This window comes from Campylobacter concisus (assembly GCF_902460675.1).
Classification (GTDB): Bacteria; Campylobacterota; Campylobacteria; order Campylobacterales; family Campylobacteraceae; genus Campylobacter_A; species Campylobacter_A concisus_AJ.
In genome coordinates, this window is the sequence record NZ_CABPUQ010000001.1 from 1,265,575 (window position 1) to 1,319,703 (window position 54,129).

Below are 54,129 nucleotides of genomic sequence, written 5' to 3' on the forward strand. Positions count from 1 at the left end.
TACGATTTTATAAGGAACGCCATCGATCTCGATCTTTAGTCCCTTTTTTAGATCGCCCATTGAATATGAAGCCATTTTTTATCCTTTCAAATTTGTTTATATAACTGCGTATTGAGCCCAAACACAAGCTTCAAGTGCGTTTAATCTCTCTAGCGTTTCTATTTTTATATGTTCATCGACCAAGATGACCGCAAGCGCCATGCCGTGCTCATCTCTGCCAAGACGGAAGTCTGCAATGTTTATCTTCTCGTCAGCCAAAATTTTACTGATCTGAGCGATAACGCCCGGTACGTCGTGATTTTTGAAGATAATCATCTTACCTTTTGGTTTAAAGTCAGTCTTAAAGCCATTTACGGTTACGATGCGCTGTTGATTTTCACCAAAGACCGTGCCACCAACGCTTACGATGCCATTTTCAGTAGTAAGACGAACCGTGATCTTATTTTTAAAGATACTATCTCCACCTGTGCTAGTTTCAGTAGTTATGCCTTTTTCGTCGCATAAAAATTTAGCATTTACATAGTTTATCGCGTCGCCAAGACTCTCTTTTAAAGCACCAACTATGGCAAATGTTAGCATTGAATTTGCATATTCGCCAATCTGCCCGTGAGTCTCTATACGGATAGCTTTGATGGCACTTTTGTTTATCTGAGCTGCAAGAAATGCCATCTTGCTTGTAAGATCAATATAAGGCTCAACAAACGGCGGTAGATCTTCTGTTTTTATAGGTAAATTTAAAGCGTTTGGATAGCTTATACCACGTGCTGCCAAGATAGCTTGCTCAACTGCCTCTACTGCAATGTTGCGCTGCGACTCAAGGGTATTTGCTCCAAGATGTGGCGTGACGCTTACATTATTTAGATCAAGAAGCGGATGACTTGTTGCTGGCTCTTTTGTAAAAACGTCGATACCAGCAAAAGCTACCTTGCCGCTTTTTAACCCCTCATAAAGCGCCTCTTCGTTATAAAGGCCGCCCCTAGCGCAGTTTATAAGTCTTACGCCATCTTTCATCTTTGCTATCTCTTTAGCGCCGATCATATCGGTTGTCTCTTTGGTCTTTGGAGTGTGGATCGTGATAAAGTCGCACGCCAAGATATCGTCAAAATTTTTAGTATAAGTGCCGCCCATATCGATGACCTTAGATGGATCTATATATGGGTCGTAGGCAATGATATCCATGCCAAAAGCTTTAGCACGAGCTGCTACTCTTGAGCCGATGTTGCCAAAGCCGATCACGCCTAGTTTTTTCTTAAACAGCTCAACCCCATACCACTTCTCACGCTTCCAAATTCTATCTAGCTTTAGATCGTTGTGAGCGTATTCAAGTGATCTTGCAGCTGCTAGCATGTGAGCCATAGTTAGCTCAACTGCTGCGATAGTATTTGCAGTCGGGACATTCATAGCGATGATGCCTCTTCTTGAGCAGCCATCTATATCAACATTATCCACGCCAACACCAGCTCTAACGATAGCTTTTAGTTTTTTACCAGCTTCTAAAAACGCCTCATTTACCTCGGTCGAGCTTCTAGTGATCGCCACATCAGCCTCGCCTAAAATTTTTAAAAGCTCGTCTTTTGGAATATTAACTGCGTCTATTATATTTATATCTTGCTCTTTTTTTAAAAGCTCAAAACCTACTGGGTGTATCGCATCGCAAACAATGATAGTTTTCATAATTTTACCTCTCTTACACTTGAGTGGATGTCGTAAACTCTTAGCTGCAGTATTATATTTTGAAGCAACTTTGAGTCTTGAGTATTTAAAAAGATCTGGCTTTTGGCGCCGTCCTTTACAACAGTGAAATCAACCTCGCTACTTCGCAAAGTCTGCATCAAACAAAACATAGAATAGATGTCGTTTTTATCTATCATAAGTTCATATGCTGTGATCTTTGGCTTTTCTATCTTAGGTCGGTTGTATTCTATAAAAATTTCGTTTACAGGCAATACGTAATCTTTTTTCTTAATAGTTGCCAGCTCGTTGATCCAGTTTTCACTGCCGGCTGTATTTTTGGTTATATTTTGCTCGTTTGTTATATTGTTTTCAGGGGTCTGGCTGAAATTTACACTTGCAAATTTAACAAGATAAACTCCAACCAAACCTAATATCACAAAGAGCAGAACAACTACTGATAAAAGCGTGCGTCTGCCCATTTATACTAGCGTAATTGTTCTTTTATAATGTCGCCAAGTGTTACTTTGTCATCGTTGTCGTTGATCTCATTTAACACTTCACGCTCTTTTTGTTTTGCTAAACGGCGTATGCTTAGGCGAATTCTATTTTTCTTCTCATCGATAAATGCGATAGCAGCCTCGATCTCATCGCCGATCTTTAATGTGCTAGCATCTACGCTACCTAGATCTTCTTTGCGGATTAGCGCATCGACGTTATCGCCAAGCTCAACAAATACGCCAAACTCTTTAATGTCACGGATCGTTCCTTTTACAATGTCGCCTACACTAAATTTATTAGCAAATGCTTAAACTGGGCTTTGTTTTAGATCTTTTAGGCTTAGAGAAATTTTTTGCTCAGCGCTGTCTATTTTGATGATCTTCACTTCTAGCTCGTCGCCAGCTTTGAACATATCTTTGCATTTGTCGTTTCTATCCCAAGAAGCGTCTTCATTGTGTAGCAAGCCCTCAACGCAGCCTACTCTAACAAAAGCACCAAAATTTGTGATGGTTGTCACAACGCCTTTTACTACGTCACCCTCTTTAAATTTAGCTTTAAATTCATCAAATGGCTTTGGAAGTAAATTTTTAAGGCTCACTCTTAAGCGGTGTCCTTTTGCGTCTATTTCGATAACCTCAACATCGATCTCTTGGCCTTCACTGATGTGATCTTTTGGATTTTTGATATTTTTATCCCATGAAATTTCAGATATGTGTAAAAATCCTTCAATATCATTTCCAAGATCGACAAATGCGCCATAAGGCTCGATGTTGCTAACTGTTACTTTTATAGTGTCGCCAACTTCTAGGCCGTCGCTTATGATCTCTTCCCAAGGATCTGGAGTAGCTGCCTTGATAGATAGAGATAGATGGCGTTTTTCGTTGTCATAGCTGATAACTTTAACTAAAACTTTATCGCCTTCTTTGTATAGCGAGCTAGGATTTACTGGGCCTTTGTAGCTTATCTCGCTGTAATGCACAAGTCCGTCTACACCGCCAACATCAACAAACATACCATAAGTTGTGATCTTTTTAACTGTGCCCTCTATAACGCTATCGTTTTCTACTATATTTGATAGGGCTTCTTTGCGTTTTTTGCGGTCGTCATCTAAAATTTTCTTTCTTGAGACAACGATGCTATTCTCTTCTTTATCGACTTTTATAACTCTTACTTTGTATGATTTTCCAACTACGCCCTCAGCATTTTTAAATCCACTGTGCGTTCTTGGTAAGAAAAATTCTACGCCATTTGCGTCTTGAGTGATAAAACCACCTTTATTTTTTCCAACTACTTTTACGTCGATTTCGCCAGAATTTTCAGGATCGTAAGCTTCAATGAAAGCTTTAACTTTCTCTTTTCTAAGTGCTTTTTTGTGCGACACTATAGGTCTTCCATTTCTTGATCCAGTTATTACAACTTTGATCGTATCGCCAACTTTATGCGTCAGGTTGCCGTTTGCGTCAGTGATCTCAGAAACATTTAAAATGCCTTCTGACTTCTTGCCAACGTCGATTAAAACCTCATCACCATTGATACTGACGATCTTTGCGTCACTATCTTCTTCAGTCTTTTTAAAAGACTCCTCTAACATCGCAGCAAAATCGATATCTTCGATATCTTCGTCTTTTGCTTTTCCTAATTGAACACTTTTGTTCACAGCCATCTTGATCCTTTAAATTTTATTATGCCAGTAGAGGCAAATTGGCTTATTATAGTTAATTGTGGCTTTAGCTAGGATAAATTTTATACTTTTTTGATTCTATCGACGACTTTTTGTATGATCCAGTCAGGTGTGCTAGCCCCCGCACTTATACCACACAAATTTTTGCCATCAAACCATGATCTCTCAAGCTCTTCTTCGCTTTCTATTAGGTAGCTATCTTCGCAGAAATTTTTAGATATTAGGTAGAGTTGTTTTGTGTTTGAGCTGTTTTTTCCGCCGATTATTATCATCACGTCAGCTCTTTTTGCTAAATTTTTAGCAGCCTCTTGATTTTCAAATGTCGCGTTGCAGATCGTGTTAAAAACGCGCAGCTCTTTTACATGAAGCATGAGATAGTTTGCGATCTGCATAAATTTCTCAACTTTTCTAGTAGTTTGGCTAACGAGCGCGACCTTTTGCTTAAATTTAACGCCCTCTAGCTCGCTCTCTTCAAGTACGACATAGACATTGCCCTTGGCATACGACTTCACCCCTTTTACCTCTGGGTGATGCATGTCGCCAAAGATCACCACATCATAGCCCTCTTCGCTCATTTTTTCGCAAATTTGTTGTGGCTTTGTCACAAACGGGCAAGTTGCGTCGATCACTTTTATATCAGTCTTTTTTAGCTCTGCAAGGTCGTTTTTAGTGATGCCATGAGTGCGGATGATCGCCTTTTTCTCATCTTTTAGCTCATCTATGCCCTCAAGCGTCTTTACATTGTAGTTTTTCTCAAGCCTATTTATCTCTTCGTTATTGTGGATGAGCGGACCGATAGTTGCGGCATCTCCAGCATTTTCAGCTATCTTTATCGCCCTTTTTACACCAAAGCAAAATCCATAACTACTAGCAAGCTCAATCTTCAACTCTAGCTCCCATTTTCTTTAAAATTTCAGCAAAATTTGGAAACGAAGTGGCGATAAATTCGCTCTTTTCTATCTGCATGCCACATTTTAGCCCAAGTATGGCAAAGCTCATGGCAATCCTGTGATCTCCGTGGCTATCTATCGTGGCAAATTTAGCCTCAGAGCCATTTATGATAAAGCCATCTTCTAGCTCACTAGCATCGACACTGCACTGCTTTAGCGCATTTATAGTGACAGCTATCCTGTCGCTCTCTTTTACGCGAAGCTCTTTTGCATTTGTTAGCTTGCTTTGACCCTTAGCGCAGGCAAATGCGATGGCTAAAGCTGGGGCTTCATCGATGAGCCACGAGATATTTTCGCTAACCTCTACACCTTTTAAATTTGGCGAGTATCTAACCTCAATATCGCCGATATCTTCGTATTTGCTTGAGGTTTTGTGAAATTTTATCTCAGCGCCCATTTTTTCTAAAACTCTGTAAGCTTCGATGCGAGTTTTATTTAGCAAGATATTTTTTAAAATGATATGCGAATTTGGGATGATTAGAGCTGCGACCGCGAAGAAAAATGCCGAGCTTGGGTCATTTGGCACATCTATATCAAGTGGTGAAAACGGTGATCTCATCGGCTCTAGAGTGATCTCTAGCTCGTCACGCTTTATATTAGCTCCCATGCCTATAAGCATGCGCTCAGTGTGATCTCTGCTTAGCTCTGGCTCGCTAAATTTGCAGCCATTTGAGTAAAGAGCCGCTAGCAAAAGCGCGCTTTTTACCTGAGCTGAAGCGATCTTGCTCTCAAAACTAAATCTTTCAAATTTAGTCCCTCTTATACAAAGAGGAGCGTTGTTTGCGTTGTTTGCGCCATCTATCTTTGCACCCATCTCATTTAGAGGCTTTGCTATCCTTGCCATCGGGCGAGAATTTAAGTATTTATCGCCACTTAGCACGAAAAAGCCCTTCTGTGCGGCTAGTAATCCCATAAAAAGCCTCATAGCCGTGCCCGAGTTTCCACACTCTAAAATTTCATTTGGCTCTTTTATCTTTTGTGGTGGAGTGATCACTATCTCAGCGCCGTTATCCTCTACCTTTGCGCCCAAAAGCCCAACTATTTTTAAGGTATTTAGCGTGTCCCCTGCTCTTAGATAGTTTCTAACACGAGATGGTTTGTCGCTTAAAAGCGAAAATATCGCGCATCTATGCGAGATAGACTTATCAGCTGCGATGTCGTCGATAGTTAAATTTAGACTTTTTTCTAGTGGATAAATTCTCATCTTATACCGATATTTAGCTTCTCTTTTAGCTCGCTTAAAATTTTATCCATAAGCGCGTTTATATCGTCATCTTCAAGCGTTTTTTCCATATCTTGGAATGTAAATTTAAGGCTAAGGCTGATCGCGCCGTTTAGTTTTGCATCTTTATAGATATCAACCGGCAAGAACTCTTTTAGCTCTTTTAAATTTAGCCCTCTTATGCACTCATAAATTCGTCCAGCCTCGAAATTTTCAGGCACGATGAGACTAAGATCTCTTGTTGTGCTTTGAAATTTAGAGTATGGCACTGCAAGGATTGGCTCAAATTTAAGCTTCGCAAAGTCTATCTCGCAAACATAAGTTTTTGGTAGATCTCTTTTTGCCTCTACTCTCGCATCGACTCTGCCGATATAGCCGATCTTTTCGCCATTTTGATAGATGTGTGCCTGCTCGTATGGGCTAAGATATGAGATCTCTCGGCAAGGTTTTAGCTCAAATTTGCCTATGACATTTTGCACCATTGCCGCAAATGCGTAGAAATTTGCCTCTTCGCCCTTTGCGCCGTTTATCAGCGTTGGCTCTTTTAAAAGCCCTGATACGACAAATCCTAAATTTAAACCTTGATTTGCATTTTCGTCAAAGACTTCGCCAAGCTCAAAAAGCCTAACTGAGCGCTTTGAGTTTTTGATATTTTTCTCGCTCGAGCTTAGAAGGTGATTAACAAGTGCTGGTCTAAGCGTGTTTAGCTCGTTGTTTATAGGATTTAGTATCTTGATCTTGCAAGGCTTGAAATTTAGCTCACTTAGCTCATCAAGGCTGTCAAATACGTAGTGCACGCTTTCAAAAAAGCCATTATCAGCTGCACGGCGCCTTAAATTTAAAGCATTTTTATAGTCAAAATATGTCTTATTTAGCCTATTTTTCTCAGAGAAATTTAGCGGCGTTGAGGCTATATTGTCGATGCCTATTATCCTTACGATCTCCTCGCAGATATCATGAGAATTTACGATATCATGGCGAAATAACGGCACTTTTACGTTAAAGCTCTCTTGCTCAACATTTACCGCGATCTCAAAGCCAAGTTTCTTTAAAATTTTAACGACATCGTTTCTAGCAACCTCTTGACCGATCATATTTTTAAGCTCACCAAGTGAGATGCTAAGCGTGATAGGCTCGGTGTTTAGAAGTGATTGTTGTGAGCCAGCAAAAAGGCTTAGACTATCTTTAAAGCCAGCTAGCCTTTTAAAAAGATAGTCCGCCCCGTAAGCTAAATTTGGCTCGCTACCACGGCTTGAGCGATAAACCTGATCGCCTTTTGGTAAATTTTTATTTTCAAAAATGGCTTTTGAGACAACATCTGGTTTTACGTAGCTAGCCTCTACCAAGATCACCTTTGAGCCCTCATCGACCCTAGCCTCATCGCTTTGGTAAATTCCAGCAACGCCTAAATTTTTATCCTCACAAAAGACCACGCACTCGCCATTTTCGCCATTTTTGATGTCAAAAACTGCTTTTTCGCCCTCGCCCACAAGCTTAGCGTGATCATAAGCTCTAAACAAGACGCCCGTGCAAAATGTCGCGTATTCAAGCAGTCTTTCTACTAAATTTGTCTTTTGACAATCAATTAAAGCTAGCCTCAAGCGAGTTAATAAATTTTCACTTAATGCATTTTTTAGCTCAAATGCTTTATACAAAAACGAGCCATTTACCTTATCTTCGGTTCGCACAGATGCGATCCTGCCGATGCCTAGTAAATTTTCGCTATCTTCATTTTCGTGACTATCTTTCATATTTAGATCAAGTGCGGTGCAAATTTCTCTTGCGATGCCGTGTAAATTTTGGCAGTCGCCCCTGTTTGCTGTGACATCAACCTCGATGATCACATCTTTAAAAGCTTCAAATTCGCCAAGGCTTGTGCCAAGTTTTAGCTTGCCGATACTCTCATCAAGTGGCAAAATGCCGTCATTTGTCTTAGGTAGTCCTAGCTCAGTTGAAGAGCAGATCATACCGCATGACTCGATGCCTCTTAGCTTTGCCTTTTTGATCTCAAGACCATTTGGCATCGTCGTGCCAATGAGCGCGACTGGCACAAACTGACCAGCCTCGACGTTTTTAGCCCCACACACGATCTGAAGCGTTTCGCTGCCAACATCAACCTGACAAACGCTTAGCTTATCGGCGTCTGGGTGCTTTTCTCTACTTTTTACGTAGCCAACTACGATGCTCTTTGGTAAATTTATCTCTTTATAGCTATCAACTTCTAAACCGATTGAATTTAATGTCTTTGAAAGTGTCTCGCCGCTAACCTCGCTAAGATCGATCCACTCGTTTAACCAATGCTTTGAAATTATCATTTAAACTGCTCCAACAATCTTAAATCTCCCTCAAAAAGTGACCTTAGATCAGGCACTCTATGAAGCAACATCGCAAATCTCTCAACCCCAAGGCCAAAGGCATATCCACTTACATTTTTATAGCCAACTGCCTTAAATACATTTGGATCCACGACGCCGCATCCAAGCACCTCAAGCCAAGTAGTCTGCTTGCACACCCTGCAGCCCTTGCCGTGGCAGAATATACAACTAATATCAACCTCTGCGCTAGGCTCCGTAAATGGAAAGAAGCTAGGACGAAAACGCACTTCAACGTCGCCAAATATGTGCTTTAAAAAGCCCTCTAGCATTGATTTTAAATTTGCAAAGCTAACTTTCTCAGCATCCTCCACCACAAGACCTTCTACCTGGTGAAACATCGGTGTATGCGTTAAGTCCATATCTCGTCTAAAGACCGTACCTGGCGCTATCATGCGAATAGGCGGCTTTTGATTTAACATAGTTCGCACCTGAACTGGGCTCGTATGCGTCCTTAAAAGTCTAAAATCATCTAGGTAAAATGTATCTTGCATATCCCTTGCTGGGTGGTATTTTGGTAAATTTAGCGCCTCAAAGTTGTGAAAATCATCTTCTATAAGCGGCCCAGTCTCAAGCGAGAAATTTAGAGCTAAAAAGTACTCAATTATCTTATCCATCGTGGCCATCACTGGGTGCAGCGCCCCACTAGCAACAGGCTCGTTAAAGAGCGTGATATCAGCGGCCTCTTTTTTCATCTTACTATCTATTTCTTGCTCGCTAAGCTCGGCCTTTTTAGCTTCTATAAGCGCGCTTAGCTCATCTCTTTGCTTGTTTAAATTTGCTGCAAATTCCTTTTTCTCGTCCTCGTCAAGCTCTTTTAGCTTTGCAAAGCCTTGCGCCAAGATACCCTTTTTGCCAAAAATTTCTACCCTGACCTTCTCCAGATCATCAAGAGTTGAAATTTCATTTTTGATTTTGTTAATGAAATCTTGCAATTTTTTACCTTTATGAATTTTTGCATCGATTTTATAGAAAAAGAGTTAAAATCAAGATAAAAAGCGCGAAATTTAAGCACACTTTGATATAATTTCTCAAACTTTCAAAGGAGCTAAAATGACCATATTTGAAAAGATCGTTGCTGGTGAAATTCCTTGCAACAAAGTGCTTGAAAGCGAGAAATTTCTAGCTTTCAACGACATCAACCCAAAAGCGCCAATCCACATCCTCATCATCCCTAAAAAACACTACAAAAACTTCCAAGAGATGGACCCAGTTTTGATGGGTGAGATGACTAAATTTATCCAAGAAGTGGCGAGCTTAATGGGCGTTGATAAGAGCGGATACCGTCTCATAACAAACTGCGGTGAAAACGGCGGTCAAGAGGTCATGCACCTACACTTTCACCTACTTGCTGGTGCAAAGCTTGGCTGGAGCGAAGGCGTAGCTGATCCACAAAGCACATTTTAATCCAAATTTAGACTCTTTTTGAGTCTAAATTCTTTAAATTTTTACTTCAAACATCTAAATTTAAATAAATTTACTTCCTAGCAGCTTTTACCGCTTCAAGTAGCTCTTCAAAGCCTGCTTTACTTGAGTGCTCAACATCTTTTAGTATCTCGACACCTGCTAAATGTCCCTTATCTTTATCAGCAAAAATCGCCATAGCCTTATCTAGTCCGTGATGGACATTTTCGTGGTGCGCAGCTATGCTTGAGAGGGTTCTTGGATCTTTTATGATGGTATTTTTCACATCTTTTTCATACCACTTGCCAAATCTACACTCATGCACGTCTTGAATTTTATTTATCTCGCCAAGCAAGACGCCTCGGTAGCCATTTAGCTTCATATTGATGTGATCTATCTTGCCGTTACTGACATTGACCTCGTTTGTTACGTTTAACGCTTGATTTAGGATGTTTTGCGTGTTGGCATTTACGCTTGAGATGTTGCCCTCAAAGCCACCTAAAATTTGCATCGCATTTGCTGAAATTTTAGAGAAATTCTCACTCATTTCGATCATTGTGTTCGCACTTTGTTTAAGGCCATTTATATTTACTTCAACCTCAAGTGTCGCCTTTTGCGTGCGCTCTGCAAGCTTTCTAACCTCATCTGCAACAACTGCAAAGCCACGTCCATGTTCGCCTGCACGAGCCGCCTCGATAGCAGCATTTAGCGCTAGCAAATTTGTCTGATCTGAGATGTCTTTTATGAGATTTATGATCTCAACGATAGAATTTACGCTTCCATCAAGCGAAGAGGCATCGTTTGAGAGATCGCCGCTCATCTGGCTCACTTGCTCGATCGAGCTTAAAATTTCAGCCGTTTGAGACTTGAGCTCGCCTGTTTCTTTGAAGGTTTTTTCATTTAAATGGTTTATATTTTCAAGCATTTTTAGATTTTCTTCGATGGTTGATTGCAAGAAATTCATACCATCTTGATAGCTAGTAAGCAGCAAATTTACAGCCTCTTGCTTATCCTTAGCTTGATCTTTTGGCTCGCAAGTTTTGGCATTTTTTAGCTCATTTTTAAGTGCTAAAATTTCAGCCTTTAAAGCTTCATTTTCTCTTTCTAAAGCTTCATTTTTACTGCCAAGCTCTTTATTTTTGCTGTCAAAAAACATTTTTCATCCTTTAAAATTTGTAAATTATGCGTAATTATAATTAAAATTCTACTATATGGTTGTAAATTTCAAATTTTTTATATTTTTTTCTCTTTAAACCACTTTTTGATTTCATCAATCCAATCCAAACTTTTAACACTACTATTTTGAGCTATTTCAACATATTTTTTAGCAAATTCTATTTTTCTATATCCGCTTTTTTGATCAAAAAAATCTTTTAGTATTTTTCTGTCATCATCTCTTAGATTAAAACAAAAGTGCGAATTAAGAAACTTTTCGTTTTTAAAATTTTTTACATCTTCAAGTATAGCAGCGATATCTTTGTCTTCGGTATATTTTTTTAATGTTTCAATAAAAACAATACCATCCAAACAGTCCTCTATTTCCGTTTTCATTTCATAATCATTGCTACTTACATCAACCAAAGACGTTTTTTGATCATTACTTTTATTTAAAATTCTTTTTGCAACCATATTGTTTTTATATTTGTCATCACAAATGAGTTGCTCACTCTTGCCGTCGCTATCTATTAAACAATAGATTTTCCCCTTTATATTATTTTTTTCTTCCATTGGTAACATTAAGTATTTATAAATTTTTATAACTTCAGAAGCTCCACCGACTGGCAATATTCTTAAATTATTCCTTTCTACTAAATCTTTAAAATAGAAGTCAAAATAAATTTTATCAGAGCTGCCTTCGCAAATTAGCCAATTATATGGTTCATCGAGCCTTACTGATGAAACAATTGATTGGACCAAGTCATAAACACTTTTAAGCTGAACATCATCAGGCATTTGAGCATGGTTTTGCTTGTTGATCTGTTTTAATTCCTCTCTATAGTTATACAAATCAAATGTATTAAAGTTAAATCTAATATTTTCATTCATAGTTTTTTTAGAAAGAAAGTGAGCATTTGCATTCATTGCAACTGGCAAGAATCCATACCAATGTGTAGTAATTATAACTTGTGCCTTACTTTGAGAAATCCTTATTAATTTTTCAAATTGAGAAAAATTTTTAGATAAATTTAAAGACGACTCTGGTTCATCTACGGCAAGTATAATTTCTTTATCGTCTATAGCTTGACTATCTAATAAAGCTGTTGCAACATCTATAAGTGACTGCCTTTTTTCTCCTGAACTTAATCTGTCTGCTTTTATTTTATCGCCATCTATTATTTTGTGTAATATTCTAATTGAAAAAAATAACTCTATAACCTTATCTATTAATTCTTTCATAGTAATATTGGTTCTATTTGACGGGCTCTTGTAGGCATAAAGATTTAAAAGTTTTTTCTCCAAAATATCAACAAAGTTATTCAAATCTTTGTTGATACGCTTTAGATTTTTCTCTTCGATAATGTTTGTTATTTTAGCACTAATATCTGTTCCAATTAGTTTTTGCATATTATCAGTCTCGAGTTTTGTAAACTCTTCTATCCCGGCTTCAACAGGCATATAAATATACGAATAGTAACTTTTAATTATGCTGTTTAGTTTCTCAAATTTTTTTCTTAACTCTCTGTTTTTACTATCTTCATTATCCTCTTCATTGTCGTTTTCTTGACTACTATAGTCTAAGTTAAATGCATTTGCAATTAAGCCATCAAATGATCCAAAATATGATTTTTCACCTTTATCATAGCCTATTCCAGAAACAACAAAGAAATGGGTTTCTTTGTATTTATTAGCAATAATTTTTAAATCATTTTTAATAAAGTCGATAACATCTTCATGTATGCCCTTTGGTAGCTTTGAATCATCAATGTTGTAAAAGTATTCACTAATCTTTTCTATACTTTGCAGAGTTTCACCATCACCCTTTGTTAATAATCTAACTTTATTTTTTTCAAGCAAGTTTAAAATAACTATGTAAGGCCTACCTGGTCCAGAAAGACTAACTCCTTTATGGTAGTTCCACTCTCTGCCATTAAAATATGTGTCGAGGGCTTCCAAAATTGAGCTTTTTCCTACACCGTTGTCGCCAATATAAGCTATAAAATTATGATTGGCGGTAACAGGTATATATCTAATTCCATTGTATATCTTGTAATTCTTTAATAAAATTCCGACAATCATTTGATTTCTCCTCGATTTTCCAACCAAGTCTCTAAAATTTCTATCTGCTCATCTACACTTTTATTTGACGTGCCGCCTTTTGAAGTGCGGGCCTCTTTTGAAGCGTGAAGATCTAGAAATTTAATGGCATTTTCATCTAAATTTTCATCGACACTTTTTAGCTGCTCTTTGTTTAGCTCGCTTAGATCAAGCCCCAAGCTTTCAGCCTTTGCCACAGCTTTTCCGGTGATAAAGTGCGCCGTTCTAAATGGGATATTTTTCTCACGCACTAGATAGTCTGCCAGATCAGTTGCACTTAGATGCCCTATTTTTGTCGCTTTTAGCATATTTTTTTCATTAAATTTAGCCGTTTTTATCATCTCATTTAGGATAGTAACCGAGCTTAAAATGGTCGCAACGCTATCAAAAACACCCTCTTTATCTTCTTGCATATCTTTATTGTAAGCAAGTGGCAAGCCTTTCATAGTAGTTAGCAGTGCTACTAAATTTCCATTTACACGCCCAGTTTTACCGCGTATAAGCTCAGCGACGTCTGGGTTTTTCTTTTGAGGCATGATGGAGCTGCCTGTACTATAAGCGTCGCTAATGCTTACAAAGCCAAATTCTTGCGAGCTCCAAAGTATGAGCTCCTCGCAAAGTCTAGAAGCGTGCGTCATAAAAACGCTAATGTTAAATAAAATCTCCAGCGCAAAGTCGCGGTCACTCACGCTATCCATCGCATTTTGCGTGCAGCCTGCAAAGCCAAGCTCGCTTGCAACGATGCTCCTATCTATCTTGTGCGGCGTGCCTGCAAGGGCTACTGAGCCAAGCGGACTTAGGTTGTTTCGCTCATACGAGCTAACAAATCGCTCAAAATCCCTTTTAAACATAAACGCGTATGCTAGCAAATGGTAGCTAAGGCTTACTGGCTGAGCATGCTGAAGGTGCGTGTAGCCTGGCATTAGCGTATCTTTGTGGTTTTTGGCTAAATTTGTAAGCGTGGTGATGAGCTCTTTGATGAGAGATGAAATTTCTAAATTTTTCTTCAAAACATAAAATTTAAAATCAAGTGCGACTTGGTCATTTCTACTTCTAGCTGTGTGCAGCCTGCCACCAAGCTCGGCGCCGATGATCTCACTAAGTCGCTTTTCAACGGCCATATGGATATCCTCGTCCTCTATCTTAAAAGCAAATTTACCAGCTCTTATCTCAAATAAAACCTCATCAAGCCCTTTTATGATCGCCTCTGACTCATCTTTTTTCAAAATTTCACAAATTCCAAGCATTTTAGCATGCGCCTTACTGCCAGCGATATCCTCTTCAAAAAGATTTTTATCAAAATTTATAGAAGCGTTAAATTCCTCAAGCAACTTCGAGCTAGCCTCGCTAAATCTGCCCTCCCACATCTTTTTATGTGCATTTTCGTCTTTTTTCATAGCTTTGCCTTTGATTAGTTTTGTGTGATTTTAACAAAAAGGTGCTTAACTAGGCTTTTTAAGAGTGTTTTATCAAATAAATTTTTGATCTAAAAATAGAAATGTAATATAAAAATTATGCTAGAGTATCATAATAGTTATAAATATAATTTAATTTTAAGGTTATTAAAATATAATTCTCACTGCAACTTTTTAAAAACTATTTCAAGTTTTTTGATTTTATGCCGATATAGTTTTAAATGAATAAATAAACCAAGAAAGGAAGGACGATATGCAAATAGATGCAAATATGAACTCAAATGTTTTCTATCATAATGGCTACACATCTATATCATCAAGTAGCGCTAAAACCAGCATATTAGTATCTTCTGGCTATGGTACAAAAGATATCGTTAGAAGTAATGATGTGCATGTCGAACAAAGAGAAGAAGTTAGACAAAAACCTACAATTATTAGAAAAGAAGATGTCACAGAGTTACAAAAAAATTTAGAAAAATTACAAGATCAAAGAAGCGATATAGCTGATCAAATTTCAAGCATCCAGCACCTGAAAGATCGTGATTCTATGCAGATGCTTCATCATCTAAATTTAGAACAATCAAGCATTCAGAATAACATTTTAAGTATTAAAACTCAGATGACAGAAATGGTACAGGCTTAAGACTAAGCCTTACCGATAATAATTTTTAAAACCAAACAAAAATCCTCTAAAAAGTATCCCATTGACTTATAGAAGTTACTGTTAGCATTTTGTTCAAGCTCTTTTGCAAGTTGCTCGGCATATGGCAAGAAAAAAGAGAGGCTAAAAGCAGCAAGAAGCTGCATAGACTCTTTTGTCGCCTCTTTTTTTAATATATTTGCTATCAAAATGAGCTGATTTGAGATGCTATCAACCACGCCCATTTTTGGTTCAAAATTTATTGCCTTATAAAATTGTGCCAAATCATCTTTTGCACTTGAAAAATAGTAGCTTGCTTTAAATTTTGCCTTTAAAATGACAAAATCATCACACAGAGCCGCACTGCTCTCATCTTTGATAAATTTAGCGTAAAACTCATTTCCTTTTACGTTCGCATCACTCTTTGTCTGCGTTATCCACGCACTTGTCTTTTTGATACGCATAAAAGATGAGACACCCAAGATGCCATTAAAATTTGTAGCAAGTGCAGCTGCTACGACGCTGTAAAGCTCTCCAAGTCTCAAATTTAATCCTTAAGCTTCAAATATCTAAGTCTAAGCGCATTTAGCACAACAGTGACCGAGCTTAAGCACATCGCCATAGAGCCATAAACTGGGCTTAGAAGCAGTCCAAATACTGGATAGAGCACGCCAGCAGCCACTGGTATGCAAATGGCGTTATACATAAATGCCCAAAACAAATTCTCTTTTATGTTAGCAATAGTCGCATTTGCAAGCTTTACAAGCCCACTTACGCCACGCAGATCGTTTTTTACAAGCACGATATCGCCAGCTCCTTTAGCGATGTCTGAGCCTGAGTTCATAGCGATGCCAACACTTGCTTCTTTAAGTGATGGCGAGTCGTTTATGCCGTCCCCTACAAAGATCACGCCACCTCGGCTCATGAGCTCTTTTACTTTGTTAAATTTATCCTCAGGCAGCATATTTGCATAATATTCGCTCACATTTAGCTTGCTAGCGATATTTGCCACTACTTTTTTATCATCACCTGAGAGGATCACGCTTTGTAAATTTAGCCTTGAAAGCTCTTTTATAACGTCATTTGCTTCATTTTTTAGCTCATCACTTAACGTTAAAAAGCCGCTAAATTTTTGATTTAGCGCACAAAGTATGACGCCGCTTCCATCATTTGCAGCCTCTTTTATCGCTTCACTATCTGCTTCATTTAGCAAGATATCGTTTGCTGCGAGCAGCTTTTCGTTGCCTATTATTATCTTGTTACTCTCGTCTTCATAGACGATGCCTTGACCAACTACGTTTTGAAATTTGCCATTTAGCTTTTGTAAATTTATGTAATTTTGTTTTGCGTATCTTACGATCGCTTTTGAGATCGGATGCTCGCTTAAATTTTCAGCAGATGCCACTAGCTCTAGCTCTTTTTCGCTCAAATTTGAACTTTTGACGCTAATTAGTCCCTTACTTAGCGTGCCAGTTTTGTCAAATGCTACAAATTTAGCATCTTTTATAAGCTCCAAAACCTCTGGATTTTTCACCAAAATCCCAGCTTTTGCGCCGCGAGCAAGAGAGCTTACGATTGCTATTGGTGTGGCAAGTCCTAGTGCGCATGGGCATGAGATGATAAGCACGCAGATCGCGCTAGAGATCGCATAGGCGAAATTTCCACTAAAAATTATCCATATAAAAAATGTAAGAACTGAGATCGCCACGACGCTTGGCACAAAGATGTTTGCTATCTTGTCAGCCAGCCGTCCGATAGGCATCTTTTTAGAGCTAGCGTCGCTTAATAAGCTTAAAATTTGAGATAGCAAGCTTTCAAAAGAACTCTTTGTCACCTTGACGCTTATATAGCCATTTGTGTTTAGAGTGCCGGCAAATACGCTATCTCCCACCTCTTTATAAACTGGCAAGCTCTCTCCTGTAAGCATAGAAGCATCTATCTCAGCGCCACCTTGAACTATCACGCCATCACTTGGGATGTTGTAGCCATTTTTTACGATGACGATGTCGCCTACTTTTAGCTCATTTACACTTACCTCTTTGCTCTGTCCATCTGGCATGACCAAAAAGGCGGTCTTTGGTGAAATTTTAAGTAGCGTCTTTAGGTAGTCGCCAGCTTTTGCCTTTGAGCGCTCTTCAAGATACTTACCTAGCAAAACAAAGGCTATTATCATCGCTGCGCCCGAGATATAGACATTTTTTAGATCATCTGGGATGAAATTTGAAAAGATCACAACAAAAAGCGAGTATAAAAATGCACTACCGCTTCCAAGAGCTACAAGTACGTTCATATCGTAGTTTTTGTTTTTAACAGCCTCTATGGCGTGAGCAAAGAAGTCTTTGCCACCAAAAGCTAGCACCAAAAACGCTAAAACTAGCATGAGTAAATTTACTAGCAAGTTATGAGGCGCGAACATCTCAAGCGCCATTATCACGATGCTTGTGATAAATGCAAATATAAATTTATTTCTTATCGAGGTTATATGCTCGTCTCTTTTGGCTTCAAATTCATCAATATTTGTCGCCACAAAGTAGCCAAGCTTCTTTATCTTTTGCTCTAAAACTTCACGCACGCTAGCGTCTTTTAGGACAAACTCACCGCTTGCATTTGCAAAATTTACATTTGCTTCAAGCACCCCATCTATCTTTTTAGAAACTTTCTCGATAGCGTTTGAGCAATTTACGCAGCTCATTCCCGCTATATTTAGCTTGACTTTTAAAGGCATATCAAAGCTCCTTTATAACGTCAAATCCCAGATCAGCCATTTCTGATTTAAATTTCTCTACATCGCCATCTTTTATATCAAGGCTTACTTGCCTTGGCTCTTTGCTAAGATCGACTTTTATCTCACCAAAGTCATCTTCAAGTGCGTTTTTTATAGTATTTGCGCAGTTTTGGCAATGCACGTTATTTACCTCAAATGTTTTCATATTATCTCCTTTATCATGTGGTCGTATTCGTGTAAATTTATGATCTTTTTGGTGTTAAATTTAAAGCCAAGGCTCTCGTAAAATTTACGAACTTTTGGCTTATTTACATCAACTATAAGCGAGACCTTTTTATGTCCTAGCTCTTTTGCTTTGGCAAATGAGTGCAAGATAAGCTCTTTTGCAAGCCCTTGGCCTCTAAATTTCTCATCCACAGCGATGCTATCTATATAAAACTCATCATCAAAGCACTCTTTTTCTACATGGGCATCTTTGCCAAGCGCCTTTAGATGCTGAGAAATTTCTCTATCAAACTGCCACGCGTCGCCACCAAAGTATGCACACATCGCAGCGATGATCTGCTCGTCACGCTTATAAACATAGACATTTTTATAGCTAAGTCTGTTTATCTCGCTTATAAAAAATTTCTCCAAAATTTCATCGCTTTTTACTGGATCGTCGTAGCCACTTAGCTTGTAGGCGATATCCTCCATCGCTAAATTTAGTAGTTTTATGCAGATTTTTGCATCTTGTTTTTGAGCATTTTTTATCATGAGTATGATTATATGCCTCTAGCTTAAATTTTTACCAAATATTATTTTCAAATTTGCAAATTATGCACTTTAACAGGCAAACTAAAAATGTTTTAAAAAAGTATAAAATTTTTTTAGTTATAATCCGTAAAAAATTTATTTAAGGATATTTATGGGACGAGCATTTGAGTACCGAAGAGCAGCAAAAGAAGCTAGATGGGATAAGATGAGCAAGGTATTTCCAAAACTTGCAAAGGCTATAACAGTAGCGGCAAAAGATGGCGGATGTGATCCAGATATGAACCCAAAACTTCGTGCAGCCATCGCAGCAGCAAAAGCTGAAAATATGCCAAAAGATAACATCGATGCGGCTATAAAAAGAGCAAATGGCAAAGATAGCGCAGATATCAAGACTATCTTTTATGACGGCAAAGCAGCTCACGGCGTGCAAATCATCGTCGAGTGCGCTACTGACAACCCAACAAGGACAGTTGCAAATGTAAAAGCGATATTTAGCAAAAATGGCGGAGAAATTTTGCCAAGTGGCAGCCTTAGCTTTATGTTTACAAGAAAGAGCGTTTTTGAGCTTGAAAAACCAAACGCAGATATCGAAGAGATCGAGCTTGATCTGATTGATTATGGACTAAGTGACATTGAAGAAGATGAAAACGCGCTATTTGTTTATGGCGATTACGCAAATTTTGGCACACTTCATGAAGGCATAGAGAAGCTAAATTTAGTAGTTAAAAAAGCTTCACTTCAGTACTTGCCAAATCAAACCGTGAGCCTAGATGAAGAGCAAATGCTTGAGGTTGAGAGGCTTCTTGACAAGCTAGAAGACGACGATGACGTCCAAGCAGTTTATACAAATATCGAGTAAAAAGGAGCAACATGCGTTTTGATGAGTTAAAAGTTTATGATATAAATTTAGACGAACTAAAAAAAGATAAATTTGCGGTTTTAAAGACAGAAAAAGGCGATATAAAACTTGAGCTTTTTGCCGAGGATGCACCGCAAGCTGTTGCAAATTTTGTCCATTTGATAAAAACAGGCTTTTATAATGGCCTAAATTTCCACAGAGTTATACCAAATTTCGTCATCCAAGGCGGCTGCCCAAATGGCACAGGCACAGGCGGTCCTGGTTGGAGAATAAAATGCGAATGCGACAACCAAAAGGTAAAACACGAGCGTGGCAGCCTTAGCATGGCTCACGCAGGTCGTGACACTGGCGGATCGCAGTTTTTCATCTGCCACAGCAAGCAACCTCATCTTGACGGCGTGCATACAGTCTTTGGAAAGTGCGTTGATGACGAGAGCTTAAAAGTACTTGATGCTATCAGACAAGGCGACAAGATCCTCTCAGCAGAGATCAAAGAGAGCCTATAAAAGGGGAATTTATGGAGAGTGCAAAATCGCAAAAAAGTCTCTTTGTGAGACTATTTACCAATCTCGCCATTTGGGTTGTGATAGGTATAGTTGGCGGTGTTATCGTCGGTATGGTCGCACCTGAGCTTGGCATAGCGAGCAAGCCAGGTATTGATTATTTTATAAAAGCCCTTAAAATTTTAATCGGTCCTATCATCTTTTTAACGATCGTCTCAGGCATCGTCGGACTTGAGAGCTTAAAAGATCTTGGCACCATCGGACTTAAGGCGTTTATCTACTTTGAGATAGTTAGCACGCTTGCTCTTGCTGTTGGTATCATCTTTGGCGAGACGCTTCGTCCAGGACACGGCATGAACCTTGACTACACTCAGCTTGACGCCTCAAGTGTTGCTAAATTTACATCTCAAGCTGGAAATATGGACGCAAATAGCGGCTTTTTAGCACATACACTTCATCTTTTAAGAGGTGCTGTGCCAGTAGATGACATCTTCCCTTACGTGCACATACTTGATCCATTTATAAAGTCAAACACACTTCAAGTGCTTTTCATGGCGATAGTCGTTGCCATCGTGCTTTCGTTGCTAGCGCATGATAAAAAGCAAGCTTGTCTAAAACCGCTTGAATTTATCCAGCACTACGTCTTAAAGCTACTTACTTGGCTTATGCTATTTAGCCCAGTGGCTGCCTTTTCAGCGATGGCTTACTTGATCGGTAAATTTGGCATCGGAACGCTTCTTGGTATGATGGAGCTTCTTGTTGTTATGGCACTTGCAAGCTGCTTTTTCATCTTTGTCGTGCTTGGCGTCATTTGCTACTTTGCCAAGGTCAATGTCTTTAAATTTATGCGCTTTATCTCAAAAGAGGTCTTGGTAGTTTTTGCTACAAGCTCGAGCGAGACAGCTCTTGCACCACTTATGCAAAAGCTAGAAGCAGCTGGCATAAATAGAGGCGCAGTAGGCCTTATCATCCCGACTGGCTACTCGTTTAACCTTGACTGCACCAACATCTATCTAAGCTTAAGCGTTATCTTCTTAGCTCAAGCGTTTAATATCCCGCTAAGTTTTGAGCACCTAATAAGCATACTAATCGTGCTAATGATCACAAGTAAAGGCGCGGTTGGCGTTACAGGATCTGGCTTTGTCGTCCTTGCTGGCACACTAAGCGCACTTCCAAGCACTGGCATACCAGTCGTCACCGTGGCTGTGCTACTTGGCGTTGATAAATTTATGTCAGAGATGCGTGCTGTTGGTAACCTTTGCGGCAATGCCGTTGGCTGCATGATCGTATCTATCTGGGATAAAAAGGTCGATATGGAGAAATTTAGATACGCACTAGATCATCCAGACGAATTTCACTTCCACTCATAATAGAATTTTTAAGGGGCAAATCGCCCCTTTTTATCATAAAATTTACTTCAAAACTTAAAGTGCTTATCCCCTATTTTTACAATACCAAATGAAAATTTAGAAATTTTATTTTTAAATATAGAAACTAATATTATAATTATTGAAAATTTTAATTTGGAGGAGTTATGAAGACATTAGGCATCATAGGCGGCATGGGACCACTTGCCACGGCTGATTTATACAAGAAGATCATCGATATAACCCCAGCAACTTGCGATCAAGAGCACCTACACATTGTTATCGACTCATACGCGCAGATAGAAGATAGGACAAAATTTATCATGGGCGAGGGAGAAAGTCCGCTTCCAAAGCTAATTCAAAGTGCTAAACTTTTAAAAAATGCTGGCTGCGAGGCGATGCTAATGGCTTGTAACACAGCTCACTACTTTGCTCCAAGCATAGAAAAAGAGGCTGGAGTAAAAATTTTGCACATTGCAAAAGTTACAGTAGATGCCTTGCAAAAGAAATATCCACACGCTAAAAATATCGCTGTCATCGCAACAAGTGGCACAAAAAAGGCTGGCGTTTATGATCAAATTTTAAAAGAGCGCGGGCTAAAGAGCGTGGATTTTAGCAAAGAGACGCAAGATGTCATCATGGAGTGCATCTACAAAGGCGTCAAAGCTGGCAAGCTAGAAGAGTATGTGCCAGTGTTTTACGAAGTGCTTTCAAACATTGAAGCTGACGTTTATATCGCAGGCTGCACCGAGATACCGATGTTTTTACCATTTATCAGCAGCGAGTATAAATTTATAGATGCGACATTTGAGCTAGCAAAAGCTGGCGTAGAATTTGGACTAGAAAAGAGAGTATTTTGATTAAATTTAGCCAGATACCTGGCTAAATTTTCGTTTTAACTGCAAAAATCCTGCTACTTATACTAAATAACAAAAACTTTTTATATTAGAAATTTTAAGATTTGGACATTGCAAAATATTTTAAATTTATCTGGAGCGTTCAGGTAGATTTAAATTTATGATATTGAGCAATTAAAATTTTTGGCTTACAAAGTAGCTTTTAGCTGTAAATTTTAGAAACTCTCGTGAAATAGATTATTTTGCTTTAAATTTAACTAGAATGTTCTGACTAAATTTTAGCTCTAACTACAAAGATCACTTATATTAAATTTATAATATCAAGCGATTAAATTTTTCGAGCATTTATAAAGAGTAATTTTTTTGATAAGAAAATTTTAGAAAGTCTTGTGAAAATTGACCGAGCTATTTCGCAAAATGTTTTAAATTTTATATTAGAAATTTGAAAAAGAGCTATATTTATAGCTCTAAAATTTTTGTATTTGATAGTTTAAATTTAAAAGCCTTGTAGGCAAAATACCCACAAGGCTATAAATTAAGCTTTTGGACCAGCTTTGGCGTACTCAACGCCCTCTTTTACATCTTCGTAGCGTTTGAAATTTTCAACAAACATTTTAGCCAGCTTGTCGCGTGAAATATTGTACTCAGCTGGGTGTGTCCATGTATTTATTGGATTTAGCAGTTTTGTCTCTACACCATCAAGCTCTTTTGGGATAGCGAAGTTAAATTTATCAAAATTTTCAAATTCGCATTTTGTGATGCTACCATCAAGGATCGCATTTATGCAAGCACGTGTTGCTTTTATGCTCATGCGCTTGCCAACGCCGTAAGCACCGCCGCTCCAGCCTGTATTTACAAGATAGACATTAACGCCGTGTTTATCGATCTTCTCACCAAGCAGTTTTGCATAGACGGTTGGGTGAAGTGGCATAAATGGCTCGCCAAAGCAAGCGCTAAAAGTAGCGACTGGCTCGGTGATACCGCGCTCTGTGCCAGCAACTTTTGCTGTGTAGCCACTTAAGAAATAATACATTGCCTGCTCTTTTGTCAGCTTCGCAACTGGAGGAAGCACGCCAAAAGCGTCAGCGCTTAAAAAGATGATATTTTTTGGATGGCCAGCGCTTGAGCTTGGCTCGTAGTTATCGATGTGATAGATCGGATAGCTCACGCGTGTGTTTTCAGTCTTTGAGCCATCTTTATAATCAACCACGCCGTTTTTGTCAGCCACGACGTTTTCAAGTAGCGCGTCACGCCTGATCGCTGCGTAAATTTCTGGCTCGCTACTTGGATCAAGGTTGATACATTTTGCGTAGCAGCCGCCCTCAAAGTTAAACACCCCGTCATCGTCCCAGCCGTGCTCGTCATCGCCTATTAGTTTGCGTTTTGGATCGGTTGAAAGTGTCGTTTTGCCAGTGCCAGATAGGCCAAAAAATAGTGCCGTGTCGCCCTTTTCGCCTACGTTTGCAGAGCAGTGCATGCTTAGTTTGCCTTCAAGTGGCAACCAGTAGTTCATCATAGAAAAAATGCCCTTTTTCATCTCGCCGCCATACCATGTGCCGCCGATCACTGCGACATTTTCCTCGACGTTAAAGATGACAAAAACCTCTGAATGTAGTCCGTCAGCCTTGTACTCCTCATTTTTTGTCTTGCAAGCGTTATATACTACAAAATCAGGCTCAAATTTAGCCAGCTCCGCTTCACTTGGACGGATGAACATATTTTTTACAAAGTGCGCTTGCCACGCTACTTCGGTGACAAAACGAACTGATTTTTTGCTCTTTTTGCTAGCTCCACAAAATGCGTCTTGGATGAAAATTTCTTTGCCACTAAGCTGATCTTTTGCTTTTTTAAGAAGCTTGTCAAATAGCTCTTTTGTGATAGGCTGATTTATCTTACCCCAAGCAATATATTTTTGGCTTGGGTCTTGCTTTACAAAGTACTTGTCTTTTGGGCTTCTGCCTGTAAAAATTCCAGTATCGACCATAAATGTGCCGTTACTTGAGACTCTGCCCTCGTTATTTGCCTTTTCAAGCTCAAAAAGCTCGTCGTAGCTTAGATTGTGATTTATCTTTTTGATCTCTTTTAGACCTAGCTCGTCTAGCTTATTTATCATGTTGTTTCCTTTTAAATTTTCGTTTCTTTATAAATTTGACCTAAAAGTCATCAAAATGTTAATCAAATTTCGCTTAACACTATCTTTTTAAAAGTGGCAAATTTATTTAAATCTAGCCACCACTTGATTGTTCGCGACACTTTGACCTTTACTAACCTCTATAGAGCCTATGATGCCATCTTTTGGGGCTTTGACCTCTATCTCCATCTTCATCGCTTCAAGCACAACTATGGCCTGACCTTTTTTGACATGATCTCCTGCGCTAACTAAAATTTTATGCACAGCGCCTGGCAAGCTTGCAACGATATCATTTTCTGTTGCGCCTGCTACTGCACTTTTGGCACTTTTTACGCTCTTGCCTTCAACTTCAGTGATTGATTTTACTTGGATGCTGTCGTTAAAGCCTTCGCTTACTTCAACGTTGTAGCGGCTACCATTTACCACGACGCTATATCTGCCGCTTTGAGTTTGTCTGCCATCGTTTGCCTTAGTGTTTGGATCAACTTTTCTTACATTTACTTTGGCTTCGCCTTTTAAGAACGCGATACCTTTTTCTTTACAAGCTGCTGCTATAAAGACGTTTTCTTCGGTAACCTTGATCTTATTTTGTTTTAAAATTTCTTTCACATGCGCAAGCGACTTACTCTCATCTTTATCAGCTATATCAACTGCATGTTTTGTAGTTGGTTTTAAGCCTAGTTGCTCACTAGCAAGCTTAATGATCTCTTTATCAGGCGTAACTGGGGTCTTGCCAAAGTAGCCAAGCACCATTTTGCCGTATCCCTCAGCGATCTTTTTCCACTTGCCAAACATAACGTTATTAAATGCTTGTTGGAAGTAAAACTGGCTAACAGGAGTCACAGAAGTGCCGTATCCGCCCTTTTGCACCACCTCGCGCATCGCAAGGATGACCTCTGGGAATTTATCTAAGATGTTGTTATCTCTCATCATCTGGGTATTTGCAGTGAGCGCGCCACCAGGCATCGGTGAAAATGGTATTAGAGGGCTTACTTGCACAGCTTCAGGCGGTAAGAAATACTCTTTTAAACAATCATTCAAAACGCTTTCGTATTTTAAAATTTTCTCCACGTCAAGTCCGCCAAGATCGTAGTTTTTACCTTTTACTGCGTGAAGCATGGTTAAGATATCTGGCTGACTTGTACCACCACTTACTGGGCTTGCGGCTAGATCTATGCCATCAACGCCAGCTTCAAGCGCTGCAAGATAGCAAGCGACACTTACGCCTGCGGTTTCATGCGTGTGAAGTCTAATATGAGTTTTTTCTGGTAACAATTTTCTAGCCATTTTTATGGTTTCATAGACCTTTTGTGGGCTGCTTGTACCACTTGCATCTTTGAAGCAAACGCTGTGATAAGGGATATTTGCATCTAAAATTTCTCTTAAAATTTTCTCATAAAATTTAACATCATGAGCTCCGACACAGCCACTTGGCAAGTCCATCATAGTAACGACGACTTCATGTTTTAGCCCATGATGAGCGATCCTCTCGCCTGAATATTTTAAATTTTCAACATCATTTAATGCGTCAAAATTTCTAATAGTAGTAGTTCCGTGTTTTTTGAAAAGTTTTGCGTGAAGGTCGATAAGCTCGCGACTACCAGTGTCAAGAGTGACGGTATTTACGCCCCTGCTTAGGGTTTGAAGGTTTGCTTTTGGTCCTACGATGCTTCTAAATTTATCCATCATCGCAAAAGCGTCTTCATTTAGGTAAAAATAAAGGCTTTGAAATCTCGCTCCGCCGCCAAATTCAAAATGCTCTATGCCAGCCTCTTTGGCTGCTTCAAGCGCGGGCAAAAAGTCGTTCATAAGCACTCTAGCGCCATAAACTGACTGAAAGCCATCTCTAAAGGTCGTATCCATAACATCGATAAATTTCTTTGCCATATTTCACCTCATTAAATTTATAAATTTACTAAAAAGCGGTCATAAAAAATGGCTAAATTTGATAGAAACTCAAATTAGCCATTTTGCTTGTTTTTGGTATTTTACAACCAAAAACTTTTATATCATTTAAAAAGTGAGAGTAAGAAGTTAAATAATCCGCCGTGGCTCGCATCTAGCACCGGCTTTATCTCCATCAAAAAGACGCAGAAAAAGACTAAAACTGCTACTTGAATGATGATGTAAGGCACCACGCCTTTATAAATAGCAGCTGTTTTTATCTCAGCAGGTGCGACTGATCTTAAGAAAAATAGGCTAAATCCAAATGGCGGTGTCAAGAATGAAGTTTGTAAATTCATAGCAACTAGGATCGCTAGATAGACGGGATTTATGCCAAGTTTTGCGGCGATTGGCACCAAGATAGGAAGCACGATATATGAAATTTCAACAAAATCGATAAAAAAGCCAAGCACAAAGATAACAGCCATACTAAAGATGATAAAACCCCACTTCTCGCCTGGTAAATTTGTCATGAAATTTTCAACTATCTCATCGCCTCCAGTGTAGCTAAAGACCATAGAAAAGGCAGTCGCGCCAACAAGTATGGCAAAGACTAGAGCTGTAGTTTTTACGCTCTCAGCCAAAGCCTCTTTCATCATAGAAAATGAAAATGTCCTATAAAACATAGCGAGAATGATAGCGCCCACGCAGCCAAATGCTGAACTTTCAGTCGGTGTAGCGATACCTGCAAAGATAGAGCCTAGCACACAAATAACTAGCAAAAGTGGTGGGAAGATCGCAGTTAGCGCTCTAATGATCTGCTTAAATTTACTAACGCCACTCTCATCTTTTACGATAGGAGCGACCTCTGGTTTAAGATAAGCAACTATCAAAATATAAACTATATAAACGGCAACTAGCGTAAGTCCTGGCACAACAGCTTGGTGAAAAAGCTCGCCAACTGGTACTGAAAAGATATCGCCCAAGATGATAAGCACGATAGAAGGTGGGATGATCTGACCAAGCGTACCAGCAGCGCATATCGTGCCACATCCTAGGGATTGGTCGTATTTATACTTTAGCATTACAGGCAAGCTTATAACGCCCATAGCAACAACGCTAGCACCTACAACGCCAGTTGATGCAGCAAGAAGCGCTCCAACTAAGATAGTGCTTATCGCGATACCGCCACGAATTTCACCAAATAGCATACCCATGCTCTCAAGTAGTCTCTCAGCTAGCTTTGACTTTTGAAGCACGACACCCATAAATACAAAGAGTGGAACTGCTATGAAAATTCTACTCTCCATGATAGAGAAAATCCTATAAGGCATGAAGTTAAACATATCTTTAAACACTTCTATACTGCCAAGTAGTCCATCGCCATCGCTAAGGCTCTCTACGACACTACCAACCATGCCAAATATCATCGCAACCGCGCCAAAGGTAAATGCCACTGGAAAGCCAATGCCAAGCATTAATAGCGCGGCTATAAACATTATTAATCCCGCCATATTTTCTCCTTACTAGCTTTCTTATAGCGATTAAAATTTTTTATAAAAAAGCCGATCGCAAAAAATACAAGCACATAAAATGAAAAAGGGATCATCGCTTTTATGATCCATCTATGGGTAAGACCGCCTGGATCTGCGCTGGCCTCTGCCGAGCTGTAAGCATCTCCTACAAATCCAAATGATAAATTTGAAACCAAAAGCGCAAATGGTATGATAAAAAAGATGGTGCCTAGCATATTTACAAGGGCTTTATTTCTTTCTGAAAATTTAGCATAAAAGATATCAACTCTAACATGTGCGTCCTCTTTTAGAGCATAGCTCATGCCAAGTAGAAATATCACAGCAAAAAAGTGCCACTCAAGCTCCTGAAATGCAACGTTGCCGTAAGAGAAAAAGTATCTTGCCACAACGTTAAAAAATACGTCTATTATCATCAAAGCCATAATAAACATACAAATGTAGCCGACTATATCACCAGCTTTGTCAAAAAATCTCTCAATCTTATCCATTAAAAACCTTTAATAGTTCATTTATCATGATGATAAGCACACAAACTGGTGCTACATATCTTAGTAAAAAATACCATGTATTAAATACAAAATCACTCATATATGGGCTAAATAGCACATAAAGCGCATCTCTTTTCACAAAATATCCAACAAATATCGCTCCGCCGATACCGCTAATTGGTAGCAAGATATTTGAAGCGGTAAAGTCAAGGAAGTCAAAGAAATTTTTACCAAATATCATAAATTTATCGCCAACATTTTCTATATTTGATAAAAGACATAAAAATCCCACTATAAAAATCCCAGCTCCAACTATGCAAAGCGCTTTTTTCCTACTCATGCCATACTCTCTGATCAAGAAAAAGACAAATGGCTCAACGATGGAGATGGCTGAAGTGATACCAGCAAAGATAAGTGCAGCAAAAAATGCTACAGCCAAAATTTGACCGATCGCGCCAAGCTTTGCAAATAGCGTTGGTAGCGAGATAAAGACAAGACCTGGTCCTTGAGACGGAGTAGCGCCAAATTCAAATATAAAGGTAAAAATAACAAGACCTATCATAATAGCAAGCGCGATATTTATGAAGACGATACTAAGCGTTGAAGTGGCTAAATTTGTATCATCGCTTAGGCTAGCTGAATAAGTAATGATCGCTGCCATACCAAGAGATAGCGTCCAAAATGCAAGTCCAAGAGCAAGCAAGAGTGAGTTAAATGAAATTTTGCTAAAGTCTGGGATGAGTAAAAACTCGGCTGATTTTGCAAAGCCATCCATCGTCATAGAGTAAAAAAGCATGATCAAAACCATGATAAATAGGCTTGGCATCATCCAAACATTTAGCTTCTCTATGCCGCTTTTTACGCCTTTTGATAGGATGAAAAAGCAAGCTGCAAATGCTATAACAAAGTAAAGTGTCTGCTCGCCAAGACCATGCGTCAAAAGATCGTTAAATATCACTTTTGAGCTATCTATATCGCTTGGGAGGCCAGTAAATGAGAGCGTGAAATATTTAAAGACCCAGCCGATGATCACGATATAGTATGATGAGATGATGGCCGCTGTCACCATGGCTAAAATTCCAACTAGTTGCCATAAATTTTTATTTTTAGCTGCTAGCTTTCTAAAAGCATTTACACTGTCGCTCTCGCTAAGCTTGCCGATACTAAGCTCTGCCATAAAGATAGGCACACCAACTAGAAAAGTTATCAAAAGATATAGGATAATAAACGCCGAACCGCCGTTTTCACCGACCATGTATGGAAATTTCCATGCATTGCCAAGTCCGACAGCCGATCCAGCGACTGCTAGGACATAGCCTATTTTAGAAAATTGTTCTTTTGCCATATTATGAGATCTCCCTTATTAACACCACCAGAACTAAAAGTGGAGCCACAAATCTAATTAAAAAATACCAAATATTAAATACAACCTTGCCCATATAAGGCACAAATAGCTCTTTTAAAAGCTCAAATTTTACAAAGTAGCCAACAAAGATAGCAAACAAGATGCCACCAAGCGGGAGCATGATGTTTGAGCTGAGATAATCAAGCAGGTCAAAAAAGCTCTTACCAAAAAATGTAAGTGCATCTTTAAATTCGTTTGTGCCACTTAATGCGCATAAAATTCCTAAAATATAAACCACGCAAGCGACGATTAGGATTGATTTGTTTCTACTAAAATTTAGGCTTTTGCTTAAGAAAAATATAAACGGTTCAACCATCGAGATAACCGAGGTGATGCCAGCAAAAAATAGCGATATAAAAAATGTAAATGCCAAGAAATTTCCAAGCAAGCCAAGCTTAGCAAATAGCGTTGGTAGCGAGATGAAAGCAAGCCCTGCGCCTTTTGATGGCTCTGAGCCAAACTCAAATGTAAATGTAAAGACGATAAGGCCGATGATGACGCTTATTATGATATTTGCAAAGACGACATAGAGCGATGAGGTAAATAAATTTGTATCATCGCTTAGACTTGATGAATAAGTAAGTATGCAGCCAATGCCAACACACATCGTAAAAAAAGCAAGTCCAAGAGCGTTTAAAACAGCTGCTTGATCTATCTTTGAAAAGTCAGGCACCAATAGAAATTTAGCCGCTTTGTCAAAGCCCTCCATGCCAAAAGAGTAGCCAAGCATCAAAAGTAGCAGCACAAAAAGCGCTGGTATGAGATAGACATTTATGCGCTCTATGCCGCTTTTTACGCCTTTTGTAAGGATGAAAAAATAGGCAAAAAATGCGATACTAAAGTATAAAATTTGCTCACCTATGCCATTTGAGGTGAAATTTACAAAAAGCGTCTCTGAGCTTGCGATATCTTTAGGTAGCTCGCTAAGACTTAAAATGACGTATTTTAAAACCCAGCCAATGATGAGCGTATAAAAAGATGCGATAAATAGCCCAGTCACCATGATAACACCGGCAAATTTCCAAGAGCTTGCCCCTTTTGTAGCTAGAGATTTAAACGCTCCAACCGTATCAAGGCGTGAAATTTTGCCCATCGCCATCTCAGCAAAAAATATGCTAAGACCAACAGCAAAGGCAAAAAATAGATATATAAGAATAAATGCCGAACCGCCGTTACTACCGACCATGTATGGAAATTTCCAAGCATTACCAAGGCCGATAGCCGCTCCAATTATAGAAAGGATAAAGCCAATTTTACTAAATCTCTCTGCCATTATTTACCTGCCATCTGGTAGATCATTATCGCACAAATGGCAACTGGCACGACATATCTTAAGAAAAAGTACCAAATTTCAAAAAATGCTCTTCCCATAAAATCGCCAAAAAGCAGATACAAACTCTCTTTTTTTAGCTTATAGCCAACAAAAAAGCTAAATACGATAGCGCCTATTGGCATCATGATATTTGATGTGAGAAAGTCAAGCGCGTCAAAAAATGGCTTGCCACAAACACTAAAAGCACTTGATGTTTCTGAATAATATGAAAGTATGCAAAAGATGCCTAAGATATAGACAAAGGCGCCGATGTAAAGAAGTGCCATCTTTCTTGAAATTTCAAATTTTCTAACCAAATAATAAGCAAAAGGCTCGATCATCGAAACCGCGCTTGTGATGCCAGCAAACAACAGCGATACAAAAAATGCGACTGCCATGACGTTGCCAACGATGCCAAGCTTTGCAAAAAGCGTGACAAGCGAGATAAAGATAAGACCTGGACCACTTGCCGTGCTATCAGCCCCATAAGCAAATATAAATGTAAATACGACAAGCCCCATCATAATGCCTATTAAGATGTTTATAAAGATGATAGAAAGCGTTGATTTTATTAAATTTGTCTTCTCAGGTAAATTTGCAGCGTATGTTGGTATGACGCCAACGCCCATAGATAGCGAGAAAAACGCAAGGCCTAGAGCCTGCAAGATAACATCTGGCGTAATCGCACTAAAATTTGGTACAAATAAAAATTTAGCCGCCTTAACAAAACCATCTCCCATGCTAAGCGCGTAAAAAAGCATGCAAACAAGCAAGACAAAAAGGCTTGGCATCATCCATATATTTAGCTTTTCGATGCCACTTTTTACACCTTTTGAAACGGCAAAAAATACCATTAAAAAAACTAAGCTAAAACAAAGCACGGCACTGCTTAGGTCATTTGATAAAAGTGTGTTAAACTGTTCGCCTGCAGCTTTTGTGTCTGCTAAAAGCGGCAAAAAACTAAGATAGATATACTTTAATATCCAGCCAATAACAACCATATAAAATGAAGCTATGAGGATTGCTCCGATCATGAAAAATCCAGAGAGCGACCACGCTTTTTTATTTTTTGGAGCGAGTTTGTAAAGAGAGCTTACGATATCGCTTTCACCAAGTTTGCCAATGCTAAGCTCCGCTAAAAATGCCACAAATGCGATAGCAAATGTAAGAAGCAAGTATAAAATTATAAATGCCGAACCGCCGTTATTTCCCACCATCGTAGGAAATTTCCAGGCATTGCCAAGACCCACAGCAGAACCAGCCATCGCAAGAACAAAGCCTATCTTTGAAAATTTTTCGTTCATTGAAAACCTAAGATTAAGAATAAATTAAATTCTTTCAAAGATAGCATAAAAAAACTTTCATTTTTATAAGCCAAGAATTTTTTATAGGCAATTTAAATTTTTAGTGTTTTTATTTGAAACAAAGTTTTGTTTTTGTAATATTACGGCTCATAAAGTTTAAGTAGGGGACAGATCCGAAAGAGCTTTAAAATTTTAAAGGAGCAACGATGAAAAAGATCGTGTTTTTAATTCTTGGTCTTGCTGCATTCGCGTTTGGCGCTGACGGCGAGATGATCAGATCATATTCAGTTATCGCTGGCGGTATCGGCCTTGGCCTTGCAGCTCTTGGCGGTGCTATTGGTATGGGTAACACAGCTGCTGCAACTATCAGCGGAACAGCTAGAAACCCTGGCGTTGGTAGCAAACTTATGACTACAATGTTTATCGCACTTGCGATGATCGAAGCACAAGTTATCTACGCACTTGTTATTACACTTATCGTTCTTTATGCAAACCCAATGCTTGGCTAAGCGTAAAGCTTAAATTTAGCCCCACTTTTGGGGCTTTTGCTCTTTTTGCGATCATGGTGGAATTGGTAGACACGCTATCTTGAGGGGGTAGTGCCGCTAGGTGTGCGAGTTCGAGTCTCGCTGATCGCACCATCTATCTCTCTTTCTAAATCAAAATATTAAATTTATAAGCTATAAAAAGGAAAATTTTATGTTAGACAAAAAACGTGCCTTAAAACAATTGCAAAATGAAGCAGACGATACTGCTATATACTCACTTCTTGAAGCTAGCGAAAAAGACGAAGGGAATAAAAAAATACTTCGCAAATTAATCACCGAAGAGAGGCGCCACTATGCTTTTTGCCAAAAGATAACTGGTGAAAGCAGAAGTGCAAATTTATTTAAAGTCATTTTCTATACGATACTTGTTAAAATTTTTGGCACATCTTTTACCCTAAAATTTATGGAGTCACGCGAAGAAAATGCGGAGAAATTTTATCTTGACATCGTAGATGAATATCCTGAAGCTCGTGATATTTATGAAGAGGAGATGAACCATGAAAATAGTCTAATCTCCATGTTAAAAGACACAAAACTCGTAAATGCTGGTGGCATCGTGCTTGGCATGAATGATGCTTTAGTTGAGCTAACAGGCACACTTAGCGGCATCGCGCTTGCATTTTCAAATACAAAATCAGTTGGTGCAACAGGCCTTATCATGGGCGTAGCAGCCGCACTCTCTATGGCTGGCTCAGCATATCTTGAGTCAAAAGAAAATCCAAGTGACGAGATCAAACCGCTTACCTACTCGCTCTACACAGGCGGCTCATACATCATAACAACGGCATTTTTGATACTTCCATTTTTCATCTTTACAAGCGGTTTTTACGCCGTTTTGTCGATGTTTTTCTTTGCACTGGTTGCCATCATCACTTACAACTTTTATATAAGCGTGGCAAAGGAGCTTAAATTTTTACCAAGAGTGATTGAGATGTGCGTGATAACTTTTGGCGTTGCGATCATATCTTTTGGCATCGGCTTTTTAGTTAAACACTATTTTGGACTAGATATTTAATCCAAAATTTCATACCAAGTGTAGCTATCATCTCCGAAATTTCCACTAAAAAGCGGTTTTAAATTTAGATCAAGCCTTAAATTTTCACCATTTTTAAAATTTGAGCTTTGATAGACAAGTAGCCACTTTACATTTGCTAGCTTGCCATATTTTGCGAGCTTTAAAAACTCGCCAGCTCCTTCAAACATGCTAAGACCTTTTAGATCAAGCTCTTTTTGAATACTGACTTTTCGACCTGGAACACTAAAAAGTGGCAATGTTTCATCAAATTTATCACTTCTTGAGTAGATTATGACATCTGGATTTTTGCTACCGCTTACTAGCCTACTATCAAGCTTTGGTCGGTCTGTCCGCACTGTGTTACCACCGATCACTAATGTATCTATGACGCTTCTTAGTTTATGCACATGCGTGCGGCTAAGCTCATTTGTGATGATGCCGCCACTTGCCACGCCGTTTTTACTAATGGCAATTTTTAAAAAGCTAAATCCACCATTTTGATATGCCAAAAATGGCTCAAGCAGCTTATCGCAGCGCTCTTTTAAAATGCCAAATTTAACTCTCACACCAGCGCTTTGAAGCAAATTTGCGCCGCCACTTGCTATTTTATTTTCATCATGGCTACCAATTATGACCTCGCTAAAACCAAGCTCTTTTAGCAAATTTGCACAAGGTGGCGTTTTGCCATGATGCGAGCAAGGCTCAAGTGTGACATAAGCTTTTGCATTTTTTAGTAAATTTGAGTGGTTGTTTAGTATAAATTCATAGGTAAATTTTGGCTCTAAAAGGCCAAATTCGCCCTCTTTTATCTTAGAGCTAAATTTAGCATTATATGCCTTTATAAAATCATCTTTAAATTTTTCACTTTTTTTACAAAGCGCAAAGAGTATCGCTGTCGGTTCAGCGTGTAAATATCCAGCCTTTTCATGAGCCTTGCAAGATAAAATTTGCCCACTTTCATCAAGGATAAGGCATCCAACGGCTGGATTTGGATAGGTCAGGATCTGAAATTTCCAAGCCTCGCTTAAAGCAAGATCCATGTAAAATTCGTCGTTCATCCATGCCCTTTAAATTTAAACACACCAGCGTTTGCCAGTGTGTTTTCATAAATTTACGACAAGCCGTCGATCTTGCCATCTGCGTCTATCTTCATATTGACCGCAGCTGGCACTTTTGGAAGTCCTGGCATTAGCATGATTTTGCCGCAGACCGCGACGATAAAGCCAGCTCCCGTTCTAATGTCAAGGTCTTTTACGCTAAAAGTAAAGCCCTTTGCTCTGCCCAAAAGCTTCGCATCGTCGCTAAATGAGTACTGTGTTTTTGCGATACAAACTGGCAAATGGCTCAAATTTAGCTCTTTTATCATCTCAAGTTTTTTAAGAGCAGCCTCTTCAAAGACCACCTCGCTAGCTCCATAAATTTCCTTAGCGACCTTTTCTATTTTAGTTTTTGTATCATCGCTCATCTCGTAGGTGAAATTTATCTTACTTGGCTTATCGCACGCCTTTAAAACTAGCTGGGCAAGCTCAAGCGCACCTTTGCCACCTTTTAAGAAATTCTCACAAACTGCTACTTCTACGCCAAGCTCACGGCAGTAATCTTTTACGAAATTTATCTCTTCTTCAGTATCAAAGCCAAATTTATTAAGCGCCACAACCACGTTTTGACCAAATTTGACTTTTAAATTTTCGATGTGTCCGCCAAGGTTTTCAATACCTTTTTTAAGGGCATTCATATCTGGTTTTGTGATCTCGTCTTTATTTGCTTCGCCGTTATATTTTAGCGATCTGATCGTGCTTACAAGCACCACAGCACTTGGTTTGATGTCAGCAACCCTGCACTTTATATCTAAAAATTTCTCCGCGCCAAGCTCCGAGCCAAAGCCAGCTTCAGTGATGACGTAGTCGGCTAAATTTAGAGCTGTTTTTGTTGCGATAACTGAGTTGCAGCCGTGTGCGATGTTTGCAAATGGGCCACCATGCACGAGCGTAGGTGTGTGCTCTAGTGTTTGAAACAAATTTGGTTTGATCGCATCTTTTAAAAGTATGCAAACAGCGTCTTGGCAGCCTAGATCACGCACGTAGATAGGCTTTTTATCACTATCATAGGCGACCATGATGTTTGCCACGCGCTCTTTTAGATCAGAAAGGCTTGTGGCTAGACAAAGCACAGCCATGATCTCGCTTGCGGCGGTGATGTTAAAGCCATCTTCTCTTGGCACGCCATCAGTCCTACCGCCCTGACCAACGGTGATAAATCTTAGCGCGCGGTCGTTCATATCCATACATCGCTTCCATAAAATTTTCTCTATTTTTAGTGGATTTTCTTGATAGAGGCTATTATCTATCATCGCTGAAATGAGGTTATTTGCCGATGTTATCGCGTGAAAATCGCCAGTAAAGTGTAAATTTAGATCCTCCATCGGCGCTAGCTGCGAGTAGCCGCCACCTGCTGCTCCGCCCTTTATACCAAAAACTGGCCCAAGAGATGGCTCGCGAAGTGCTAGGCAGACCTTTTTATTAAGTAAATTTAGTGCGTCAGCTAGACCGATCGACATAGTCGTTTTGCCTTCGCCGTATGGGGTTGGATTAGTCGCAGTGACTAAGATGAGCTTTGAGTTTGATGGCTCAAGTCTAGGGGAAATTTTAGCCTTAAATTTGCCGTAAAGCTCAAGCTCATCTTCGTTTAAGCCTAGTTTTGCGGCAACTTTACTGATGTGTTCTAGTTTTGTTTGGTGAGTTATCTCGATGTCGCTTAGCATTTTACCACTCCAAATATGTTTTTGCTTTTTTTATCTCACTGATGTTGATCTCAAAAATTCCCTCTTCGTTTTCTACTGCGACGCTCTCTTCGTCCGCTTTTACAAGCCTTCCTGCAAATTTCTCAGCCTCGGTTTGAACTTTAACTAGCTCACCAACACTCGCTTTAAAATGCGAAGGCTTGCTAAGCTTTCTCTCAAGGCCAGGCGAGCTAACTTCAAGGTTGTAATCCCCGCTAACTGGCGGTGTCACGTCAAAGATAGGCGAGAGCAGACGGCTCACTTTTTCGCAATCATCAAGGCTCACTCCGCCATCTTTTGTGATGTAAACTCTAAAAATAGCCCTGGCATTTTCATTTGCGATCTCGCTGTCATAAAGCTCTACGCCGCATTCGCGTACTAGTTTGTCTAAATTATCCATTTTTGTTTAAATCCTTTGAAATTTTATCAAACAACTTATCCATATGGTTTTGATACTCTAATCTATCGTCAAATTTAAAGTGAAAATTTGGACATCTATACCAGCCCTCAGCAGCCATGCAGTGGTTTTGCAAGTGCCTACAAACGCGCTTTAGATGCCCCAAAATATACTCTTGCTCACGCTCGTCAAACATCATCTTGTCAAGATAGACAAAGGCGTCATATCTGCCCTTTTTGCACTCGACGTCAGTGACGCAAAGACCTTTTAAAATGCTATCTTCAAGAGTGGCTAAAGCCTCTGGTATGAGCTCTTTTAGCACGCTCTCTGTTCTCATACGCTTTATTTCGTTAGCGTTCATAGAGTAGCTTTCTCCTTGACTTCTTTGAAGCTTTCGATGTAGTCATTTTCTCTAATGTCGTTGAAATTTTCGATACCAACACCACACTCATAGCCTTTAGCAACCTCTTTGACGTCATCTTTGAAGCGTTTTAGTGAGCTTACCGAGCCCTCATAAACGATCACACCTTCTCTAATAAGACGAATTTTTGCCCCTCTGTTTATCGTACCCTCAGTGACGATACATCCAGCGATTGCGCCTACTTTTGGCACATGGATCACTTGGCGAACCTGAGCTTGACCAAGCTGCTCTTCTCTGATGATAGGTGACATTAGTCCGCCCAAAATCGCCTTCACATCGTCGATTAGGTTATAAATAACGTTGTAAGTTTTTATCTCGACGCCACTCTCTTTTGCCTTCTCTTTTATCTCACCAGTTGGCCTTATATTAAAGCCAAGGATGATACAGTCGTTGCTTGCGCTTGCAAGTGCAACGTCGCTTTGCGTGATACCGCCAACGCCTGAGTGGATCACATTTACTCTGATCTCGTCATTTGCTAGTTTTTCTAGGCTTGCTTTTAGCGCTTCAAGTGAGCCGCCAACGTCAGCTTTGATGATGACTGGAAGTGTCTTTAGCTCGCCCTCAGCGATCTTAGCACTAAGCTCATCGATACTAACTTTTGTGCTCTTGCTAAGCTCTTTTTGACGGATATATTCAGCCTTTTTCTGTGCGTATTCACGAGCCTCTTTATCAGTTTTTACGCCTATTAATGTCTCGCCAGCCTCTGCTATCTCGCTAAGGCCTACTATCACGCCACATTCGCCTGGTTTTATCTCTTTTAATGGCCTGCCCTGATCATCAAGCAAGCTTCTTATCTTACCGTATGCAACGCCAGCTACGACAGTGTCTCCGACATGAAGCGTGCCGTTTTCAACGATGATGGTAGCTACTGGACCACGTCCTTTTTGAAGTGAGCTCTCGATGACAGTAGCCTTTGCGTTTGCCTTTGGATTTGCCTTTAGCTCCAAAAGATCAGCTTGCAAAAGCACGATCTCAAGTAGATCATCTATGCCCATGCCTGTTTTTGCAGAGATCGGTACAAATTCATACTTGCCACCCCACTCTGTTGGCATGATGTCAAGCTCAGCAAGACCGGTTTTTACTAGATCGGGATTTGCTGACTCTTTATCCATTTTATTTATTGCGATGATTATTGGCACGCCAGCGGCTTTTGCGTGGCTAACTGCCTCTTTTGTCTGTGGTTTTACGCCGTCATCTGCTGCAACAACGATGATAACTATATCAGTTACACCAGCGCCCCTTGCACGCATAGCCGTAAATGCCTCGTGGCCTGGAGTGTCGATAAATGTGATGTTTTTGCCGTTTTTATTTACCATATAAGCGCCCACGTGCTGAGTGATACCACCAGCCTCTCCTGCTGCTACGCGAGACTTTCTTATGTAGTCAAGTAGCGAGGTTTTGCCGTGGTCTACGTGACCCATGATGGTTATGACTGGTGCTCTTGGCTGGAGATTTTCATCGTCTTTTATCTCCTCTTCGTAGGCTGCTACGTAGTCAAATTCTTTTTGATCGTCGATGATATTTACCTCGACATTAAACTCATCAGCCAAAATTTCTATCGCATCTTCATCCAAAAAGTCATTTTTAGTTGTCATCATACCAAGCATAAATAGCTTACCTATGACCTCGCTTGGCTGCTTATTTAGCTTTTCAGCAAATTCATAAACACGAATTTCTTTTGGGATATTTATTGAAGTTACAGCTTCGCTATTTTGTTTATTTTCAGGCTTTTTGTGTTTTTTTCTAGCTCTTCTTTGTATGCCACCTTCGCCAAACGAATTTATCGTGTTATTGACGGTTGTCTTCATCGCACTTGGCTGTTTTGTCCTTTGCATCGGAGCTGGAGCTGGAGTTTTAAAGCTAAAATCAGGTAGCACCACCACATCTTCATCTTCAAGCACGATGTCACCAAAGTCGCTTCCGCCAAGCAAGTCCATCTTCTCAGCGCTATCTTTTTTGCTTACAACTGTTACTTTTTTCTCTTTTTTCTTTTTTCTAGCCAAATTTTCATCGCTAGCAGAGAACATACTCTTAAAATCACTAATGTTAGTTACAGCCGCCTCTGCCTTTTTCTCCTCTTTTACAGGAGCTGGCGCCTCGTAATCTTTTTTCTTTTTAACTATCACAAGGCCGCGTCTTTTTTGGGTCACATCAGCCAAGCTCTCTTTTGGTTTTGGCGCTTCTGCTGGCTTTTGCTCGACCTTTACAGGCTCTTCTTTTTTAGGCTCAGCTTTAGGTTTTTCCTCTGAAATTTGAACCTCTTTTTTAGGCTCTGCTTTTGCCTTTTCAGGCTTTGGCTCAGCCTTAGTAGCTGCCTTTTTAGGCTCAGTTTTAGGTTTTTCTTCTTTTTTTGCTGGCTCTTTTTCTGCCTCTTTTTTAGGCTCTTTTTTTGCCTTTGGCTCGCTCTTTTTCTTTTTAAATTTATCTGGTATTACGCCAGTTTGAACGTATTCATATATTGCTTCAGCCTCTTCAAGGCTCACAGCATTTGAGTGAGTTTTGACCTTTAGGCCTAGTTCTTGAGCTTTTTCGACTATCTCTTTACTTGGGTAGCCAAGCTCATTTGCGATCTCTGAAATCCTAACATTGCTCATTTAAGAGTATCTCCTTTAACTTCGGTGCGTCAAGTCCGAGGGCACCTTTAGTTTGTTTATCAATTATTTTTTTTAAAATTTTGTCGTCTTTTTGCAAACAGCCATCACATAGATAGAAACTGCGGCCATCTCCTTTGCCGCACTCTAAATTCTTGCCTACCAAGCGGTATCTTTTTAGCAAGTTTTGAGAAAATTTGACTTTGCAAGCGACGCATGCCCTTACTGGATTATTTTTATTCATTATACCTTTTTAAACTTGTTTCTAGCTTTGCGTGATTTCGTATCCATCGTTATCAAATGAAAAAATTTCCACTCTAAAATCACCAAATTTACTCTTTAAAGCATCTTGTAAATTTTTAGCGTCATCTTTATATGCGATGTTTAAAAAGCTTGAGCCTGAGCCTGAAAGTGTGCTCATTAGCGCTCCATTTTCATAAGCTACCTTTCGCACCTCAAAAAGCTCTTTTAAAGCGCTCATTCTGCGCTCTTCGTGCATCATATCCTCACTTGCTACCCTTAAAAGATCATATCTTTTTTTATAAAAACAAGATGTCAAAAATGCAGCGTGAGAGAGGTTATTTACGCACTCTTTCATAGTGTAGTTTTTTGGCAAAATTTGTCTTGATGATGCAGTGCTCATCGGCTTATTTGGGATGACGACGACCGCTTTTATGTCATCGCTTAAATTTATTTTATTTGCATAAACATTGCCGTTTTTTACGATAGCACTGATAAATCCGCCGTGAACTGCTGGCGAGATATTATCTGGATGGGTTTCATAGATGATAGCTTTATTTAAAACGACGCTTTTACTAGCCTTAAACCCAGCCATCTCATAAGCTGAAGCTATGGCTCCGACGATCACTGCGGAGCTGCTACCAAGTCCTCTTGAAAATGGGATATTGTTTTCAAAAACGACTCTAAAATTTTCATTTTTGCCAGTTAGCTCGAGAAAAATTTCATTAAAAATACTTAGAAAAATGTTGTTTCTTTTTAAATTTACACTATCGCTTCCCTCGCCATTTATCGAGACCGAGCTAAATTTAGATGGTTCGATCTTTACGCTATTAAAAAGCTTTAAACTAAGCCCCAAAGCGTCAAAACCAGGTCCTAAATTTGCACTTGTAGCAGGGATTAAGATATTCAAATTTTCTCCTAAACAGCTTGGATGATATAATTTGGAAGTGTATCTGAATTTAGTTTTAATTCATCTAAATTTAAAGGCAACACAAACCTCACTGGCTCAACTTTTTCAAGTGAAATTTCACCATTTTTTAAGACAAAACTTAAATTTTTATTTGCCCTGATCGCTTGGCCGCCATTTAGACTAAAACCGCTAACTGCGTAAAACTCGCAGCCCTTTGCCGAAGAAAAAGTCTTTAAGATGACGTAGGCTACTTTTAGCCCCATGAAGCTACCTGGCGTGTTTGCGTAGATGATCTTTGTGATGTTAAATTTAGAGGATAAATTTTCTAGGATTTTTATCAGAGCTTCACTAACATGCTCGTCAGTTGTGATCTCATCAAATTTTACGCCATCTTTATAGACTCCAACTAAAAGTGGAGTCGATAAAGAGACTACTAAAATTTCAATATTTTTTATGCAAATACCTTTTGATACTCTTTTAAAAGCTCGCCACTAAGCGTTGCGATCTCATAATTTTTCTCATCTGCCATTAAAGCAAGTGTTAGCTTGTGGTTTAGATCGTGGCTGCCCGCAAATGCTGTGTAGTCCCCTAATAAAGGTGCTCCAAGCAAGCTTAAATCGCCAACCGCGTCTAAAATTTTATGTCTTACAAACTCATTTTCAAATCTCAAACCCTCTGGGTTTAAAATATGCGTATCATCGATGGCCACGGCGTTATCAAGCGATGCACCAAGGGCTAAATTTTGAGCTTGCAGGCGTTGCAAATCTTTTAAAAAGCCAAAAGTTCTAGCTCGAGCGATATTTTTTACAAATGAGCTCTTGCTAAATTCAAAAACATATCTTTGCTCGCCGATAACTGGGTGGTCAAATTTGATCGTATAGTCAAATTTTGGATTTCTTGAAGGCGAAGTTCGCACAAATTTTGACCCCTCAACCACCTCGACCTCGCGGCGGACAAGGATGACTTTTTTACCAGCGTCAAGATGTCTTATACCAGCTTCATCAAGCAACATACAAAAGCTTATCGCACTGCCGTCCATGACAGGAATTTCATTTGCATCAACCGAAATTCTAATATTATCAATGCCGTATCCATTTACAGCTGCCATTAGGTGCTCTATCGTGCTGATAAAGCCCTTTTCGTTGCCAACGACGGTTGCCATTTGCGTATTTATAACGTTTTTAGGCTCAGCTTTAAAACTAATACCAAGATCTTCGCGGTGCAAAATAATACCTGAATTTGCATCAAGAGGTTCTAGTATAAGTCTTATCGGCTCACCCTTATGAAGCCCTATACCAACGGTCTCAACGCGTCTTGCGATAGTAGTTTGTTTCAAAAATTTTCCTTATATTTTTTTGTTCGCTTATGATAGCACTAAAAAATCAAATTTGCAAATTTAATTCTTATCTATCATCGCCTTTGCGGCATCTAAGACACTTGTCACATTGTCTTTTATCCACTTTTTATCCATCCATTGCTGAGGTCTTACCTCTTCGCCTTGGACCAAAATTCCAAAGTGAAGGTGATCTCCAAGTGCAAGGCCGCTCGTTCCAGTTGTGCCTATTTGATCGCCAGCAGCGACCATATCGCCCTCTTTTACCTTCGCACTTGAGCAGTGTCCGTAAAGTGAATAAAGTCCAAATCCATGATCGATCACGATATTTAAGCCATAAATTCCATTCTCAGATGCTAACACGACGCGGCCCGCATTGCTGGCTATTATCGGAGCTGATGCCACGCTTGCAAAATCTATACCCATGTGCCACGACTCACTTACTTGCTCATTATTATATGTATAGAAGCGGTGGTCGGCAAAATCAGCCACTTTCTTGCCATTTCTAAGTGGATAAAATGGAATTATATTAAAGCCGTTTGTAATGTCAGTATCGACGTTTGAAGTGAGTGCTGTTATCTTCTCTTCATTTGAGTTTCTTAGAGTTTCATTGACAAATTTCATCTTATCAAGCCTTGAAAGAGCGTTTGGATCTTTCGCGTATTGATCTGTTAGATCAACGATCTTTCCGTCTAAAAATCTATCATTTAAAGCAATGGTTGAAGTTTTGTATTTTACATTTTCATAAAAATATCTCACGTGAGATTTGCTCTCATTGCCCGCAAAGTCTCTTGCGATGACCTCTGCGCTAAAGTTTTCAACCTGTACTGGCCAAGCAACAAGTACTGCATAAAAGCCCTCTTTGTAAAATGGCACAGCCTTAAATTTCTTACCAAAATTTGTCTGGACATAAACCTCTTTTAGCTGATTATCAGTCGCTCTAAAAACGACAACTGCGCTACCGCCTTTTGAGATAGAGTAAGACTGAGAAAGCACGTAAAGATCAGGCTTTGAGGTGTCGAGCACAACCTCAACTTTTTTGCTTGCTTTATTGCCAGTAAAAAAGCCCCATTTGCTAGTATCGACCGCTTCTATACTCATCTCATAAGTATCTTTTTGAGCAAAAAATCCAGTCTTTGGGAAGGTCAAATTTACATCAAGTTCGGTGCTTGGGTTTTGTATGATTTGATTTAGTAAATTTAGGTCATTTTTGCCGTCATTTATGCTAATGCGCACAAATTTTATGCCGCTGTCATCTTTAAATTTGATATTCATAGGCGAGCGAAGGTTCCAATAAACCTTATCAGCAACGCCGATAATTGGCTCGTTTCGCTCAAAGTCTTTCGACATCAAAGCATAACCAAAGCCACCAGCCAATATCAAAACAAGTAAAACCACAACAATGCCAAAACCACCTATTCCACGTCTATACATAATATTATTACCTTAAATTTTATTTGCGAAATTTTACATATAATCAATAAATTTTTAGTTAATTACAAAATTTCTCTTACAGCTCTAGCTTCGCTCATCCAGTCAAAAAGCTCCTCCCAGCGCTCGTCTTTTATAAGATCTTTGCATAAATTTAGCTCTTTTTCGAACATATTTATCGCGGCAACGACATTGTTTTTATTTTGCTTAAAGATATCGCTCCACATAAATGGCGAGCTCTTTGCGACACGTATCATACCCTTAAATGTCGGTCCGCCAAGTGCAACGATGTGCCTTTTATCCTCTTCTTTTAAGATCCCGCTAGCAAGCGAAAATGCAATAGCGTGAGGCAGATGCGAGATGAGACCCACGTGGTGATCGTGCTCTTTTGCACTCATGAAAATGATCTTCATGCCAAGGCAAGAAAATAGCTCAACGCTTCTTTTTACGTGCTTTTCTGCACTCTCAGCAAAGTCGCAAACTATGACAGTTGCGCCTGTGTAAAGTGACTTAAAGGCAGCTTCTGGACCAGAGTACTCAGTACCTGCCATCGGGTGAGCTGGGATGAAATTTTTACGAATTTTTTCTGGCACAGCTTCTATTATCTTTTGCTTTGTCGAGCCAAAGTCGATGATCGTCGTATCTTCACTAATGTCAGTTAAATTTTGCACGATGCTTACGATAGCCTCAACTGGAACAGCCAAAAAGATGATGTCACACTTCTTTTTCATCTCATCAATGCTTAAAATTTCATGCACCAGTCCAAGCTCGAGTGCTTTTTTGCTGTTGTTTTCATCTTTATCATACCCGCTGACACAAGAGATCAGCTTCTCATCTTTTAGTGCAAGACCAAGTGAGCCACCCATAAGACCAAGTCCGATGATACCTATTTTCATAAAAAACCTTTAAAATTATAAAATTTAAATTTTTTAAAAATAAAATATGATATTATACGCACTTATACTAAAACTCTAGGTTAAATTTAATGAAAAAGAAATTATTTTTACTAGCACTAGCTTTAAGCGGTCTAAATGCACAAACAATTCAGTCAATAAATTTCAAAGGTCTAATCCACCTTTCACCTGATGTAGCCACTCAGATAATGGGGCTAAAAGTCGGTCAAGAGCTAACTCCAAAGCTTAGCGATAAGGCCATCACAAATTTATACAAGCAAAATTATTTTGATGATATCTACATAGAAGATACAGGTAGTGGCAATCTTTTAGTAAAAGTAAAAGAGAAGCCAAGCGTAGCTAGAGTCGATCTAAAGGGTGTTGTGACAAATGACAAAACTGCGATCGAATCGCTAATCAACATCAAACCTGGCAATATGTATGATGACCTAACTATAGAAAAAACAAAAGAGAGAATTCGCCAGTACTATGAGTCAAAAGGCTACTTTGACACAGTTGTCGACGTAGAAAAACAGCCAGTCGCAGACAACGACAGCTCGCTTTTCATTACTCTAAACATAAACCGCGGCGAAAATATGATAATCAAAAAGGTAAATTTAGTAGGTGCTAAAGAGTTTGACTATGACGATATCGAGCCAGTAGTTGCAAACAAAAGTAGAGAATTTATGGGCTGGCTTTGGGGTAGAAACGACGGAAAAGTTAAACTTTTCGAGCTTGAAAACGACCCAGCAAGGATTCAAGATAAATATTTTCAAAAAGGTTATCTAGATGCGACAGTTTCGTCACCTTACCTAAATGCGTCATTTGATAACTACACAGCTGATCTTACATACTACATCCACGAGGGTGAGCCTTATAAGGTTTCAAATGTAAGCATCACAGCACCTGAAGAGCTAGGACTTGATACTAAAAAGATCATAGATGACTTTAGACTTGAGGCTGGCGATACGATGAACTCAGCAAGACTTCGCCAAGATATGAAAAAGCTTGACGATATGGTTGCTGACAAGGGCTATGCATTTGTCAAAGTCTATCCAAAGACTGATAAATTTGATGAAAATAAAACAGTTGATATCGACTACGAAGTAGATCCTGGCGAAAAAGTATATATAAGAAATGTTCAAATTTCAGGAAACGACAGAACTGTTGATCGTGTCGTAAGACGTGAGCTATATCTAACTGAGGGAAATTTATATAGTAGAACCGACCTTCAAGACTCAAAAGATGCATTAAAAAGAACAAGCTACTTTGACGATGTCGAGATAGAAGAAGATCCAGTTGATAAAAACACAGTCGATCTAAAAGTAAAAGTAAAAGAGGCATCAACTGGCTCAATAAGCGGCGGCATCGGATATGGAAGTAGCGATGGCTTGCTACTAAACGCTGCTCTTTCTGACACAAACATCTTTGGCTCTGGTCTTCAAGGACAAGTAAGCGTTGATAAGAGCGATAGAGAGCTTTCTGGTCAGATAAGTCTTACAAATCCAAGAATTTTTGACTCAGAGTATAGCCTTGGCGGAACGCTATATGCAAACGACTATGACTGGAGAACATATAAAGAGAGAAGTTATGGCTTTAGCACAACACTTGGTAGAAAATTAACTAGAAATTTAAGTGCATCACTTACTTATAATATCGAGCAAAGTAAAGTTACTCTAAAAGATGATGAACTAAGAGATATAAATAGATACACAGGTAAAGAAATTTATAGAGAAGGCAAGGCTATAAAAAGCGCTATAACTCCAGCTTTGACATATAATAGCACCGATGATTATTACTTGCCAAGACGTGGCATCATAGCTAGCACATCATTTGAGATAGCAGGACTTGGTGGTGATATGGATTTTGTTAAAAACCGCACAAATTTCAACTACTATCTAGGCCTTAGAGAGTACATCGACTACGATCTTATCCTAAGATATAAAGCAAGCTTTGGCAAAATTTGGGAGAGAGGTTATACTCCTATCAACGAAAGGCTTTACCTTGGTGGTATAAGAAGCTTGCGTGGCTACGAAAGCAGAACCGTATCTCCAAAAGTAAAATATAATGGCGACTACTATGAATACGGCGGCGAAACATCATTTAACAACTCAGTTGAGATGAGCTTCCCTATCATAGAGCGTGTTAAAATGCGTGGTGTTGTATTTTATGACTATGGCATGATCGGCGAAAATAGTCTAAACGAGATAAAAAGATCATCAGTTGGTACAGGCATCGAGTGGATAACACCTATCGGACCACTTCAACTAATCTTCGCAAAAGCTCTTAAACCTAAAGAGGGTGATGATACAAATACATTTGAATTTACTATCGGAAGACGCTTCTAATAAGATACTTTTAAGGGGCTAGTTTGCCCCTTAAATCCCCCACAAACAAACAAACTTTAAGTCATATAAGAAAAAGCAAGGCTAACATTAGATATAATCCCACAATTTTTAATATAAGTGGGTAAAAAGATGAATTTCTCAGACATTTTTTCAAAGATAAGAAAAGCTCAACCTCGTCCAGAAGAAGCACCTACACACTGGGTAAAATGCGACAACTGCCACTCACTGATGTATTACAAAGAAGTTGAAGCTTGTTTTAATGTATGTCCAAAATGCGGCTACCACATGAGATTAAAAGCTGATGATCGCATAAATTTGATCTGCGATGAAGGTAGCTTTGTAGAATTTGACGCAAATTTAAAACCAGTAGATCCTTTAAATTTTGTCGATAAAAAATCATACAAAAAAAGAATCACAGAAAATAAAGAAAAAACAGGACGCACAAGCTCAGTGATATGCGGCGAAGGTAAATGCAACGGACAAGAAATTCAGCTAGTTGTTTTTGACTTTGGCTTTATGGGCGGCTCACTAGCTTCAGTTGAGGGCGAAAAGATCGTAAGAGCGATAAAACGCGCGATCGAAAAACGCCAAGCCTTGATCATCGTAAGCGCATCTGGTGGCGCTAGAATGCAAGAGAGCACATTTTCTTTAATGCAGATGTCAAAGACTTCAGCAGCCCTAAAACTTCTTGATGAAGCAAGACTACCATATATTTCTATACTTACAGATCCTACGATGGGCGGCGTTAGTGCATCATTTGCATGGCTTGGAGATCTAATAATCGCTGAACCTGGCGCGCTAATAGGCTTTGCAGGACAAAGGGTTATTAAACAAACCATAGGCGCTGATCTTCCAGAGGGCTTTCAAAGGGCTGAATTTTTGCTTGAACATGGTCTCATAGATGACATCGTGCCAAGAAGCGAGCATAAAAAATATATAAGCGATATGGTTAAATTTCTTATAAATAACAAAGCTATGATCTCTAAAAGCGAAGTGACTACTCCTAGCGAAGCTGGCTTTGAGCTAAAGCTAAAAACCAAAGGGTAAGTTTGGAAATTTCGGTTTTTAGCATTCAAAAATCATCGCGTGACAACTTTGAAAACGAGATACAAGAATATATAAAAATGAGTGCAAAATTTGCCAAGATAAACGACAAAATAATATTTAATGAAAAGATAGCAAAGGCTCAAAGTAGTGGCAGAAGCGATGCGCTAAGAGCTTATGATGAAATTTACGAGCCAAATTTAAAAGGCTTTTGTGTGATGCTTGATGAAAATGGCTCACAGCTTGACAGCCAAGAATTTGCTCAAATTTTAAACTCAAATTCACAGATCAATTTTTTCATAGGTGGAGCTTATGGGCTTAGCCAAAATTTAAAAAACAAGGCACAAAAAGTCGTAAGCTTAAGCAAGATGACTATGGCGCACAAAGTCGCCAAGCTCGTACTTTTTGAGCAAATTTTTAGAGGGCTTTGTATCAATGCAAACCACCCATACCACAAATAAAGGAATATAAAATGACTCAAAACGAGCTAAATTTTTTCAAAAAACTACTTGAAGATAGAAAGCTACAAATCAAAAAAAATATTTATGACTCATCAGTTGAAGTAAGCGGTCTAAGAGATAGTGGAGTAAGCGATGAATTTGACATAGCTTCAGTAAATACTGACCAGCTTATAGAGCAGTCTATATCAACCCAGCAAAGAGCCGAGCTTCACGAGATCGACGAGGCGCTTGAAAAGATAGCAAACAAGACTTATGGAATTTGTGACATGTGCGAAGAGGAGATCGGCGTCCCTCGCCTAAAAGTAAAACCGCATGCAAAATACTGCATAGCTTGTCGTGAGATAATAGAAAAAACAGCAAAAAACTAAGGAGAAAATATGAAAACCAGAAAATTTCTCGTCTACTGCATCATCTACACAGCAGTTGTTGCAGGACTTACCTATTCTCTTAATAGTTCAGACTTCACCTTTGAGCTCTTAGGTCAAGCCATAACCTTGCCAGTAGCTGTCTGGGTGGCACTTCCAGTAGCCATTTTGGCGCTCCTTGCCCTACTTCATATCGCATATCACGGATACGCCTTTTATAGATATAAAAAATGGATAAAAAAAGATAGCCAACTCTACAAAGACCTTGCAAAAGAGACGCTTCTTGGCTTTGAGAGCAACAAAGACTTCAAAACCGATACTTACAAGATCGCCTCACAGCTCACACGCTCTATCTCACCAGTAGGCGAGCTTAAAGATGTTGGTGTTGATGACGGCGAGATAAACAATATCTTACAAACCATAAAAAGCATAAAAAACAAAGAGATCGTCGATCTAAAGAAATTTAGACTAGCAAAAGATAGCAAGCTAAACATCCTAAACGAGCTAAACAAGATCGAGCAGCTGCCGACTTACTATCTTGATGTACTTAAAAATCAAGAGCAAAACGAGAGCCTTAAAAAGGCAGCCTTCGATAAGCTCATAAAAACAGCTTCATTTAGCGAGATCAAAAAAATCGATCCAGAGCTAGCAAGCGAAGATATAATGACCATTATCACGCGTTTTGTAAATGATGAGATCGACCTAAGTAGCGATGAAATTTTCGATCTTTTAAATAATGCAAAAGTAACAAAAGCACAATACGACAAAGCAGCTATAATGCTTAAAAATAAACTAAAACCAGACGCATTTATCGGCATCTTTGAGAAGTTAAAAAGCATCCATGCTGACGCTGATGAAGCCTACGTATATGCGCTATTTGAGCTTCAGATGCTTGATAAAGTAAGAGAAGCTATCGAGGGCAGCGACCCTGATGAGTTTAAAGAGATAAAGGTTTTACTATTTTTGCGAGATAACGGCAAAATGGTGCCTAGCTCGCTATTTTTTAAATGATAGACTTTAGTAAAAAGCCACTTTTCTTAGCGCCACTTGCTGGCTTTTCTGACCTGCCGTTACGAAGCGTCGTCAAGAAATTTGGCTGCGATGTCACTGTTAGCGAGATGATCAGCGCAAATGCCTTGGTCTATGAGAGTAGTGACAAAACCCTTGAGATGCTTAAAAAATCCCCAAACGAAGAGCCCTACGTCGTCCAAATAGCTGGTAGCGATATAGAAAATCTAAAAAAAGCCGTGCAGATAGTCAATAAATTTGATGGAATTTATGGGCTCGATCTAAACTGCGGCTGCCCTGTGCCAAAGGTCGTTAGACAAGGCGCAGGATCGGCTTTGTTAAACGATCTTGACAAACTTCAAAGCATAATCGAAGCCATAAAAAGCGCCTCAAACAAAGAGAGCCTAAGCGTTAAATTTAGACTTGGCTTTAACGACAAAAATGAAGAGCGCATAGCAAAAGCCTGCGAAGAAGCGGGCGCAAACTACATCGCAGTGCATGGTCGCACCAGAGCTGGTGGATATACGGCGAAGGTTGATTATGAAGCGATCGCCAGAGTAAAGGCGAGCGTGAAAATCCCAGTCGTTGCAAATGGCGATATAAATGCGCAAAATGCAGATGAAATTTTAAATCTCACAAAGTGTGACGCCCTAATGATCGGCAGAGCAAGCATCGGCAACCCTTGGATATTTCACGAGATAAAGACCAAAAGTAGCGTGGATAAGGCACTAAAACAAGAGATCATACTAGCTCACTTCGACGCTATGATCGAACACTACGGCGAGCATGGACTTTGCATATTTAGAAAGCATCTGCACCAATACAGCAAGGGCATAGATGGCGCAACAACCTTTAGAAATGAGATAAATTTCATCAAAGATGCCCGCGTGATGAGAGAGCGCATAAGGGAGTTTTTTGCCTAGATGCAAGGCTACATCCTGCGCGTGCAAAAGGTCAGAGACGAGGACCTTTTAGTCTTTGTGCTAACGCCAAATTTGCTCGTAAAGTCATATAGATTTTTTGGCGCTCGCCACTCAAACATCATGACTGGCTACAAGATCGACTTTGAGCTAGAGCAAGAGGCGAAATTTCTACCAAAGCTTAGAAGCATACTTCATCTTGGCTTTAAATGGCTGCTAGAGCGTGACAAACTCATCATTTGGCAGCAGTTTATGCGCCTACTTTATGATCATCTAAAAGAGGTCGAGCAGCTCGATGAAATTTATTTTAACGAGCTTGATCGCTGTGCCAAACAGATGCAGCTGCAAAATCCAAAACGCCTTATCATCGAAAGCTACGTCAAAATTTTAGAGTATGAAGGCAGGCTTCACAGCGAGCTTGAGTGCTTTATCTGCGACGAGGAGATAGAAAGCGAGCTTTGCTTAACTCGTGGCTTTTTGCCATCTCACAAGCACTGCCTTGATAGGAGCGAATTTGACGCTAGCAAGATCAAAAATTTGTTTGACACAAAAAGCACGATCGAGCTAAATGACGATGAGATAAACCGCCTTTATAAAATTTTACTTGATGGGCTTTAGGCTTTTACCTTCGTCCTCTCATCAAATTCTTTTAAAACATCCATTATCTTACTTGCTAGCCCCTCAAGCGTTTGATCTTTTTTAAGCTCTAAATTTCTAAGCTTTAAAATCCTAGCTAGTATATATTTTAGATCTTTTTTGCCAGATAGTATCTCATCATAATAAGCCTTTGGTATGCCTATCTCACTTCTATCTTGTTTTGTAATGATTTGATAGTTTTTATACACGCTAAGAGCCTCGTCGGTTATCCTTGTTGTGCCACCTTGTAACACAAGACCTTGCTCGTTTTTTAAAAATGCCACAAAGATTTGCTCCTTTGTATAGCCTTGTTCGTTATCATATACAGACATATCAGGCTTGAAGTCATATCCAGCACTACTAACCCACATATAAGGGATAGTATGCTCAGTTGTCATCACTTCTGGAGAGAAGTCAAGAAAATTTCCATTGACTTCTACATTTATATCACTTAGATCATCCCATAACCTATGTGCATCTTCTGCGTCTTGGGCTGTCCTAAAGATATGAGTTACCTTTTCATTACTCCTATCAGTTAGCCCATCTAGCTCATCGCTAGTCATCCTACCCATTAGGTATTCAACATGCTCTATTTTTTTATCTTTTGAAAAGTAGCCTTTTGGCATCTTTGCTAGGTCCTCGGCTGAGTAAAATTCTTTACCCTTACTAATAACTCCAGCTGAAATTTGATCAAAAATTTTATAGTATTGCTTGATAGTATTTGCTAGATCGATATTTGCAAAGCTATCCTCTCCAAAGAGTTGGTTATCTTTCTTTGTTTCCATTGAAAAATTTATACTATTTGGATGTTTTTGATTGTGTAGCACTATCGCATCAAGCGTGCTTTTATGGATTTTAAAGTCCTGTGGCAAACCTGCAGCTTTGTTAAAGTCAGCTCCCATAAACCCTTTAGCATCTACACTATATCCATAGCCCTCTTGTGAAGTAAATTTAGCCTGATAAAGAGAGTCGATAGCGCTAGATGAAACAAAGTCATTTTTAGGAGTAGTGGTTTGGCCGATCGAATTTATATTTGGAGTGTTAGGCAAGAAATTTGCAAAGCCTTCGCTTTTTGTCTGTTTTTGGTAGTGCTGTTTTGTTAAGATGGAGTTATAAGAGACTTTCATAGCTTACTCCTTGAAATTTAGCTTCAAAGAGTAAGCAAAAGTTGTGCCGAAAATTTTCTTCTTATCTATCTTTTGCAAATCATATCACTGGAACACCTTTTGCTTTAAACATAAAAGAAGCTAGGAGGTCAAGCCATGAATGATATTAGTATCTTAGGCACAAATGTAAATTCATACACCGAGCAACAACACAAGCAAAATAGATCTGCAAATTTTAGTGATATTTTTAACCAAAAGACCAAAGAAGAGAGTAGTAAGCCAAGCCAAGAGCCTGCTAAATTTAACTATATCTCTTCTTCACAAAATAGCCTCATCTCTTTAAATTTTAATGACCTTCAAGCTTATGGCTACACAATAGATAAAGCAGGCTTTATGGGAGCTGATTTTAACAAAGCTGCAGGTTTGCCACAAGACTTTAAAATCCATAAAAGCACGCTTGATGAGATAGTTAGATATAACAACAAAACATATCTCTTTACGCAAGATAGAAGCAAGGCTGCCTTTGAAAAGATAGACGTAGCTGATACTACAAAGCACTACTATAAACTTTTTAAAAGCATTATGGGTGATGAAAAAGATAGATATGGCGAAGCTGATCTAGCAAATTTACCAAAAGGCTTTAGCTTGGATACCAACCAAAAAACCTTTGGTAAAAATGCAAATTTCTTAAAAGATGTCAGCCTAATATCTGTTACAAATGTATATAAAACATTTGATCAAGTTAGTGATGCAAAGAGCGTTAGAGATGAGCTTAGAGGTTTTGGAGTAAGCCACGAGGTCTATGAGCTAAATTTTAGCAAAGAGCATCTTAACACAAGAGCCAGCGACGAATATACATTTAATCCTGATATGTCGGTATATCAAGCAGATGGCACTTATAGCAATGCTGGTGTATTTGTGGGATTTTTAAAGAGCTTTAGTCCTATCGCTAGCGATAGTGGTGAGACGAAGCTTAGTGTAGAGGCAAGCTCTTACTCAAAGCTAATGAGTGAGCAAAGCTTGGCTGATGATGTAGTGCCTCTCTCAAGGCTTTTGAAAAATGAGAAGATGATCAAATTTATCTTAGAAGAGCTACTAAAAAGAAATTTACTCACTTCAAAAGATGGCAAAAGTGCTAGCAAGATAGTAGATAGTGTGCTAGCTCATGCTACAAAGCTTCAAAATGAGACAAAAATCTAAATAGATAAATTTAAAAGATGGCTATCTTCATCCATCAAGCCATCTTATTTAAAATTTGCTTCTTATCTATCTTTTGCATAAGCTCTAAGACATCTATGCCTCTTTTTTCTTTGAAATTTAAAAGCTCTCTTGCAAAGAGAAATTTCTGATCCTTGTTTATATCATAGGTCTCATACTTCTTTTTAACCTGCATAGGTTTAAATTTCTTCTCAGCCTGCTCTTTAGCAAAATTTGCATTGTATTCTT

The 54,129-nt window shown here is 39.1% G+C and carries 49 protein-coding genes, 1 tRNA gene and 3 pseudogenes (1 of these 53 only partly in view); 17 read left to right on the forward strand and 36 right to left on the reverse strand.

Annotated features, from left to right (window positions below; genetic code table 11):
* The 8 genes and pseudogenes from efp to pheS form a co-directional block, all read right to left on the reverse strand.
* On the reverse strand, positions 1-75 hold the start of the coding sequence (gene efp, locus F3G88_RS06160; RefSeq protein WP_004317246.1) for an elongation factor P. Its footprint begins 492 nt before the window's first position; the window shows 75 of its 567 coding nt (coding positions 1-75); its start codon is at positions 73-75; its stop codon lies off the left edge, out of view.
* 21 nt (positions 76-96) lie between these two features.
* On the reverse strand, positions 97-1,677 hold the full coding sequence (serA, locus tag F3G88_RS06165) for a phosphoglycerate dehydrogenase (RefSeq protein WP_223228766.1): 1,581 nt from the start codon (positions 1,675-1,677) through the stop codon (positions 97-99).
* On the reverse strand, positions 1,671-2,153 hold the full coding sequence (locus F3G88_RS06170) for a hypothetical protein (RefSeq protein WP_103573453.1): 483 nt from the start codon (positions 2,151-2,153) through the stop codon (positions 1,671-1,673). Before F3G88_RS06170 ends, serA begins: the two co-directional genes overlap by 7 nt.
* Positions 2,154-2,158: 5 nt before the next feature.
* A pseudogene (locus F3G88_RS06175) lies at positions 2,159-3,835 on the reverse strand (30S ribosomal protein S1).
* An 80-nt stretch (positions 3,836-3,915) separates the two neighbouring features.
* Positions 3,916-4,740 (reverse strand): 4-hydroxy-3-methylbut-2-enyl diphosphate reductase, encoded by an 825-nt coding sequence (locus F3G88_RS06180; RefSeq protein ID WP_009294294.1) that lies wholly within the window; start codon positions 4,738-4,740, stop codon positions 3,916-3,918.
* Complete coding sequence (aroA, locus tag F3G88_RS06185) at positions 4,730-6,007, reverse strand: 3-phosphoshikimate 1-carboxyvinyltransferase (protein ID WP_149715652.1); 1,278 nt, start codon at positions 6,005-6,007, stop codon at positions 4,730-4,732. Before aroA ends, F3G88_RS06180 begins: the two co-directional genes overlap by 11 nt.
* Positions 6,004-8,340, reverse strand: a complete 2,337-nt coding sequence (pheT, locus tag F3G88_RS06190) for a phenylalanine--tRNA ligase subunit beta (RefSeq protein WP_149715653.1) — start codon at positions 8,338-8,340, stop codon at positions 6,004-6,006. Before pheT ends, aroA begins: the two co-directional genes overlap by 4 nt.
* Entirely contained in the window at positions 8,337-9,332 is a 996-nt protein-coding gene (gene pheS, locus F3G88_RS06195; protein WP_149715654.1) for a phenylalanine--tRNA ligase subunit alpha, read from the reverse strand. The genes pheT and pheS overlap by 4 nt, the downstream gene beginning before the upstream one ends.
* 118 nt (positions 9,333-9,450) lie before the next feature.
* On the opposite strand from pheS, the gene F3G88_RS06200 reads away from it, so the two are divergent.
* Positions 9,451-9,804 (forward strand): histidine triad nucleotide-binding protein, encoded by a 354-nt coding sequence (locus F3G88_RS06200; protein WP_004317216.1) that lies wholly within the window; start codon positions 9,451-9,453, stop codon positions 9,802-9,804.
* Positions 9,805-9,874: 70 nt separating this feature from the next.
* Here the strand turns inward: F3G88_RS06200 and F3G88_RS10750 are convergent, their stop codons facing one another.
* The 4 genes and pseudogenes from F3G88_RS10750 to argH all read right to left on the reverse strand — a co-directional run bounded on the left by F3G88_RS10750 (position 9,875) and on the right by argH (position 14,453).
* Positions 9,875-10,183 carry a CZB domain-containing protein gene (locus F3G88_RS10750; protein ID WP_375338548.1) on the reverse strand — a complete coding sequence of 103 codons (309 nt, stop codon included), beginning with the start codon at positions 10,181-10,183 and terminating at the stop codon, positions 9,875-9,877.
* Between the two features lie 54 nt (positions 10,184-10,237).
* Positions 10,238-10,546 (reverse strand): annotated as a pseudogene (locus F3G88_RS10755) (methyl-accepting chemotaxis protein); the annotation flags it as partial.
* A gap of 488 nt (positions 10,547-11,034) precedes the next feature.
* Positions 11,035-13,038: an AAA family ATPase gene (locus tag F3G88_RS06210; RefSeq protein WP_149715655.1), complete on the reverse strand. Its 2,004-nt coding sequence runs from the start codon at positions 13,036-13,038 to the stop codon at positions 11,035-11,037.
* Positions 13,035-14,453: an argininosuccinate lyase gene (gene argH, locus F3G88_RS06215; protein ID WP_149715656.1), complete on the reverse strand. Its 1,419-nt coding sequence runs from the start codon at positions 14,451-14,453 to the stop codon at positions 13,035-13,037. The genes F3G88_RS06210 and argH overlap by 4 nt, the downstream gene beginning before the upstream one ends.
* A 271-nt stretch (positions 14,454-14,724) precedes the next feature.
* On the opposite strand from argH, the gene F3G88_RS06220 reads away from it, so the two are divergent.
* The gene (locus tag F3G88_RS06220; RefSeq protein ID WP_012001374.1) at positions 14,725-15,114 is read left to right on the forward strand and encodes a hypothetical protein; all 390 of its coding nucleotides are present in this window, start codon (positions 14,725-14,727) and stop codon (positions 15,112-15,114) included.
* A 2-nt stretch (positions 15,115-15,116) separates the two neighbouring features.
* On the opposite strand, the gene F3G88_RS06225 is transcribed toward F3G88_RS06220, so the two are convergent.
* Genes F3G88_RS06225 through F3G88_RS06240 form a run of 4 tightly spaced genes read right to left on the reverse strand, consistent with a single transcriptional unit; the run spans position 15,117 to position 18,592 of the window.
* Positions 15,117-15,656 carry an oxidoreductase gene (locus F3G88_RS06225; RefSeq protein WP_149715657.1) on the reverse strand — a complete coding sequence of 180 codons (540 nt, stop codon included), beginning with the start codon at positions 15,654-15,656 and terminating at the stop codon, positions 15,117-15,119.
* A gap of 2 nt (positions 15,657-15,658) precedes the next feature.
* A complete protein-coding gene (locus tag F3G88_RS06230; RefSeq protein WP_149715658.1) occupies positions 15,659-17,836 on the reverse strand; it encodes a heavy metal translocating P-type ATPase in 2,178 nt (725 codons plus the stop codon).
* 1 nt (position 17,837) lies between these two features.
* Positions 17,838-18,041, reverse strand: coding sequence for a heavy-metal-associated domain-containing protein (locus F3G88_RS06235; protein ID WP_004317198.1), 204 nt, complete (start codon positions 18,039-18,041; stop codon positions 17,838-17,840).
* On the reverse strand, positions 18,038-18,592 hold the full coding sequence (locus F3G88_RS06240; protein ID WP_149715659.1) for a GNAT family N-acetyltransferase: 555 nt from the start codon (positions 18,590-18,592) through the stop codon (positions 18,038-18,040). The genes F3G88_RS06235 and F3G88_RS06240 overlap by 4 nt, the downstream gene beginning before the upstream one ends.
* 151 nt (positions 18,593-18,743) lie before the next feature.
* Between F3G88_RS06240 and F3G88_RS06245 the strand changes: the two genes are divergently transcribed.
* The 4 genes from F3G88_RS06245 (at position 18,744) to cuyB (ending at position 22,181) form a co-directional block, all read left to right on the forward strand.
* A complete protein-coding gene (locus F3G88_RS06245) occupies positions 18,744-19,451 on the forward strand; it encodes a YebC/PmpR family DNA-binding transcriptional regulator (protein WP_149715660.1) in 708 nt (235 codons plus the stop codon).
* A gap of 11 nt (positions 19,452-19,462) precedes the next feature.
* Entirely contained in the window at positions 19,463-19,957 is a 495-nt protein-coding gene (locus F3G88_RS06250; protein WP_021085768.1) for a peptidylprolyl isomerase, read from the forward strand.
* Between the two features lie 11 nt (positions 19,958-19,968).
* On the forward strand, positions 19,969-21,324 hold the full coding sequence (locus F3G88_RS06255) for a cation:dicarboxylate symporter family transporter (RefSeq protein ID WP_149715661.1): 1,356 nt from the start codon (positions 19,969-19,971) through the stop codon (positions 21,322-21,324).
* Positions 21,325-21,488: 164 nt separating this feature from the next.
* The gene (cuyB, locus tag F3G88_RS06260) at positions 21,489-22,181 is read left to right on the forward strand and encodes a cysteate racemase (RefSeq protein ID WP_009294309.1); all 693 of its coding nucleotides are present in this window, start codon (positions 21,489-21,491) and stop codon (positions 22,179-22,181) included.
* A 532-nt stretch (positions 22,182-22,713) separates the two neighbouring features.
* Here the strand turns inward: cuyB and pckA are convergent.
* The 7 genes from pckA to F3G88_RS06295 all read right to left on the reverse strand — a co-directional run bounded on the left by pckA (position 22,714) and on the right by F3G88_RS06295 (position 32,237).
* On the reverse strand, positions 22,714-24,288 hold the full coding sequence (pckA, locus tag F3G88_RS06265; RefSeq protein WP_188117476.1) for a phosphoenolpyruvate carboxykinase (ATP): 1,575 nt from the start codon (positions 24,286-24,288) through the stop codon (positions 22,714-22,716).
* Between the two features lie 105 nt (positions 24,289-24,393).
* A complete protein-coding gene (locus F3G88_RS06270; RefSeq protein ID WP_103598945.1) occupies positions 24,394-26,196 on the reverse strand; it encodes a biotin/lipoyl-containing protein in 1,803 nt (600 codons plus the stop codon).
* 122 nt (positions 26,197-26,318) lie between these two features.
* On the reverse strand, positions 26,319-27,707 hold the full coding sequence (locus F3G88_RS06275; protein WP_103614281.1) for a TRAP transporter large permease: 1,389 nt from the start codon (positions 27,705-27,707) through the stop codon (positions 26,319-26,321).
* Entirely contained in the window at positions 27,695-28,216 is a 522-nt protein-coding gene (locus F3G88_RS06280) for a TRAP transporter small permease subunit (RefSeq protein WP_149715663.1), read from the reverse strand. The genes F3G88_RS06275 and F3G88_RS06280 overlap by 13 nt, the downstream gene beginning before the upstream one ends.
* Positions 28,209-29,561, reverse strand: coding sequence for a sodium-dependent transporter (locus tag F3G88_RS06285; RefSeq protein ID WP_149715664.1), 1,353 nt, complete (start codon positions 29,559-29,561; stop codon positions 28,209-28,211). The genes F3G88_RS06280 and F3G88_RS06285 overlap by 8 nt, the downstream gene beginning before the upstream one ends.
* A gap of 1 nt (position 29,562) precedes the next feature.
* Positions 29,563-30,894, reverse strand: coding sequence for a sodium-dependent transporter (locus F3G88_RS06290; RefSeq protein WP_103595017.1), 1,332 nt, complete (start codon positions 30,892-30,894; stop codon positions 29,563-29,565).
* Complete coding sequence (locus tag F3G88_RS06295; protein WP_103573436.1) at positions 30,894-32,237, reverse strand: sodium-dependent transporter; 1,344 nt, start codon at positions 32,235-32,237, stop codon at positions 30,894-30,896. The genes F3G88_RS06290 and F3G88_RS06295 overlap by 1 nt, the downstream gene beginning before the upstream one ends.
* A gap of 206 nt (positions 32,238-32,443) precedes the next feature.
* Here F3G88_RS06295 and F3G88_RS06300 point away from each other — a divergent pair, with 206 nt between their 5' ends.
* From F3G88_RS06300 to F3G88_RS06310, 3 genes are all read left to right on the forward strand, one after another.
* Entirely contained in the window at positions 32,444-32,746 is a 303-nt protein-coding gene (locus F3G88_RS06300) for a F0F1 ATP synthase subunit C (RefSeq protein ID WP_004317263.1), read from the forward strand.
* A 47-nt stretch (positions 32,747-32,793) separates the two neighbouring features.
* Positions 32,794-32,878: transfer RNA gene (locus F3G88_RS06305), tRNA-Leu, on the forward strand.
* A gap of 58 nt (positions 32,879-32,936) precedes the next feature.
* Entirely contained in the window at positions 32,937-33,800 is an 864-nt protein-coding gene (locus F3G88_RS06310; RefSeq protein WP_103573435.1) for a VIT1/CCC1 transporter family protein, read from the forward strand.
* Here the strand turns inward: F3G88_RS06310 and ribD are convergent.
* The 11 genes from ribD to F3G88_RS06365 form a co-directional block, all read right to left on the reverse strand.
* A complete protein-coding gene (gene ribD, locus F3G88_RS06315; RefSeq protein WP_103573434.1) occupies positions 33,797-34,858 on the reverse strand; it encodes a bifunctional diaminohydroxyphosphoribosylaminopyrimidine deaminase/5-amino-6-(5-phosphoribosylamino)uracil reductase RibD in 1,062 nt (353 codons plus the stop codon). The two genes, F3G88_RS06310 and ribD, sit on opposite strands and share 4 nt — an antisense overlap.
* Positions 34,859-34,911: 53 nt before the next feature.
* A complete protein-coding gene (locus F3G88_RS06320; protein ID WP_103573433.1) occupies positions 34,912-36,561 on the reverse strand; it encodes a formate--tetrahydrofolate ligase in 1,650 nt (549 codons plus the stop codon).
* A 1-nt stretch (position 36,562) separates the two neighbouring features.
* On the reverse strand, positions 36,563-36,979 hold the full coding sequence (gene rimP / locus F3G88_RS06325) for a ribosome maturation factor RimP (protein ID WP_149715665.1): 417 nt from the start codon (positions 36,977-36,979) through the stop codon (positions 36,563-36,565).
* On the reverse strand, positions 36,972-37,337 hold the full coding sequence (rbfA, locus tag F3G88_RS06330) for a 30S ribosome-binding factor RbfA (RefSeq protein ID WP_004317240.1): 366 nt from the start codon (positions 37,335-37,337) through the stop codon (positions 36,972-36,974). The genes rimP and rbfA overlap by 8 nt, the downstream gene beginning before the upstream one ends.
* Positions 37,334-39,991 carry a translation initiation factor IF-2 gene (gene infB / locus F3G88_RS06335; protein ID WP_149715666.1) on the reverse strand — a complete coding sequence of 886 codons (2,658 nt, stop codon included), beginning with the start codon at positions 39,989-39,991 and terminating at the stop codon, positions 37,334-37,336. Before infB ends, rbfA begins: the two co-directional genes overlap by 4 nt.
* Positions 39,978-40,232 (reverse strand): hypothetical protein, encoded by a 255-nt coding sequence (locus tag F3G88_RS06340; protein WP_149715667.1) that lies wholly within the window; start codon positions 40,230-40,232, stop codon positions 39,978-39,980. Before F3G88_RS06340 ends, infB begins: the two co-directional genes overlap by 14 nt.
* Before the next feature lie 21 nt (positions 40,233-40,253).
* A complete protein-coding gene (gene thrB / locus F3G88_RS06345; protein WP_149715668.1) occupies positions 40,254-41,138 on the reverse strand; it encodes a homoserine kinase in 885 nt (294 codons plus the stop codon).
* An 8-nt stretch (positions 41,139-41,146) separates the two neighbouring features.
* The gene (locus tag F3G88_RS06350) at positions 41,147-41,509 is read right to left on the reverse strand and encodes a glycoprotease (protein WP_149715669.1); all 363 of its coding nucleotides are present in this window, start codon (positions 41,507-41,509) and stop codon (positions 41,147-41,149) included.
* 80 nt (positions 41,510-41,589) lie between these two features.
* The gene (gene lpxC / locus F3G88_RS06355) at positions 41,590-42,474 is read right to left on the reverse strand and encodes a UDP-3-O-acyl-N-acetylglucosamine deacetylase (protein WP_004317248.1); all 885 of its coding nucleotides are present in this window, start codon (positions 42,472-42,474) and stop codon (positions 41,590-41,592) included.
* A 60-nt stretch (positions 42,475-42,534) separates the two neighbouring features.
* Positions 42,535-43,905, reverse strand: a complete 1,371-nt coding sequence (gene pgp6, locus F3G88_RS06360) for a peptidoglycan metallopeptidase Pgp6 (protein WP_103573429.1) — start codon at positions 43,903-43,905, stop codon at positions 42,535-42,537.
* Positions 43,906-43,967: 62 nt separating this feature from the next.
* Positions 43,968-44,798 carry a prephenate dehydrogenase gene (locus F3G88_RS06365; protein ID WP_149715670.1) on the reverse strand — a complete coding sequence of 277 codons (831 nt, stop codon included), beginning with the start codon at positions 44,796-44,798 and terminating at the stop codon, positions 43,968-43,970.
* Positions 44,799-44,887: 89 nt separating this feature from the next.
* Between F3G88_RS06365 and bamA the strand changes: the two genes are divergently transcribed.
* The 7 genes from bamA (at position 44,888) to recO (ending at position 51,559) form a co-directional block, all read left to right on the forward strand.
* Positions 44,888-47,143 (forward strand): outer membrane protein assembly factor BamA, encoded by a 2,256-nt coding sequence (gene bamA, locus F3G88_RS06370; protein ID WP_149715671.1) that lies wholly within the window; start codon positions 44,888-44,890, stop codon positions 47,141-47,143.
* 129 nt (positions 47,144-47,272) lie between these two features.
* Positions 47,273-48,190, forward strand: coding sequence for an acetyl-CoA carboxylase, carboxyltransferase subunit beta (gene accD, locus F3G88_RS06375; RefSeq protein WP_107791470.1), 918 nt, complete (start codon positions 47,273-47,275; stop codon positions 48,188-48,190).
* A gap of 2 nt (positions 48,191-48,192) precedes the next feature.
* On the forward strand, positions 48,193-48,648 hold the full coding sequence (locus F3G88_RS06380; RefSeq protein ID WP_009294328.1) for a 23S rRNA (pseudouridine(1915)-N(3))-methyltransferase RlmH: 456 nt from the start codon (positions 48,193-48,195) through the stop codon (positions 48,646-48,648).
* An 11-nt stretch (positions 48,649-48,659) separates the two neighbouring features.
* Complete coding sequence (gene dksA / locus F3G88_RS06385; RefSeq protein WP_021085778.1) at positions 48,660-49,016, forward strand: RNA polymerase-binding protein DksA; 357 nt, start codon at positions 48,660-48,662, stop codon at positions 49,014-49,016.
* A gap of 9 nt (positions 49,017-49,025) precedes the next feature.
* Complete coding sequence (locus tag F3G88_RS06390) at positions 49,026-50,024, forward strand: uroporphyrinogen III synthase HEM4 (protein WP_149715672.1); 999 nt, start codon at positions 49,026-49,028, stop codon at positions 50,022-50,024.
* Positions 50,021-50,944 (forward strand): tRNA dihydrouridine synthase, encoded by a 924-nt coding sequence (locus F3G88_RS06395; RefSeq protein ID WP_149715673.1) that lies wholly within the window; start codon positions 50,021-50,023, stop codon positions 50,942-50,944. Before F3G88_RS06390 ends, F3G88_RS06395 begins: the two co-directional genes overlap by 4 nt.
* A complete protein-coding gene (gene recO / locus F3G88_RS06400; RefSeq protein WP_021087592.1) occupies positions 50,945-51,559 on the forward strand; it encodes a recombination protein RecO in 615 nt (204 codons plus the stop codon).
* Here the strand turns inward: recO and F3G88_RS06405 are convergent.
* On the reverse strand, positions 51,556-52,704 hold the full coding sequence (locus F3G88_RS06405) for a Cj0814 family flagellar-dependent secreted protein (protein WP_149715674.1): 1,149 nt from the start codon (positions 52,702-52,704) through the stop codon (positions 51,556-51,558). The two genes, recO and F3G88_RS06405, sit on opposite strands and share 4 nt — an antisense overlap.
* A gap of 135 nt (positions 52,705-52,839) precedes the next feature.
* Here F3G88_RS06405 and F3G88_RS06410 point away from each other — a divergent pair, with 135 nt between their 5' ends.
* Positions 52,840-53,883, forward strand: a complete 1,044-nt coding sequence (locus F3G88_RS06410) for a Cj0814 family flagellar-dependent secreted protein (protein ID WP_149715675.1) — start codon at positions 52,840-52,842, stop codon at positions 53,881-53,883.
* Positions 53,884-53,917: 34 nt separating this feature from the next.
* Here the strand turns inward: F3G88_RS06410 and F3G88_RS06415 are convergent.
* A pseudogene (locus F3G88_RS06415) lies at positions 53,918-54,129 on the reverse strand (cell surface protein); the annotation flags it as partial.

Excerpts from the sequence above, each read along its gene's own strand:
- F3G88_RS06390 (WP_149715672.1), top strand. The coding sequence starts at position 49,026 with ATGAAAACCAGAAAATTTCTCGTCTACTGCATCATCTACACAGCAGTT.
- F3G88_RS06230 (WP_149715658.1), bottom strand. The coding sequence starts at position 17,836 with ATGCCTTTAAAAGTCAAGCTAAATATAGCGGGAATGAGCTGCGTAAAT.
- F3G88_RS10750 (WP_375338548.1), bottom strand. The coding sequence starts at position 10,183 with ATGAAGCTAAATGGCTACCGAGGCGTCTTGCTTGGCGAGATAAATAAA.
- rbfA (WP_004317240.1), bottom strand. The coding sequence starts at position 37,337 with ATGAACGCTAACGAAATAAAGCGTATGAGAACAGAGAGCGTGCTAAAA.
- F3G88_RS06340 (WP_149715667.1), bottom strand. The coding sequence starts at position 40,232 with ATGAATAAAAATAATCCAGTAAGGGCATGCGTCGCTTGCAAAGTCAAA.
- F3G88_RS06240 (WP_149715659.1), bottom strand. The coding sequence starts at position 18,592 with ATGATAAAAAATGCTCAAAAACAAGATGCAAAAATCTGCATAAAACTA.
- aroA (WP_149715652.1), bottom strand. The coding sequence starts at position 6,007 with ATGAGAATTTATCCACTAGAAAAAAGTCTAAATTTAACTATCGACGAC.
- F3G88_RS06405 (WP_149715674.1), bottom strand. The coding sequence starts at position 52,704 with ATGAAAGTCTCTTATAACTCCATCTTAACAAAACAGCACTACCAAAAA.
- recO (WP_021087592.1), top strand. The coding sequence starts at position 50,945 with ATGCAAGGCTACATCCTGCGCGTGCAAAAGGTCAGAGACGAGGACCTT.
- F3G88_RS06250 (WP_021085768.1), top strand. The coding sequence starts at position 19,463 with ATGCGTTTTGATGAGTTAAAAGTTTATGATATAAATTTAGACGAACTA.
- F3G88_RS06300 (WP_004317263.1), top strand. The coding sequence starts at position 32,444 with ATGAAAAAGATCGTGTTTTTAATTCTTGGTCTTGCTGCATTCGCGTTT.
- dksA (WP_021085778.1), top strand. The coding sequence starts at position 48,660 with ATGACTCAAAACGAGCTAAATTTTTTCAAAAAACTACTTGAAGATAGA.
- F3G88_RS06310 (WP_103573435.1), top strand. The coding sequence starts at position 32,937 with ATGTTAGACAAAAAACGTGCCTTAAAACAATTGCAAAATGAAGCAGAC.
- F3G88_RS06275 (WP_103614281.1), bottom strand. The coding sequence starts at position 27,707 with ATGGCGGGATTAATAATGTTTATAGCCGCGCTATTAATGCTTGGCATT.
- F3G88_RS06210 (WP_149715655.1), bottom strand. The coding sequence starts at position 13,038 with ATGATTGTCGGAATTTTATTAAAGAATTACAAGATATACAATGGAATT.
- F3G88_RS06220 (WP_012001374.1), top strand. The coding sequence starts at position 14,725 with ATGCAAATAGATGCAAATATGAACTCAAATGTTTTCTATCATAATGGC.
- infB (WP_149715666.1), bottom strand. The coding sequence starts at position 39,991 with ATGAGCAATGTTAGGATTTCAGAGATCGCAAATGAGCTTGGCTACCCA.
- cuyB (WP_009294309.1), top strand. The coding sequence starts at position 21,489 with ATGAAGACATTAGGCATCATAGGCGGCATGGGACCACTTGCCACGGCT.
- F3G88_RS06365 (WP_149715670.1), bottom strand. The coding sequence starts at position 44,798 with ATGAAAATAGGTATCATCGGACTTGGTCTTATGGGTGGCTCACTTGGT.
- argH (WP_149715656.1), bottom strand. The coding sequence starts at position 14,453 with ATGAAAAAAGACGAAAATGCACATAAAAAGATGTGGGAGGGCAGATTT.
- F3G88_RS06285 (WP_149715664.1), bottom strand. The coding sequence starts at position 29,561 with ATGGCAAAAGAACAATTTTCTAAAATAGGCTATGTCCTAGCAGTCGCT.
- accD (WP_107791470.1), top strand. The coding sequence starts at position 47,273 with ATGAATTTCTCAGACATTTTTTCAAAGATAAGAAAAGCTCAACCTCGT.
- F3G88_RS06270 (WP_103598945.1), bottom strand. The coding sequence starts at position 26,196 with ATGGCAAAGAAATTTATCGATGTTATGGATACGACCTTTAGAGATGGC.
- F3G88_RS06245 (WP_149715660.1), top strand. The coding sequence starts at position 18,744 with ATGGGACGAGCATTTGAGTACCGAAGAGCAGCAAAAGAAGCTAGATGG.
- ribD (WP_103573434.1), bottom strand. The coding sequence starts at position 34,858 with ATGAACGACGAATTTTACATGGATCTTGCTTTAAGCGAGGCTTGGAAA.
- F3G88_RS06320 (WP_103573433.1), bottom strand. The coding sequence starts at position 36,561 with ATGCTAAGCGACATCGAGATAACTCACCAAACAAAACTAGAACACATC.
- pgp6 (WP_103573429.1), bottom strand. The coding sequence starts at position 43,905 with ATGTATAGACGTGGAATAGGTGGTTTTGGCATTGTTGTGGTTTTACTT.
- F3G88_RS06235 (WP_004317198.1), bottom strand. The coding sequence starts at position 18,041 with ATGAAAACATTTGAGGTAAATAACGTGCATTGCCAAAACTGCGCAAAT.
- F3G88_RS06290 (WP_103595017.1), bottom strand. The coding sequence starts at position 30,894 with ATGGCAGAGAGATTTAGTAAAATTGGCTTTATCCTTTCTATAATTGGA.
- rimP (WP_149715665.1), bottom strand. The coding sequence starts at position 36,979 with ATGGATAATTTAGACAAACTAGTACGCGAATGCGGCGTAGAGCTTTAT.
- F3G88_RS06295 (WP_103573436.1), bottom strand. The coding sequence starts at position 32,237 with ATGAACGAAAAATTTTCAAAGATAGGCTTTGTTCTTGCGATGGCTGGT.
- bamA (WP_149715671.1), top strand. The coding sequence starts at position 44,888 with ATGAAAAAGAAATTATTTTTACTAGCACTAGCTTTAAGCGGTCTAAAT.
- F3G88_RS06395 (WP_149715673.1), top strand. The coding sequence starts at position 50,021 with ATGATAGACTTTAGTAAAAAGCCACTTTTCTTAGCGCCACTTGCTGGC.
- F3G88_RS06170 (WP_103573453.1), bottom strand. The coding sequence starts at position 2,153 with ATGGGCAGACGCACGCTTTTATCAGTAGTTGTTCTGCTCTTTGTGATA.
- pheT (WP_149715653.1), bottom strand. The coding sequence starts at position 8,340 with ATGATAATTTCAAAGCATTGGTTAAACGAGTGGATCGATCTTAGCGAG.
- F3G88_RS06200 (WP_004317216.1), top strand. The coding sequence starts at position 9,451 with ATGACCATATTTGAAAAGATCGTTGCTGGTGAAATTCCTTGCAACAAA.
- F3G88_RS06410 (WP_149715675.1), top strand. The coding sequence starts at position 52,840 with ATGAATGATATTAGTATCTTAGGCACAAATGTAAATTCATACACCGAG.
- F3G88_RS06255 (WP_149715661.1), top strand. The coding sequence starts at position 19,969 with ATGGAGAGTGCAAAATCGCAAAAAAGTCTCTTTGTGAGACTATTTACC.
- F3G88_RS06280 (WP_149715663.1), bottom strand. The coding sequence starts at position 28,216 with ATGGATAAGATTGAGAGATTTTTTGACAAAGCTGGTGATATAGTCGGC.